The sequence below is a fragment of the Neiella marina genome, from assembly GCF_002165625.1.
Classification (GTDB): domain Bacteria; phylum Pseudomonadota; class Gammaproteobacteria; order Enterobacterales; family Neiellaceae; genus Neiella; species Neiella marina.
In genome coordinates this window covers 1-57,671 of record NZ_NGNS01000010.1, presented here as the reverse complement: position 1 = coordinate 57,671, position 57,671 = coordinate 1, and the positions used below count along the sequence as shown (strand labels likewise).

51 protein-coding genes, 2 tRNA genes and 2 rRNA genes are annotated in these 57,671 nt (G+C 48.5%); 16 read left to right on the top strand and 39 right to left on the bottom strand.

Annotated elements, in window-relative coordinates; all coding sequences use genetic code 11:
• Positions 1 to 190 precede the first annotated feature (190 nt).
• Positions 191 to 931: a complement resistance protein TraT gene (locus CBE68_RS09540; RefSeq protein ID WP_229744720.1), complete on the top strand. Its 741-nt coding sequence runs from the start codon at positions 191 to 193 to the stop codon at positions 929 to 931.
• A 66-nt stretch (positions 932 to 997) separates the two neighbouring features.
• On the opposite strand, the gene CBE68_RS09535 is transcribed toward CBE68_RS09540, so the two are convergent.
• Positions 998 to 1,534: a SprT family zinc-dependent metalloprotease gene (locus tag CBE68_RS09535; RefSeq protein WP_087505850.1), complete on the bottom strand. Its 537-nt coding sequence runs from the start codon at positions 1,532 to 1,534 to the stop codon at positions 998 to 1,000.
• A gap of 15 nt (positions 1,535 to 1,549) precedes the next feature.
• Positions 1,550 to 2,191, bottom strand: coding sequence for a pyridoxamine 5'-phosphate oxidase (gene pdxH / locus CBE68_RS09530; protein WP_087505849.1), 642 nt, complete (start codon positions 2,189 to 2,191; stop codon positions 1,550 to 1,552).
• Between the two features lie 207 nt (positions 2,192 to 2,398).
• Here pdxH and CBE68_RS09525 point away from each other — a divergent pair, with 207 nt between their 5' ends.
• From CBE68_RS09525 to CBE68_RS09495, 7 genes are all read left to right on the top strand, one after another.
• Positions 2,399 to 3,079, top strand: a complete 681-nt coding sequence (locus tag CBE68_RS09525) for an ABC transporter ATP-binding protein (RefSeq protein ID WP_229744719.1) — start codon at positions 2,399 to 2,401, stop codon at positions 3,077 to 3,079.
• On the top strand, positions 3,076 to 5,589 hold the full coding sequence (locus tag CBE68_RS09520) for an ABC transporter permease (RefSeq protein WP_087505848.1): 2,514 nt from the start codon (positions 3,076 to 3,078) through the stop codon (positions 5,587 to 5,589). The genes CBE68_RS09525 and CBE68_RS09520 overlap by 4 nt, the downstream gene beginning before the upstream one ends.
• The gene (locus CBE68_RS09515) at positions 5,586 to 6,698 is read left to right on the top strand and encodes a lipocalin-like domain-containing protein (protein ID WP_087505847.1); all 1,113 of its coding nucleotides are present in this window, start codon (positions 5,586 to 5,588) and stop codon (positions 6,696 to 6,698) included. Before CBE68_RS09520 ends, CBE68_RS09515 begins: the two co-directional genes overlap by 4 nt.
• Positions 6,699 to 6,882: 184 nt before the next feature.
• Positions 6,883 to 7,887, top strand: coding sequence for a LacI family DNA-binding transcriptional regulator (locus CBE68_RS09510; RefSeq protein ID WP_087505846.1), 1,005 nt, complete (start codon positions 6,883 to 6,885; stop codon positions 7,885 to 7,887).
• Between the two features lie 76 nt (positions 7,888 to 7,963).
• Positions 7,964 to 8,863, top strand: a complete 900-nt coding sequence (locus CBE68_RS09505) for a glycosyltransferase family 2 protein (protein ID WP_087505845.1) — start codon at positions 7,964 to 7,966, stop codon at positions 8,861 to 8,863.
• Positions 8,864 to 8,878: 15 nt separating this feature from the next.
• The gene (locus CBE68_RS18730) at positions 8,879 to 9,016 is read left to right on the top strand and encodes a hypothetical protein (protein ID WP_158100560.1); all 138 of its coding nucleotides are present in this window, start codon (positions 8,879 to 8,881) and stop codon (positions 9,014 to 9,016) included.
• Between the two features lie 307 nt (positions 9,017 to 9,323).
• Complete coding sequence (locus CBE68_RS09495) at positions 9,324 to 10,406, top strand: hypothetical protein (protein ID WP_087505843.1); 1,083 nt, start codon at positions 9,324 to 9,326, stop codon at positions 10,404 to 10,406.
• A 60-nt stretch (positions 10,407 to 10,466) separates the two neighbouring features.
• Here CBE68_RS09495 and CBE68_RS09490 read toward each other — a convergent pair whose 3' ends face one another.
• Together CBE68_RS09490 and CBE68_RS09485 are read right to left on the bottom strand one after the other, a co-directional pair.
• A complete protein-coding gene (locus CBE68_RS09490) occupies positions 10,467 to 10,928 on the bottom strand; it encodes an LPP20 family lipoprotein (protein WP_087505842.1) in 462 nt (153 codons plus the stop codon).
• Positions 10,925 to 11,584: a FlgO family outer membrane protein gene (locus tag CBE68_RS09485; RefSeq protein WP_087505841.1), complete on the bottom strand. Its 660-nt coding sequence runs from the start codon at positions 11,582 to 11,584 to the stop codon at positions 10,925 to 10,927. The genes CBE68_RS09490 and CBE68_RS09485 overlap by 4 nt, the downstream gene beginning before the upstream one ends.
• Positions 11,585 to 11,896: 312 nt before the next feature.
• On the opposite strand from CBE68_RS09485, the gene CBE68_RS09480 reads away from it, so the two are divergent.
• Positions 11,897 to 13,048 carry a flagellar assembly protein T N-terminal domain-containing protein gene (locus tag CBE68_RS09480; RefSeq protein WP_158100559.1) on the top strand — a complete coding sequence of 384 codons (1,152 nt, stop codon included), beginning with the start codon at positions 11,897 to 11,899 and terminating at the stop codon, positions 13,046 to 13,048.
• Positions 13,049 to 13,065: 17 nt separating this feature from the next.
• On the opposite strand, the gene CBE68_RS09475 is transcribed toward CBE68_RS09480, so the two are convergent.
• Positions 13,066 to 13,731, bottom strand: coding sequence for a hypothetical protein (locus CBE68_RS09475; protein ID WP_087505839.1), 666 nt, complete (start codon positions 13,729 to 13,731; stop codon positions 13,066 to 13,068).
• Between the two features lie 225 nt (positions 13,732 to 13,956).
• On the opposite strand from CBE68_RS09475, the gene CBE68_RS09470 reads away from it, so the two are divergent.
• Positions 13,957 to 14,032 (top strand) — tRNA-Arg (locus tag CBE68_RS09470).
• A 423-nt stretch (positions 14,033 to 14,455) separates the two neighbouring features.
• Positions 14,456 to 18,589, top strand: coding sequence for a carboxypeptidase regulatory-like domain-containing protein (locus tag CBE68_RS09465; RefSeq protein WP_087505838.1), 4,134 nt, complete (start codon positions 14,456 to 14,458; stop codon positions 18,587 to 18,589).
• Positions 18,590 to 18,880: 291 nt separating this feature from the next.
• Here the strand turns inward: CBE68_RS09465 and CBE68_RS09460 are convergent, their stop codons facing one another.
• The 3 genes from CBE68_RS09460 to CBE68_RS09450 form a co-directional block, all read right to left on the bottom strand.
• Positions 18,881 to 19,840 (bottom strand): hypothetical protein, encoded by a 960-nt coding sequence (locus CBE68_RS09460; protein ID WP_143824529.1) that lies wholly within the window; start codon positions 19,838 to 19,840, stop codon positions 18,881 to 18,883.
• 73 nt (positions 19,841 to 19,913) lie between these two features.
• On the bottom strand, positions 19,914 to 20,531 hold the full coding sequence (locus tag CBE68_RS09455) for an RraA family protein (protein ID WP_087505836.1): 618 nt from the start codon (positions 20,529 to 20,531) through the stop codon (positions 19,914 to 19,916).
• A gap of 31 nt (positions 20,532 to 20,562) precedes the next feature.
• Positions 20,563 to 21,039, bottom strand: a complete 477-nt coding sequence (locus tag CBE68_RS09450) for a DM13 domain-containing protein (protein WP_087505835.1) — start codon at positions 21,037 to 21,039, stop codon at positions 20,563 to 20,565.
• A gap of 208 nt (positions 21,040 to 21,247) precedes the next feature.
• Here CBE68_RS09450 and CBE68_RS09445 point away from each other — a divergent pair, with 208 nt between their 5' ends.
• The gene (locus CBE68_RS09445; RefSeq protein ID WP_087505834.1) at positions 21,248 to 23,020 is read left to right on the top strand and encodes a diguanylate cyclase; all 1,773 of its coding nucleotides are present in this window, start codon (positions 21,248 to 21,250) and stop codon (positions 23,018 to 23,020) included.
• A 99-nt stretch (positions 23,021 to 23,119) separates the two neighbouring features.
• Here the strand turns inward: CBE68_RS09445 and CBE68_RS09440 are convergent, their stop codons facing one another.
• The 6 genes from CBE68_RS09440 to CBE68_RS09415 all read right to left on the bottom strand — a co-directional run bounded on the left by CBE68_RS09440 (position 23,120) and on the right by CBE68_RS09415 (position 28,599).
• Entirely contained in the window at positions 23,120 to 23,758 is a 639-nt protein-coding gene (locus CBE68_RS09440) for a bifunctional 4-hydroxy-2-oxoglutarate aldolase/2-dehydro-3-deoxy-phosphogluconate aldolase (RefSeq protein ID WP_087505833.1), read from the bottom strand.
• Positions 23,755 to 25,092 (bottom strand): MFS transporter, encoded by a 1,338-nt coding sequence (locus tag CBE68_RS09435; RefSeq protein ID WP_087505918.1) that lies wholly within the window; start codon positions 25,090 to 25,092, stop codon positions 23,755 to 23,757. Before CBE68_RS09435 ends, CBE68_RS09440 begins: the two co-directional genes overlap by 4 nt.
• Positions 25,093 to 25,102: 10 nt before the next feature.
• Entirely contained in the window at positions 25,103 to 26,260 is a 1,158-nt protein-coding gene (locus tag CBE68_RS09430) for a mandelate racemase/muconate lactonizing enzyme family protein (RefSeq protein WP_087505832.1), read from the bottom strand.
• A gap of 32 nt (positions 26,261 to 26,292) precedes the next feature.
• Complete coding sequence (locus CBE68_RS09425; RefSeq protein WP_087505831.1) at positions 26,293 to 26,964, bottom strand: GntR family transcriptional regulator; 672 nt, start codon at positions 26,962 to 26,964, stop codon at positions 26,293 to 26,295.
• A gap of 219 nt (positions 26,965 to 27,183) precedes the next feature.
• Positions 27,184 to 27,546, bottom strand: a complete 363-nt coding sequence (locus tag CBE68_RS09420) for a HopJ type III effector protein (protein ID WP_233143583.1) — start codon at positions 27,544 to 27,546, stop codon at positions 27,184 to 27,186.
• Between the two features lie 33 nt (positions 27,547 to 27,579).
• The gene (locus tag CBE68_RS09415) at positions 27,580 to 28,599 is read right to left on the bottom strand and encodes a TDT family transporter (RefSeq protein WP_087505830.1); all 1,020 of its coding nucleotides are present in this window, start codon (positions 28,597 to 28,599) and stop codon (positions 27,580 to 27,582) included.
• A 107-nt stretch (positions 28,600 to 28,706) separates the two neighbouring features.
• On the opposite strand from CBE68_RS09415, the gene CBE68_RS09410 reads away from it, so the two are divergent.
• On the top strand, positions 28,707 to 29,594 hold the full coding sequence (locus tag CBE68_RS09410) for a LysR substrate-binding domain-containing protein (protein WP_087505829.1): 888 nt from the start codon (positions 28,707 to 28,709) through the stop codon (positions 29,592 to 29,594).
• Between the two features lie 11 nt (positions 29,595 to 29,605).
• Here the strand turns inward: CBE68_RS09410 and CBE68_RS09405 are convergent, their stop codons facing one another.
• The 4 genes from CBE68_RS09405 to CBE68_RS09390 form a co-directional block, all read right to left on the bottom strand.
• The gene (locus tag CBE68_RS09405; RefSeq protein ID WP_087505916.1) at positions 29,606 to 30,217 is read right to left on the bottom strand and encodes a flavin reductase family protein; all 612 of its coding nucleotides are present in this window, start codon (positions 30,215 to 30,217) and stop codon (positions 29,606 to 29,608) included.
• Between the two features lie 206 nt (positions 30,218 to 30,423).
• Positions 30,424 to 31,866, bottom strand: a complete 1,443-nt coding sequence (aldA, locus tag CBE68_RS09400) for an aldehyde dehydrogenase (RefSeq protein ID WP_188708139.1) — start codon at positions 31,864 to 31,866, stop codon at positions 30,424 to 30,426.
• 174 nt (positions 31,867 to 32,040) lie between these two features.
• Positions 32,041 to 32,232, bottom strand: coding sequence for a DUF2061 domain-containing protein (locus CBE68_RS09395; RefSeq protein ID WP_087505915.1), 192 nt, complete (start codon positions 32,230 to 32,232; stop codon positions 32,041 to 32,043).
• 141 nt (positions 32,233 to 32,373) lie between these two features.
• A complete protein-coding gene (locus tag CBE68_RS09390; protein ID WP_087505827.1) occupies positions 32,374 to 33,105 on the bottom strand; it encodes an SDR family oxidoreductase in 732 nt (243 codons plus the stop codon).
• A gap of 255 nt (positions 33,106 to 33,360) precedes the next feature.
• Between CBE68_RS09390 and CBE68_RS09385 the strand changes: the two genes are divergently transcribed.
• The 3 genes from CBE68_RS09385 (at position 33,361) to CBE68_RS09375 (ending at position 36,199) form a co-directional block, all read left to right on the top strand.
• Positions 33,361 to 33,972, top strand: coding sequence for a LysE family translocator (locus CBE68_RS09385; RefSeq protein WP_087505826.1), 612 nt, complete (start codon positions 33,361 to 33,363; stop codon positions 33,970 to 33,972).
• 112 nt (positions 33,973 to 34,084) lie between these two features.
• Complete coding sequence (locus CBE68_RS09380; protein WP_087505825.1) at positions 34,085 to 35,755, top strand: alkaline phosphatase; 1,671 nt, start codon at positions 34,085 to 34,087, stop codon at positions 35,753 to 35,755.
• Between the two features lie 153 nt (positions 35,756 to 35,908).
• A complete protein-coding gene (locus CBE68_RS09375) occupies positions 35,909 to 36,199 on the top strand; it encodes a hypothetical protein (protein ID WP_087505824.1) in 291 nt (96 codons plus the stop codon).
• Here CBE68_RS09375 and CBE68_RS09370 read toward each other — a convergent pair.
• The 21 genes from CBE68_RS09370 to CBE68_RS09270 all read right to left on the bottom strand — a co-directional run.
• Positions 36,196 to 36,591, bottom strand: a complete 396-nt coding sequence (locus tag CBE68_RS09370; protein WP_229744727.1) for a bactofilin family protein — start codon at positions 36,589 to 36,591, stop codon at positions 36,196 to 36,198. The two genes, CBE68_RS09375 and CBE68_RS09370, sit on opposite strands and share 4 nt — an antisense overlap.
• Positions 36,576 to 37,574: a M23 family metallopeptidase gene (locus CBE68_RS09365; RefSeq protein WP_087505822.1), complete on the bottom strand. Its 999-nt coding sequence runs from the start codon at positions 37,572 to 37,574 to the stop codon at positions 36,576 to 36,578. The genes CBE68_RS09370 and CBE68_RS09365 overlap by 16 nt, the downstream gene beginning before the upstream one ends.
• A 169-nt stretch (positions 37,575 to 37,743) precedes the next feature.
• Positions 37,744 to 38,964 (bottom strand): hypothetical protein, encoded by a 1,221-nt coding sequence (locus CBE68_RS09360; protein WP_143824528.1) that lies wholly within the window; start codon positions 38,962 to 38,964, stop codon positions 37,744 to 37,746.
• Positions 38,965 to 39,093: 129 nt separating this feature from the next.
• Complete coding sequence (gene rimI, locus CBE68_RS09355) at positions 39,094 to 39,576, bottom strand: ribosomal protein S18-alanine N-acetyltransferase (RefSeq protein ID WP_143824527.1); 483 nt, start codon at positions 39,574 to 39,576, stop codon at positions 39,094 to 39,096.
• Complete coding sequence (locus CBE68_RS09350; protein WP_087505819.1) at positions 39,540 to 39,959, bottom strand: DNA polymerase III subunit psi; 420 nt, start codon at positions 39,957 to 39,959, stop codon at positions 39,540 to 39,542. Before CBE68_RS09350 ends, rimI begins: the two co-directional genes overlap by 37 nt.
• A gap of 77 nt (positions 39,960 to 40,036) precedes the next feature.
• Positions 40,037 to 40,822 carry a uroporphyrinogen-III C-methyltransferase gene (gene cobA / locus CBE68_RS09345; RefSeq protein WP_143824526.1) on the bottom strand — a complete coding sequence of 262 codons (786 nt, stop codon included), beginning with the start codon at positions 40,820 to 40,822 and terminating at the stop codon, positions 40,037 to 40,039.
• Between the two features lie 19 nt (positions 40,823 to 40,841).
• Positions 40,842 to 41,942 carry an ABC transporter substrate-binding protein gene (locus tag CBE68_RS09340; RefSeq protein WP_087505817.1) on the bottom strand — a complete coding sequence of 367 codons (1,101 nt, stop codon included), beginning with the start codon at positions 41,940 to 41,942 and terminating at the stop codon, positions 40,842 to 40,844.
• Positions 41,939 to 42,580 carry an ANTAR domain-containing response regulator gene (locus CBE68_RS09335; RefSeq protein ID WP_087505816.1) on the bottom strand — a complete coding sequence of 214 codons (642 nt, stop codon included), beginning with the start codon at positions 42,578 to 42,580 and terminating at the stop codon, positions 41,939 to 41,941. The genes CBE68_RS09340 and CBE68_RS09335 overlap by 4 nt, the downstream gene beginning before the upstream one ends.
• Positions 42,581 to 42,855: 275 nt before the next feature.
• Positions 42,856 to 42,932: transfer RNA gene (locus CBE68_RS09330), tRNA-Trp, on the bottom strand.
• Positions 42,933 to 43,004: 72 nt separating this feature from the next.
• The gene (locus tag CBE68_RS09325; protein ID WP_229744718.1) at positions 43,005 to 44,912 is read right to left on the bottom strand and encodes a polysaccharide biosynthesis protein; all 1,908 of its coding nucleotides are present in this window, start codon (positions 44,910 to 44,912) and stop codon (positions 43,005 to 43,007) included.
• Between the two features lie 86 nt (positions 44,913 to 44,998).
• Positions 44,999 to 46,174 carry a DegT/DnrJ/EryC1/StrS family aminotransferase gene (locus CBE68_RS09320; RefSeq protein ID WP_087505815.1) on the bottom strand — a complete coding sequence of 392 codons (1,176 nt, stop codon included), beginning with the start codon at positions 46,172 to 46,174 and terminating at the stop codon, positions 44,999 to 45,001.
• Positions 46,175 to 46,184: 10 nt separating this feature from the next.
• Entirely contained in the window at positions 46,185 to 46,811 is a 627-nt protein-coding gene (locus tag CBE68_RS09315) for an acetyltransferase (RefSeq protein ID WP_087505814.1), read from the bottom strand.
• Positions 46,808 to 47,398, bottom strand: coding sequence for a sugar transferase (locus CBE68_RS09310; RefSeq protein WP_087505813.1), 591 nt, complete (start codon positions 47,396 to 47,398; stop codon positions 46,808 to 46,810). The genes CBE68_RS09315 and CBE68_RS09310 overlap by 4 nt, the downstream gene beginning before the upstream one ends.
• Positions 47,382 to 48,569, bottom strand: coding sequence for a glycosyltransferase family 4 protein (locus tag CBE68_RS09305; protein ID WP_087505812.1), 1,188 nt, complete (start codon positions 48,567 to 48,569; stop codon positions 47,382 to 47,384). Before CBE68_RS09305 ends, CBE68_RS09310 begins: the two co-directional genes overlap by 17 nt.
• A 9-nt stretch (positions 48,570 to 48,578) precedes the next feature.
• Positions 48,579 to 49,754: a glycosyltransferase family 4 protein gene (locus CBE68_RS09300; protein WP_087505811.1), complete on the bottom strand. Its 1,176-nt coding sequence runs from the start codon at positions 49,752 to 49,754 to the stop codon at positions 48,579 to 48,581.
• A gap of 89 nt (positions 49,755 to 49,843) precedes the next feature.
• The gene (gene wzy, locus CBE68_RS09295) at positions 49,844 to 51,241 is read right to left on the bottom strand and encodes an O-antigen polysaccharide polymerase Wzy (protein WP_087505810.1); all 1,398 of its coding nucleotides are present in this window, start codon (positions 51,239 to 51,241) and stop codon (positions 49,844 to 49,846) included.
• Positions 51,242 to 51,249: 8 nt separating this feature from the next.
• The gene (locus CBE68_RS09290; protein WP_087505809.1) at positions 51,250 to 52,356 is read right to left on the bottom strand and encodes a glycosyltransferase; all 1,107 of its coding nucleotides are present in this window, start codon (positions 52,354 to 52,356) and stop codon (positions 51,250 to 51,252) included.
• Positions 52,322 to 53,554: a lipopolysaccharide biosynthesis protein gene (locus tag CBE68_RS09285; protein WP_087505808.1), complete on the bottom strand. Its 1,233-nt coding sequence runs from the start codon at positions 53,552 to 53,554 to the stop codon at positions 52,322 to 52,324. The genes CBE68_RS09290 and CBE68_RS09285 overlap by 35 nt, the downstream gene beginning before the upstream one ends.
• A gap of 182 nt (positions 53,555 to 53,736) precedes the next feature.
• On the bottom strand, positions 53,737 to 54,501 hold the full coding sequence (locus CBE68_RS09280; RefSeq protein WP_143824525.1) for a hypothetical protein: 765 nt from the start codon (positions 54,499 to 54,501) through the stop codon (positions 53,737 to 53,739).
• A gap of 387 nt (positions 54,502 to 54,888) precedes the next feature.
• Positions 54,889 to 55,004: ribosomal RNA gene (gene rrf, locus CBE68_RS09275) — 5S ribosomal RNA — on the bottom strand.
• Between the two features lie 126 nt (positions 55,005 to 55,130).
• Positions 55,131 to 57,671 (bottom strand): 23S ribosomal RNA (locus CBE68_RS09270); the annotation flags it as partial.

The following is a 57,671-nucleotide window of genomic DNA, read 5'->3' as shown; positions in this document are numbered from 1 at the left end:
AACAACAGATGAATAAATAAATTGCGCAAGATCAAAACGTTATTCTCTCCCCAAAAGTAGCATGCTGATGGGCACGGAATGCTCCCAACGATTAGTGAAGAAATAGGACGTTCTTCCTCCTTATACTAACTCCGCTTGTTCACAGAGCATCCGTACCCCTCACTAAAAATCATTAACCCGAGGGAACAACGTGACTTCTTCTACTTTGAAAAAAACAATCATCGCATTCAGTGCGCTAGCCATGCTCGCATTAGGAGGATGCTCCGCCACTCACACTGCAATCAAGAAACGAAATCTTGATGTCCAAACCAAAATGTCCGACACCGTGTTCCTCGATCCTGTGCCACCGGAGCAAATGGTCGTTTATCTTCAGATTCGAAACACCTCAGACAAGCAAGACTTGAATGTCCGGAGCGCAATTGAGAACCGCGTAGTTCAACGTGGCTATCGAATCACTAAGAACCCTAATGAAGCTCACTACATGGTACAAGCCAACATTTTACAAGTCGGCAAAGTGGATAAGCGCGAAGCGGAAGGCATGCTGCAATCGGGTTATGGTGCAGGTTTAACTGGTGCTGTGATTGGTGCAGGTGGTTTTGGCAGCGGCAAAGGTAGTTTAGCGACGGGTCTGATTGGCGCAGCAATCGGTGTAGCTGCCGACGCAATGGTTGAAGATGTGTACTACACAATGGTTACCGACCTACAACTTTCAGAAAGAGCTGAAGAGGGAGTAGTTGTCACAGAAAACAACAGCGCATCGTTGAAGCAAGGTAATTCCGGCGCCAAATCTGTTAGTTCTTCAAAGAAGACTCAGTGGCATCGTTACCAGACACGCATTGTCTCTACGGCAAACAAAGTAAACCTTGAGTTCCCAGAAGCGCTTCCTTCGCTTGAGAAGGGCTTGATTGACTCAATTTCGGGTATTCTGTAAAGCCTAGCTAACCGCCAATCCGCAAGGTGGTGGCGACCACTTTGCGGGCTGGCTTTTCAATCGAAACTACTCATTCGGCAATTTCTGCAGCTCTTCACCGCATCCACGGCAACGATAGCTAGCACCGCGCAAAACCCGGTTATGGCGACGAATAGTCAGCTGGTGTTGCTGGCAACCACAATGATATAAAAACATCTCGCCTTGCACCGCAGACACATCGAGACGATGAGTTCGCTCGGCAGGCACGTCAAATACCGATTCCATCATTTGTTGCCATTGGGCACCATGAGGAGCAACTCTGCCGTAGAGCTGATGAACCAGTAAGTGGGCCAATTCGTGGGGTAAGATTTGGCCAATGAACGCTTGCGGTTCTGCCACCAGCAATACCGGATTAAGCCGCAACACCTGGGTCTGTAAGCGCGCACTGCCAGCGATGGTACCTCGCTGATTAAGCATTAACGTCGGACGTTCAAACCGATAGTCAAACGCTTCAGCGGCGCGCTTGAGCAGCTGTTGCAAGTGCTGTTCGAGAGGCTGGCGCCATTGACTTTCGGCAAGCTGTTGGCAATCGGAAAACCGTTGCGCTACTGCGGTTCTGGCCATGGTTCCATCAACAACTTATGGCGCTAAGCGCTCAATGGTCCAATCATCCTGAGTTTGGCGCTGATACAAGAAGCGATCATGCAAGCGATGCTCGCCCCCTTGCCAAAACTCAATGCTCGACGGCACGATTCGGAAGCCACCCCAAAATGTCGGCAACGGCACTTCACCATCGGAAAACTTCTTTTTCAGTTCCATGTACTTTGCTTCGAGCAGCTGTCGGGCGCTGAGTCGGGCACTTTGCTTTGATGCCCAGGCAGCAATTTGCGATTCTTTTGGTCGAGACATAAAGTAGCGCAGCACTTCGCCGTGAGACAGCGGTTGAGCTTGCCCGGTGATATGAACTTGACGTTCTAGCGGATGCCACGGAAATAGCGCACTCACTTGGTTATTGCCTTTAATATGCTGCGCTTTGCGACTGCCCAAGTTAGTAAAAAACACGAAGCCGGACGGATCGGATTGTTTCAGTAAAACAATACGCTGGAACGGCTGACCACCTTCATCAACAGTGGCAATACTCATTGCGGTCGGGTCAGATAATTTGGCATCGACCGCTTGTCGCAACCATTTTTCAAACAACTCAAATGGGCTGGCTGGCAATTGCTCGCGGCGCAATCCACCTTGAGTATATTCTCGGCGCAGATCTGATAAATCCAACATGAAGCTCCACTCGTAACGACAGGTATTAGGGCAAGATATCACCCGCGGCGATTGTCAGGGCAGCGACAACGAATTGCAACCCCGGACGATGGCCGGTAGTGAATTGTTACTATTCACCGGCACGAAAACCTGTATTTTTCATAGTCATGCCTTAGATTAGAACAATCAGCAAAAAACCGCTTTCGGTCAGCAAGCCAAGGAGCTCAAGTGCTCGAATTAGAAACTATTAGTCATTGGTTTGAGTCGTCAGGAGCAACAGAGCCTGGGCAGCGAGTGCTCAACAACATTTCGCTCACCTTGCATCAGGGCGAAAGCCTCGCCTTGATGGGCAATAGCGGCAGCGGCAAAAGTACCTTATTGCAAATAGCTGCAGGTCTTGAGCGGCCACAGATGGGCCAAGTGAAACTGACAGGAGAACTACTGTACCAGCTAGCTGACAAGCGATTATCTGCACTGCGCCGAGAAAAAATCGGTTTTGTGTTCCAGCAGTTCAATCTCTTGCCGGGACTCACTGTGGTCGACAATATCTTGTTTCAAAGCCGCCTGAGCAAACGAGCTGTTGATCAACAGTGGCTCAATCATTTAATGGCCGAGCTATCCATCGAGGAACTCAAGCACCGGTTGCCTGAACAGCTATCCGGCGGTCAGCAACAACGAGTTGCTATCGCAAGAGCGATTGCCCACAAACCCTGCATCGTATTTGCCGATGAACCAACAGGAAACCTCAATGACAGTTTGAGTCATTCGGTCATGGCACTGCTTATCCATTTGGTACAAGAAGCCAATAGCAGTTTGCTGATGGTCACCCACAGCGCTGCCATGGCAGACTACGCTGACTCAGTGTTAAAGCTCCAGCAAAGCCAATTAATAGCGGCTGCAACAGCATGACCGGCTGGCCCAACTCCATCGCCTCCCGGCTTGTCGTCAGTCATGCCTTAGCCGGTCATTACCGCCGTCATCCGCTACAAGCATTGTTTCTGTTCACCGGTATCGTCATTGCCACCGTGTTACTGGTCGCAACTCAGTTGATCAATGCTCAGGCCCAAGCGAGTTACTCCAAGGGCACGCAACTATTCGAGCAAAATCCAATCGGTTATCTAATCGGCGCCCAAGGTCAGCGGCAATTTCCAATGGCCAGCTATGTGGCGCTCAGAAGACAAGGCTTCGACCAGCTGATGCCAGTGCTTCACCATAACTTTCAGACCGCACAACACGGCGTCATAGCAGTCATGGCAATCGACTGGCTATCACTCCAAGCTGCACCGTTGCCATCATCACAATTAGAGCAACAGACGCTATCGCAACTGACTCTGGAAGATTTCCTCCTGCCGCCATATCGTTTGATGATGTCATCGACGCGAATGAAGCAACTGGCGGTGGCGGCTGACCAATCCATTGAGCTTGCTAATCCGTCCGAGACGCTACCTGCGCTGATCGCAGCGCCAGACAACTCGGGTATAGGGCACCAAGCATTGATGGACCTGCAGGCACTGCAAGACATCAGCAATCGCCAGGGTATGTTGTCATCGGTTTGGGTATTCGCCATGTCCGATCAGCGTTTGCAAGCACTGCAACAACAGCTACCGCCGGACTTAGTCTTCCGCCCGGCTACCGAGCCATTGTCACAAGCAGCACTAGCCGAAAGCCTGCATTTAAATTTGGCCGCAATGGGATTGCTGAGCTTTGTCGTTGGCGTGTTTTTGGCCTTCAATGCCATTCAATTTAGCTATACCGACCGGCAACCTTTGCTGCGTCGCTTGCGCTTAAGTGGCGCCAGTCAACGCCAGCTTTACCAAGCATTGTCGATCGAGCTGATAGTGTTTGTGATACTCGGTAGTGCCGTTGGCTATTGGTTGGGCGCTTGGCTGGCGACGTTATTGCTACCCGGTTTAGGGCAAACCTTGGCCCAGCTTTACGGCATCTATATCAGCTACCCCAACAAAGTCATCGCCGATCTTCCGCTGTTGCCATTGTTGATGACAATTATTGCTGCCTTACTGGCCGCCATCGTGCCAATGCGCCAAGTTGTCCGGCAGCCGTTACTTAATCGCTACCGGCAGCAGACGGCGCAACACCAGGCTAGCATCCGCGATCGACAACTACTGGTGATAGCCACCACTTGTTTGCTGCTGGCATTGGCTATCAGTTACTGGGCCAGCAATCTTTGGCATGGTCTCGCTTGTCTGGCGTTGGTCCTGCTTGGCGGAGCGTTGGCCCTTCCTGCCGCCCTGCGAATGTGCTTGCAGTTAGCGCAACGACTAGTGCCAAGCAATAAACCGTTATTGCAATGGCTGATTGCCGATAGTCGCTGGCTGCTTGGGCCGGCGGCAATATCGTTAATGGCCATGACTCTTGCACTCGTTGCTAACTCCGGCCTAAACACCATGATTGGCAGTTTTCGAGCGGCAACGCTCGACTGGCTCGAGCAGCGTCTAGCGGCTCCGGTGTATTTGAATTTGGCCGATGGTCAGCGTCAGCTGGGCGATTGGCTTAGCCAACACGCGCCAACAATTGAAATTGCCGAGCGTCATACTATCCAACACTCACAGCAGCGCCATATCGAAATCGCTTCGCTCCCCCCGATGGCCCCCTTTAGAAACAGCATTCATCTGATTGACCAAGTAACCAATGCCCAGCAGTTGTTCGCCCAAGGGCAAGGCATCTATATCTCTGAGCGTCATCACCGACTCGATGGTGCTGATATCGGCCAAACGGTTTGGCTCTGCGACAGTGCCCCTGAAGTTACTGTTTTGGGCATTTACCATGACTATGGTAACCCTCGAAGTCAGTGGTTGCTTGATGAATCACTGTTGCGCCAGTGCTGGCCACAGCATATTGGTCAGAGCACGGCATTGCTAACCAGTGACGGCAACGACTTTGATTGGCCAAAATTAATCACCGCGATGTCCGACAGCGGTTTGATTAAGCCAGAACAAATAATCGACCAACAACAAATCAAGAAAATAGCGATGGCAGTGTTCGACCAAACCTTTACCGTCACCGAGGCCCTCAATGGTTTAACCCTATTAGTCGCCGGCATTGGTATTTTTTGCGCCACCAGCGCCATCCACCATCACAGAGTCCGGCAGCAAGCACAGCTTGCCGCTATGGGGGTTAGTCAGCGCCAGCGACTGATCATGATCCTCTCGCAATGGTCACTATTAGCGTTACTCAGCATGAGCATTGTCTGGCCATTTGGCACGCTGTTAGCTTGGGTCCTTGCCAGCTTAGTAACACCACTGGCATTTGGCTGGAGCTTCAGCACAGAGTTGGTTTGGCAGCATTACCCAATCTTGGCGTTGCTGGCTTTAGTGTGCGTGGTAATTGCCACACTGTGGCCGAGTTGGCGACTTCATCGGGTTAGCATTGCCAGCTTACTCAAGGAGGTGGATGAGTGAAAATCCAACTCTTAATTACGCTCATTGCGCTGATCCAGTTGCTGATCGCGTGCCAGCCCGTACCAAGCAATGGGCCAGCACCTGAGAGCAGCGATGATAATTATCAGCAGTTGCTTGCCGGTCAATTTGGCGACTATCAACAAGCCAATGCCAATCGGCCACTTCGGTTTCCGCAAGATCACGGAGCGCACCCCGATTTTCGAATGGAATGGTGGTACGTCACTGCCAATCTTGCAGACCAACAAGGCAATTGGTACGGCGTGCAATGGACCTTATTTCGCTCCGGCCTGGATGGGCCTAAGTCACTTGGGGACAAACGCCAGGTGTACATGGCCCACGCAGCTTTATCATGGCCCGGCGGCCATCATGCGATGCAGAAATACGCGCGAGCAGGCACAGGCCAAGCTGGGGTGACCAACCCGCCGTTTAACGCTTGGCTGGATCACTGGCAATTACGCAGCGCTAATCATGAGTCTTGGTTGCCGTTAGCTATGACTGCAGCAGATGAAGCGTTCAGCTTTGACCTGACCCTCGACAGTGACAAACCACTGGTATTGCAAGGCGAGCAAGGTTTTAGCGTGAAAAACACCCAAGGCTCGGGCTCTTATTACTACAGTCACCCCTATTTACAGGTCAGTGGTCAGCTCAATATTGATGGCGAATCGATCGCCGTAACAGGGCAAGCTTGGCTGGATCGAGAATGGTCAAGCCAGTTTCTGCTGCCATCGCAACAAGGTTGGGATTGGCTAGCGCTGCACCTTGATGATGGCGATAAGATCATGGTCTATCAACTCAGAGGCCAACAGCTAGATTCTGCCGACACAGTGAAATGGTTAAGCTGGTTCGACGCAAAAGGCAATCGACGGCTACTGACCCGAGATTTCGAACTGCGACCACTAGCCACCGCCGAAGTTGCTAATCGCGACGTGCCGCAGCGCTGGTTAGTCCACTATGGCGATAAGTTGGCAATTGAAGCAGCCGCGAAGCAGGCCAACCAATGGATGGACCTGGACTACCCTTACTGGGAAGGACCTGTGGATATTAGCGGCAGCCATTCGGGCATTGGCTATATGGAAATGACCGGCTATCCGCTGCAACAGATCGACTAAACTGTGGTCATAACATGAGCTCGACAGCAATGATTGTTGAGCCGCTTCATGACTTGAAGCTCGCCGTGTTGCTCAGTAACGATATGTACTGAATAATGGCGGCGCACAATAATAAAATAATAAGGCGCATCCAGACACACTACTCGTTGGTGGGTCCGGTGCTATATATACGGAATATAACTATATGGCGACCATCAAGGACGTTGCCAAGCTCGCGGGTGTTTCAAAAGCCACTGTTTCGCGGGTACTTAACGGCAACGAGCGTGTTTCTCAGGTAGCACGCGATAAAGTAAAACAGGCCATGAACGATCTTGGTTACAAACCAAGCGCTCTGGCACAAGCATTAGCAACCAATCGTTCGCGTACCATCGGTATGGTGGTCAGTGATTTATCAGGCCCCTTCTTTGGCCCGATCATGAAAAGCGCCGAGCGCGTTATTCGTGACGCAGGCTTTCAGCTCGTGGTGACCAACGGCCACGGCCAAGCAGATCGCGAGCGAGAAGCAATCGAGTTCATGACCAACCGGCCGGTCGACGCTTTGATTCTGACGGTGTTTGGTTTTCCCGAAGAAGAAATTGTCGAACTTCACCGCAACGGCACTCCTATCGTCCTGCTCAATCGTCATATCCAGGGCTTTGAAGACAACTGTATCTACCTCGATAATGAGCAAGGCGGCTACTTGGCCACTAAGCGCATGCTTGAGTTAGGCCACAACCGCATTGCTTTTCTGGCCGGGCACTTTACCCATCACGATAGTGTTGAACGGCTCGAAGGGTATCAACGCGCATTGGCAGAGTTTGGCGTGCCATTTCGGCAAGAGCTGGTCTTCGATGACGACTATAACGAAGACGGCGGCCGCCGAATGTGTCAAAAGCTGTTGAATCTCAAACGAGAGTTCTCCGCGATGTTCTGCGGCAATGATTTAATTGCCATTGGTGCGCGCGACATCCTTAACCAAAATGGCTTGCTGCACGGCACATGTATGGTCGGATTCGATGATGTCACCTTCGCGCGTTACCTCAATCCATCACTCAGCAGTGTGTTCTTCCCAGTTGAAGAAATGGGCGAGCGCGCTGGTCACATGGCTTTAGCGATGGCGGGTCAGCGCAGTGAATCAGTCGGCCACATTTTGCAACCAAAGCTGATCGAGCGGCAATCGCTTTGCCCACCAGCGTCGAAAGCTGACTAAGGTCACAGCTTTCAATTCAATCGTCGCCGCGGTATCAACCGTCATGTGACTGTAAAATTGGGCGTCTAGCCTGACAATGTCGAAACCAGTTTACGGTATTGTCATGATTCAGACGCCCGATTTAATTTCCATTATCACCCCTGCATTTAACGCAGAACCCTACATCGCCCGAGCGGTACGAAGCGTCATCGCCCAAACTCATCACAATTGGGAGTTACTGCTGATTAGCGATGATCAAACCAACTATCAAACGGTGTTGTCACAACAGGGCATTAGTGATCCTCGCATACGCTTTTTATCCACCAACGCATATGGAGCGGGTGTTAATCACGCTCGTTCATTGGCACTCAAACACGCCGAAGGAGAATGGATAGCGACTTTGGATGCCGATGATAGCTTTATGCCCAAGCGACTCAAAAAGCTGTTGCCGTTGGCACAACGGTTCGGGATGGCTGCCGACAATGTCAGCGTAGTCGATCACCGAAGTGATGAGTTACTTCGCACCTTGTTCGCCGCTGACGGCGGTATTCATTGGCTAAATGCCAACGATTACTGCCAAACCGATGTACCAATGACCTTTCTATTTCGCCGCTCGCTGATCACCTTACCCTGGCAAAGCGATATCGAGCTTGGCGAAGATACCCTTTTTCATTTGCGCCTCATGGAGCAGCTCGAGCACGATGTGCCGGTATTGAGTCAGAGCCTCCATCGCTACTATGTTCGAGAGGACTCAATCTGCCATAGCAAAGATGCCTCGGAGCGCGCTGAGCGTGGTTATAGCCACTCGCTAAGCCGACTCGCCGATGACGGTTTGGGGTTTGCGCAACCGGCATTTCGCGATTTGGTGGCCGATATGCTGACACGCAAACGATCGACCAATCTGCAATTCAAGCAAGCCCAATCAGATGGCTTTAGCGGTAGCTTTCAGCAATTTGTTGCCACACAACACGATGCTGCTGTGGCATCGCAGTATTGAGTTAGGGCAGCAGCAATGGGACAAATGCATTTTCTGGGCGTCGGTGGCGGCTTCGATCCAGAGTTGGGTTGCTCTGCAGCGGTTTATCAACCCGACGAAAGTGGCGGCAATCTATTGATTTTACTTTACCGCCGACACCCGCCCTATCCCTGAGATCATTGCTCACCAACTGAGTGGCTCGGAATTGATTTTTCATGACTGCCGATTACAAGCTAACCCTTCTCACACCGGCCTAGTAGATTTGGCCACTAGTTATCAGCCTCAGGTGCTAAGGCGACTGGTGCTGTATCACTATCTAAATCAAAGCGAGTACCAAGCGCTCAGCGCCGCTGGCTATAAGGTGGCACAGGTCGGTAGCAGCTATGCGCTTGATTCAACCGTGACAAAGCTTGCCAACCCCACCGACAATGAACTAATTTGTCATTACCCTTCAATAAATTAGAACAACCATGGAGCCAGGATGGTTCAAATTATGCGGTTGGCATCGCTATTTGTTGGTGCCGTTTTGTTGTTATCTGGCTGCAGTCAAATCGGTGCGAGCCGTCTGCAGAGTGACAATATTAGTTATATCAGCGCAATTTCCGACGCCACCAAAGAGCAGATGCTGTCTAACGTCGTGCGGATCCGTTACATGGATATTCCGGTGTTTTTGGATGTCAGTTCAGTACTGACCCAATACAGCTACGGCGGCAACGCATCTGCTGGCTACTTAAGCGACAACGGCTTTACCGGCAGCTCCGTTAATGCCGGTGTTGGCGGCCAATACTCGGAACGCCCAACGATCACCTTTTTACCGCTTAGTGGCCATGAATTCGCGATGCGGATGATGCGCCCAATACCGGTCGATTTTGTCTTTGCCATCGCCCAAGGAGGCTGGCCGGTTGATGTGTTAATGAGTGCCGGTTTACAACAACTCAACGACGTTGAGAACATGTCCTTTGGCATTACCAAAAGTCACAACGCGGCCGAGCAAGATGAACAATACCAATCCGATTTGGAAGACTATCAGCGCTTTCAGCATGTGCTGCGACTGATTATCAAATTGGGTAATGAAGGGGCATTTGAAGTTCGGAATATTGGCGCTAGCAAACAAATGCAGCTGATCTTTGAGGCTAACCCTGATGAAGAGCACGCCGCTGCAATTGCCGAACTGAAAAGTCAATTGTCGCTCGATCCGAGTCAAAACAACTTCTTGATTACCTCGAAGCAAACATCACGATCAGATCAGGAAATCACAGTGAAGACTCGCGGTTTGCTACCGATCATGTCAGTCATGTCCAGAGGAATCGTGATCCCAGCGCCTCACCAACAAGCGGTGGTCAATACCCATATCGATCCGAACACCTTGCCAATGACCATTCACAGCTCTGTCGATTACCCCAGCGATGCCTACCTTGCTATCTCGTATCGGGACCACTGGTTTTACATTCGCGACGACGACATCATGAGTAAACGCTATTTCGGCCTAATGATGTACCTGTACAACATTCAAGCATCACCGAAATCACAACAAGCACCACTGCTAACCCTGCCTGCGGGTTAAAACCAAAAAAGCTGCCCTAGGGCAGCTTTTTCGATTGTTAAGCATGAACTTGCGAGCCTGCTAGTAGTAATGAACGTCTTTAATACGGCGCGGTTTATTAACCGAGCGAGTGATGTGGTAGATACGCTCCATATCCAATTCCATTTCCGTCGCGTAGTTGTCTCCTACTGGGTAACTGCGGATCACCCGAGCACCGCGGATTAAGCCATCGACCTTGGATTTAACGCCGTCGTCCACCACCACCATATCTGCGACAGTCGCTTTACCTTGCAGGCGTTGGCCATAGACTTGTTCGGCCAACTCCCGATAAGCTTCGAGCTTTGATGCCTTCATCGCACGGAGTGACTTGGCATTGTAATCAGCCCCCTGTTGAGCGCTGATTGGCGCATAGCCAACCGCCGTCAAAACCGGATAAAACTCGGGTTCGATGTATTCGTATTCGACTTCTTTTTCGTAAGCGGTATCAAAGGATGAACACGCTGCCATCATCAGCGTTGCTAACAAAACCAAGCAACGAATCATAACCAGTCCCCCTCTTCGTCATCATCGCTCCGTTGTTCTGTTGTTGGTACAGTCAACGCAGGTTCAGAACGCACCAAGGAACCATGCTCCATTCGCAGCGCTTGATGATCGGTGTTTTTGATCGGCTCTTTAGCTAATGCTTGGTTTGGAATAAAACCCTGCGCCGTCGCCACGACAATTTTGCTTTCAGCGGCAAACATGCGGACATTGACCATCATGCCTTGAGGTACTGAGCTATAGGTGCCGGTAAGGATATAGTCGATTTCAAAACTGCCAGTTAGGTCTTGATAATCACGGCTCAGTGCATAGTCTCCCTGCTCGGTGACTTTGATATACCCTGGCGCTTTGTATTCGATAACCCGATAACCGTTGGCCTGCAGGTGATGGACAAAGCTTTCGGCCATTTGATTGCCAAGTTCGCTGGTCTTCTGCAGACTTTTCAACTCGACAAACGAAGTGACGGCAATCGGTGTTTCGAGGGTCACGAACTTGCGGGTGGCAAACAATTGCCGAGCCATGTCATCAATGGCGCCGACCAGTTGCGTGGGTTCTTGATCACTGTATACGATGATTGGATCGTGCTCAGGCAGCGGCTGACTTGCACAACCTACCAGCCCCCAAATCGCCAGTAATCCGGTTAGTAAACGTTTATTCACCCTTCAATCCTCATGTCACAGGCAGAAACTTGCCACTGTGATGGTTCTTCGGGGTTAGTTCAGCAAAATCCGTGCCGCAAAGAGTGACAAGAATCCGTCAAAACATACCCGGCACCAATTTTGCTTACTGATTTGCTCACAACGATATGCATACGAAGATACAATGGCGGTCACGCCGGAAGTCAGGCATTCACGCTAAGCGCAGACTGAATGACAGCAACAACGAGCAAAGCAATGAGTAACAATAGCCAATACCGTATAACATGTTTGATCGCCGACTTAACCCGTTCGCTGGGCACAATTGGCGTTTGTATGGCTTTGCTTTTAGCATATCCGGCTTCTGCCCAATGGTACGAATCCGAAGGCTCTGCGGTCATTATCGGCAACAACATTGAGCGCGCCAAGGAGCAGGCAGTGAAAGAAGCTGTGAAGTCAGCGGTGCTGTTTGCTGGCGCTTCGATTTCCAGTGTTCAGCAAGTCGAAAACGGTACCCTCACTCAAGATTCTATTTCCTATCAGAGCAATGGCGAGCTAGTCGGCCTCGAGGTGTTGTCCTACACCACCACCGATGAGTCGGTGACCGCTCGCATTCGCGCTGAGATCTTTGCAGAAGCACAATGCACAAACAGTGGCCTGAGCCACACTCTGACAATTGCTCGCTTCCCTCTGGCTCATCGCCAGCAAGCTGCTCACGGCGGTATCTATGATATCGGTGGCGCAGTGAGTAAAGTGATGCATAGTTCCTTTCAAGAGACCAGCACGCAAGTAAAGAGTCACTTGTGGCTTGATGAAGTGCTGGCCTACGACCCTTCGCAGTTAACCACCATTCCCGAAGTCGATGAGTTAGCAAGGACGCTGGCCCGTCGCTCCAATAGCCAATACGTGTTAGTTGGCCAAGTCAGAGACATCAGTGTCTCGCAAGAGCAGTCGCTCAATTTGAAGTTCTGGACATACGAGCCCAAACCTCGCTCGTTGTCACTAGAGCTGGATTTACTCGATGGCATGACGGGCGAACTGGTTAAGCGTTTTCGCTACCGCGACCAAGTATTGTGGGACTTCCCGCCGGAGCAAGTGGTTGATCCCTTCTCGGCAGATTTTTGGCAGAGCGATTACGGAAAAGCTTGGGGGCAAATGCTCGGTGATGCTCAGAACGATATCGAAACAGCGCTGTCATGTACTCCAAGTATCGCCAACATCATCAATCGCAAAGACGCGGGCGTAATAGTCAACATGGGGGCGCAGGACGGTATTGTCCGCGGCCAAACGGCACAACTGACTCGAATGACCACCTTTATGGATCCATTTGGCAAGGTCAAAACAAGCTTTGACGCATCGTCAATTGAGTTAGTCGTGAGTGCGGTTGAAGCACGCCAGGCTTATTTAACCACCAAGCGTTCATCAGATTTGGCCAACGTCAGTATTAACGACGTGGTGATGTTTAAGGCGCTGAAACCAGATTGGTAGCCTCAGCGCTTTAGCCGTTAAGCTGACCGCTGGCTGCGCAAATAAGCCAGCACGGCAATGATAAACAGATAAGGGACTGCCAATTCCATCGACTCTTCAACTAAGCTGGCGACTTTATCTACCTCAGGTGAAATATCAGCAATACCCCAGCCACGCAACTTGCGGCCAAGGCCATCAAGCGACTTCGAAACCACCAAAAACGTACCGGCAAAACCAACACTCCAAATCACCGGATCCCAGCGGAAGCTAAACACTTTAACGAGAAAAGACTTGCCATGGCGGCGCACAATGGTGATTAGGGCAAACAAGATAAAGCCGAGTATCACAGCACTGACCAACTTGCCCATGACACTGACTTCAGGACTGAAGAAGAATTTACTCTTCAGTACGCCAACTTCGGTGAAGGCTTTATCAAAGTCCATTTCACGAGCCGCAAACGACACCAGCACAACAGCAAAGTACCAGTATTTCTTCAGGTAATCGCTGCCACCAGCTTTGGCCATCACAGCAACACATAGCAAATAGCCAAACGCAGACAAGGCCTCTATCGGGCCATGTTCACGCATCAACATTTTTTGTGCCGTTGGCTCCAAAGACACGGCGACAAAAAACACCAAGGTCGCCACTGCCACGACAGCGGCAATCGCCCAATAAAACGGTCGGTTCATAATCGAATCACTCATATCGGTGAATGCACAGCACACCAAGCTGTGCCAAAGAAAAGCTGTCGCAAGCTTAGGGAGATAACGAGGGGATGTCCACCAAACCGATGGCAAAACGTTACAATTAACGATGCAATAACCGGAGCAACTACAGCGAGTTATAGATTGATAACAATGACTCACCGGAGCTGCATTTTCGATTTCGTCGCTGTATAATCCTGCCGCCTATCCAACGCATCCGCGCGAGTCCCCATAGTTCAACTGGATAGAACAGTCGCCTCCTAAGCGATCGATCCAGGTTCGAGTCCTGGTGGGGACGCCAAACTAACTCTAGCCAACTGAAATAAACAATTTTTTGAATAAAAACTATTTGTACTAACTGTATGCTCCTGCGAAATAAAAATTCGACCTAAATGGGAAGGCGTTCACTAAGTTGTTTGAGACAAGCAAATTTCTAATGTTATTGCCAAGTTCAATATTTTTAATAACCGCAGCATTGTAAATCCATACAAATGGAGCAACGAGTATTCGGCTATCGCTCAAAGCAATAGACCTACATGACCCAGATCAAAAACATAGCATGCAAAATATATGAAAGTGCTTATATTGAGTTAAGGGACTAACTCCTAGGTTTTTTCTCCACGAATACTGCAAAACTAGACCGTTTTCCTACTCAAATACTTTAATCCCTTCGATTAGTTTCAAGGGCCCATCTTTTTATTAAGTTTTTAGTGTAGGGAAACACATGCAAAGGAAACCTTCAAGCTCAAACTTATTCAAATCTCTACTTCAATTGATTCAGCTCTGCATAGTTTTGTTGTTTGTTAGCTCCTGTGGAGGCAGTTCGGATTCTTCGAGCCCTGTATCAGAATTAAATCAAAAGCCATTCGTTGACGCAGGCCAACAACAAACAGTAGAAAGCAGTTCTATTGTCTATTTAAAAGCAAGCGCCACCGACTCAGATGGATCTATTGCAAGCCTGCTATGGAAGCAAATAGATGGGCCAGCCGTAGTTTTGAACGATAGTGCCTCAGAAGAAGCTAGCTTCACTGCGCCGGCTGTATCCGCCGATGAATCGCTGACGTTTGAAATTATCGCTACTGACGACAAGGGCGCTACAGCAAGCGACGAAGTTATCATTTCTGTTACTCCCCCCCATTCTTCGTCAAAAGTATCTATCCTAACAGCAGATGAAGTATCTGCCGGCTCTACAATATATGCAGAAGTAATCCCTCTAGAAAACAAGACTATCGCTAGCATTAAATGGTCATCCTCACCGAAAGTAACAATCGTTCCCAGAGAGCAAAACCAAAAATCTGCACAAATAAATATCCCGTCAGACATACAGCAGAGTGAGGTAATTGTTCATGTAGAAGCTTTATTCGACGACGGAGGGGTTGGTACAACCTCCACGGAAGTAAACATCTCTGAAGCAATTACCTTTATAGATTTTTCTGGCGAATTCGATGAACCTACTCTGAGCGATATAACTATTACCCCTACCGTTTCAGAAGACAGCGAACTTACCCCAGCAAATCGGAATGAACATGGATATGAGACTTTGATTGCGAGCCCTCAAACGGGGTTAATATTTTCCCCTAGTCCAGGGCATTTGACACTAGAGTCTGGTGACATAAGTACAATTCAAGTTGGGGATGTAATTGTTGGCGTAACCGATAGCGGAGAAGCGGGTTTTCTTCGTCAAGTACAGTCTTTAAACGGCAACATCTTGGCGACAACTAGAGCTCGATTTACTGATGCATTTCCAGATGCAGAACTATCAATCAACTTAACTGTTTCTAACTCTTCTACTCGAACACGGGCAGATATAGTTTCTAATGGGAGCAAAACTTCTTACAAGAGCAAAACCGACCTGCTCAGTTTCAACCGAGTTATTCAGCATGAGTTCACTCCTGAAATAACTAGTGTAGTAGAGTTAAAAATGAACTCTGCGGTAGAAATTGATTTCGATATTTCGGTACTCAAAAGGCAAATAGAACGAATAGCAACCATAGCCAATGCAGACTATCAAACAAAAGCTCACATTGCTTTAGACTACGATTTTGAAAAGGAACTATTCGACAAGTCGCAATCATTCAATCCGATAGTTGATAATTCTACAGTCGTATACGTAAGTGGGATTCCAATCTTATTCAATGTAAAGCTCATTCCCCAGCTGGAAGCAAAGGTTGGAGTAGCTGGAGCCATCAACGCAAAATTTGGAGTAGCGACCACTGGAGAATATGAGACTGGTTTCGATTACTACAATGATAATCTAGACATTATAAATCAATTTAAGCCTACGATTTCTTCAATCGGTCCAACGTATGACTTATCGGCTGAAGCATCTGCACGAGCAGAAGCTGAAATTCAAGTCGTTTTATCCGTGTATGAAACTACCATCCCTATTCCTTTTTCAGATGGAATTATCATAGATGGGCCAGGAATCGGTCTTGAAATGGGCCCGTTCGCTACATTCACAGCCAAGTCTGAACTCGATGTTGTTAAGGAGCAAATTGAGTGTTTGTTGGATTTAACACTGGGTTTCAATGTTGATGCAAATTTTGATTACGGGATCGTCGGGGATATCTTGGGTATGTCCGAATCGAGAAAAAAGGAGAGTGTTGATATATACGACTTTGGAGAGCCTGTGTGGCAAAAAACAGATTGCCCTTTTGCGACTGAGTTTAGCTCGATTCATGGTACTGTCACGGATCCAGAAGGCTTACCTCTAAGCAATGCATCTATTCAACTTCTCGGAAGCGCAACTGGAACATTAAGAAATACGATTACTTCCAATTCAGGACAATTCAATCTATCAGGGGTATCCGAAGGGTCATATTCGTTGAGTGCTACCAAATCAGGTTACGCCCCCGAATCGCTACCGATCGAAATTGAAAAAGCCGACAGAGAGGTTAATCTTGTCCTTTTGACCCCGATAAATGAGGACGACTTATCTCCTCAACCTCTTATTGACAGCCAAGGTAACTTAACGAAAACAGCGCGCGTAACCGGAGACCCAAATCTTCGAACGTTTGATGGTCTTTCCTACGGTTTTCATGGAGTAGGAGAGTACATATTAGCCAAGTCATCACTAGACTCTTTAGAGATTCAGGGAAGATATGAAGCCGTAGAAAGGTCCCAAAGTGTTTCATTAAACGCAGCAATAGCAGCTGACGTAGAAGGAAATAGGTTAGCTTTTTATCGCGGAAATACTGGACTTGCCCTACTAATAGAGGGGGAACTGTCAGATATTAGCTTTGGCACCCACCAGCTGTCCAATGGGGCAGCTATTGAGAGAAAAGAAAGAGAGTTCATAGTATTTTGGGCTGACGGCTCTTCTATGCGCGTATTCCGACGAGGCGACTTCGTCGAAGTAGAAACGGCATTGAACAATCAACGAGCAGGTTCCGTAAACGGTCTTTTAGGCCGTTTCGATGGTTCAATAGAAAATGAACTCCAAAGCTCTACTGGGCAGAATATATCAAACTCTAACTTCAACGAGTTATACGATATATATGGAGAGAGTTGGCGAGTTACCGAGGAATCCACATTATTCGATTATTTCGATAACGAATCAGTAGAGGGTTTCATCAACAGAAACTACCCTAGAAGTCTGATGACAAAAGAACGGCTAATAGAACAAGTTGGAATCACGGAATACCAACGAATTTTGGAATTGTGCAGTCAGTATGTTCAGCAACAAAGCCGTCTGAATGCGTGTGTCTTGGACGTAGCATTAACAGGACAAGAATCAGGGCTAACATCTTACCAACAAATTGCAGAGTCCACTAGGGAGCTAATTCTCCCTATTCCTCCACTAGTTAATATAACTTCTCCATCAGGTGGAGAAATCCTTAGCAGTAATGTGATCATAGAGGGTCAATTCGATACCCCATCTGTTGTGAGCGATTTAAAGGTCTCAATCAACAACGGAGCTCTGAAAACTATACCACTCGCTCTATCTGATAGTAGCTTCAAGTTTTCTCTATCTCCTGTCGAATTCATTGAGGGGACAAACACGATTACCATTTTCGTAACAGATACCGATGGCAATACAGGAAACGCAACAACTGGGTTTATTTTTGACAAAGATGCAGCCCCTTCTCCAGGCGGAGATTTAATTGTCATTAACGACGTCAATGTGTTTGACGACGATAGGATCTGGCGCGCTGATAACATTCAATTTGTTAAAAACCTAGCAAACTTTAGCGATTCATCAGAACGCTCATCTGAAACCACAATAATGTGGGATAGATCCCATGACTCTCGTTGTGACAATACCTGTGGCAACAACTCATTCAGCAGAATGATAAGCGAACTAGAAAATGAAGGGTTTAACATAGAGCAGAACTATGAAAAAAGTGGCATCGAAACAGTGAAGCCAAACGTCAAGCTCATCATCCTATGGACTCCTCAAGAAAACTACTCGGTAAATGAAATAGTTAGCTTGAAGAAGTTTGCATCTGAAGGCGGGCGAATTGTATACGTAGGAGAAAACGATAAGTACATGCTAAGTACGGGTATACAACATCAAAATGATTTTCTAATTAGCATGGGTGCGAGCATGCGAAACATCGGCGAAGCCGTTTATGGTGGCAATACTTACTTCAATATTAGCGAAAGTAACGAACATCAAATTGTTCACAGCGTCAACCAGATTGTTGTCAACTATGTATCACTTTTATCCTTGGGGCCTAACGATTACCCTCTGATAACAAGCGACGATGGATCAGATGTAATCGCAGGTGTGGCTGTTATTGATATCAATAAACAAACAAAAGTTTCCAGAAAAGCAAAAGCAAATATTAGTCGCTTACCTAGATACCCCAACCCTCCATCACCAATAGCCGAGCGTGGTTCTGCAAAACAGGGTTAGAGGTGGCCGCTATCGGCTTACAACCTCTACATATACGAATGGAGCAAAAGACAAAAGTCAAAGCTGTCCTTTGCTCCTTGTGTGGCCGCTCTCTCAGCAATAAAACTACGTTGGTTTGCGCCGAGGGAGAAATGGGTCCTGTCCTCAGTGCCCAGCTGACTTTAATACTAAGAAGCTTGGATAACGGACAAGAGCGGTACTTAAAAATAGGAGATGGAGCGCATCGCCCATGCCCGACGTGTAACGTGGACATATAACTCTCTTGTATCTGTCTTTGATCGATTTCCCCGTCTAAAAAGCTGGGAAGTCTACTCGATACAACGCCAATCGTCGTTCCACATGGTCCATCTGATATGACAGGCTGACTTGCTGGCTCCTCACTTGCACGCCATACCAAGCTAGCAATTCGGTTTGCTGGGGTATGGAATGTTGCTGTTGCCACATGGTGTACAACGTTTCAAATACTTGCTCTTTATTGAACTGATCAAGGCGTTGAACAAACTTATCGCCATTCCAATTGATCCGTAGCTGGCGGCAGCACCGCTGAAACTGCTCTAGTGTTTGCGGTAAGCTAGTGCCTGCCAGTTGCAATTGTTTGGCGGCAGCCAGAAAGAATGCGGCACCACTCCAGTACACTCGGCGAAAACTGCTAGTTTCGTGCATCAGTGGCGCCAATTCAGAAAGCGAGTACTGTGTCTGATTGTTGTCTCGGCGTCCCCGATTAAACCCATCAACTAAACCCTGCCAAGCTTGTTGCTCGGTCCAAGTGCCACTAACAACGGGTAGGAAGTTTTGATACAAGCTGGCCAGCCCTTCCGATAACCAGATGTCGTCATAGCCCGGATATGGGATCAGCAAATGCGCAAACTCGTGCGGAGCTTTCCAATCGGCAAAGAAATCTTCGAGCGGATAGCTGGGGTCAACATAGAACACCAATCCATCAATTCTACCTCGCTTCACCCGAGCAAACGGTACCGCTTGGTTCGATGGATTAGAAACAACATTGATGGTTAACTGATTGACGGGGAAGCGGCCATACAAAAGCGCTAGGCTCTCGCTGTTGCGTTGCAACCACACCGTGATTTTAGCCTGATCATTGGCCGCTATTGAGGATTCGAAAGCCACCTCAATATCAGCGCCTGTTACTTGCAACGATGCAGCAATTGCATTGCGCGCGCACAACGAACAGAGTAAGAAACCGATAATCAACAGTCGAGAGAACACGCGCCACTCCAACGAAATGTTAGCCACCTTTGATATACGTTCTAGCCTAGCGGTCAGAATCATTCTGTGGTGAATTAACTGTGATTGAGCTGAAGTTCCATTAGTTATTGGCCTTTGCAGCGGCGAGCGCTTGCTTCACTTTGACTTCATGCTGAGCCTGCCATTGAGCCAATGTCATGGCACACTCTTGTTGATACTTCGCTTTAGCTTGCTGAAAAATATCTGTCGCACAATCTCTTGGAATAGCCACGATTCCCTCAATATCAGCGACCATGATATCGCCCGTTTCGACTCGCACACGGCCACAAGTAATTGGTTGAGCCAATTCAAAGAACTGCTGCTTGTTACCCGGTACTGGAAACACGCCTTTGGCATAGACTGGAAATGCCATCTCGGTGATCTCTGCTAAATCTCGAATCACGCCGTCAATAACAAACCCTTTGATGCCTCGTTGCTGAGCAATAGCACAAACATTGCCGCCGGCAACGGCGCGAGCACAATCTACACCGTCAACGACAATGATTGATCCCTTCGGTGCTTGATAAATGGCGGCATGGAGCATGAGATGATCGCCCGAGGCTAGTTGGACGGTATAAGCTGGGCCTGCAATACGAGACATATTGGGCCAAAGTGGCCGAATCGATGGCTCAATAAACTTCTCACCACTGAGCACATTGGCGTATTCAGTAGTGGCTAATTGTGCAAACTGATCGGTCATGATGATCGCTCCTATGGTTAGCTCAACTAGGCTAGTTGTATTGTGCCGAAGTAATAAACTCGCCAAACGATTCACACCACACAATCACGGTGGAATACTGCGATAAATCGATATCTTCGGGGATCTTGACCACAAAATTGTCGAATGTTTTGACATCACCAACCAACACCATACTTGGTTTAAGTTGATTAAACGCAGTCTCTGTTTCTACAAACTCGGGCGCCAAATACAACTTGTACTCTGGCCCGGGCGCCAGTTCTCCAACAAAAGTGATGAACTCTGGCCCAAGAGAAACGGTTCCCTCGCCCCAATGGAGAAAGTCGCTATCTTGCAGCTCACGAATGAACTCAGCGGTGTAAGTTGGTTGTTGCGACATCTGTTGGATCATTGCCGCGCTAGGTGCCGGCGGAGCGCTCAAAATGGGCAAAAAGTAGATACCGGCAGCAAAAGCCAACAACGCGACAGCACTATGACTAGCAAGCAGCAAGCTAATCGTCCGAATGTTCATTTTTCTATCCTTTTTTCGTTTATTTTTATTTCTTTTAACAACATACCCTTACTGACTCATAGAAGCAGCTGTTAGATAAAATTGCCACATTTGGAGATGACAAAACGCGGCGAAAGTTGGCTTGTTAATGAACAGTGAAATACAATCAGGCGTCTTTTAACTACACGTTGGCCACCAATCAGGGCGATGAGTCGGAGCTGAAAACAACATGGGTCTGAGGTTATTGATCTTGTCGTTGATGTTTGTTGTCCTGCTCGTTAGCGGTTGTGGCAAACAACCCAGTGATCGCGTTGTTGATCTAGCAGGTTTTGAATCACAAATGCTGGGTCAGCACAGCCGCTATTTTCAAGAGCAGGATCACAAGTTGTCCTGGCAGCAAGCCGCCAGAGCATTTGCCCAGTCTGACTACCCTTATGGCGCCAGTGAATCAATTGCTTTGGGCATTGGCACGGATCCGGTGTGGTTGCACTTTCAAGTGAACAACCCGACACAAGCCGATGCAGGCATCAGATTGGCAGTAAAAACGCCGTGGCTTGATGTCATTGATGCCTATATTGTTGCCGACAATACCCTCATTGCGCATATCAACGGTGGTGACTACCTGCCGTTTGAACAGCGGCCAATGGCTCATGAGAACTTTGCCTTTGAACATGGTTTTAGCAGCGGACTAAGCGATGTTTATTTACGAGTGGAATCACTGGGTCCGATGGCGATTCCAATCGAGCTCAGTAGCATTGAACAAGCACAACAGCTGGATCTTGGTAACGCCTATCGCTACGGCTTGCTTTACGGTATGTTGTTGGCGCTGTCGCTTTACAACTTGCTGCTTTACCTGATCACCCGAGAAAAAGAATTCGGGCTCTACAGCCTTTATCTGGCCGGTTTTGTGGTCAATAGTTTTTCCTACACGGGGCAGTTGCACGAGATTATCACCGCCGATTTTGGTGTTCATTTCCAAGACTGGCTCGACTGCTTTCTAATGATCACCTATAGCGTCGCCGGTTTACATTTTGCTCGCGCGCTGCTGAAAACCAAAAACTACGCTCCGGTGTTAGACCGAGTGGTGGTTTGGACCACCATTGTCTTTCCGCTTGGTATTTTGCTCGGCGCCATAGCGAACCAGCTGGTGTTCTCTCTGCTTCTTGGTTTTTTATTGAATTCTGGCTTCGCTACGTTATTCATCATTATGGGTATTCGGGCCCGACAAGCGCAGGTCGATTCCGCCAATTTATTTATCATTGCATCGGTGACCGCCGCCTGTTGCATCGGTATTTCAACCATGGCAGTTGCGGGTATCGTGCCTTATAACACCTATACCTTTCAGGCCATTGAAGTGGGAATGGTGTTCGAGGCCATCATGCTGGCGATTGTTCTGGCCAAACGATTTAATCTGGTACAGCAAGATCTCGCCGTGGCTGAAAAATTTGCCCACACCGATCCATTAACTAGCGTCAACAATCGTCGCGGCTTTCAACAACCGGCCGAAGCCTTATTCAATGCAGCAGTGGCAAACAATCAAGACGTTGCGGTGTTGCTAATCGATATTGATCACTTTAAACGCATCAACGATCAATACGGCCATACCGTGGGCGATGAGGTCATTCAGTTGGCGGCCAATTGCTTAGCAAATTCAACCCGAAAAACCGATTTAATTGCCCGCTGGGGCGGCGAAGAATTCATTATGCTGCTGAATAACACCAGTCAGGCTGAGGGGCGTAACTTTGCTGAGCGCATTCGAATGTCATTGGCAGAACTGCGCTGCAATACGCCATCGGGGTCGGTCAACTTCACTGTGAGTATTGGTGCAGCAGGCTCCAACCAATGGGTTTGCGCCGGTAAGAATCTCAATGAATTATCACTGGCTGAGCTCATCAAATGTGCGGATTCGGCTTTGTATGAAGCGAAAAAATCTGGCCGCAACCGCGTGGTTGAACTGTGCGATGCCTGCCCTTTTACCGAGTCACCAGTGGCCGAGAAATAAGGGCAGTGGCCGGTGCATGCACATTTCACCAAACCACCACCCTTAGGGGGACCGCTTAGTTGCCTTTAAAACCTTTGACTGAAAAGTTATCTGCTGCCGTTAACTGAGACCTTTGAGTAACGCTTCGCAGCGAACGATAAGTTGCTGGCGTTGCTCGTCGTTGTGAACCGGCTGAAACAAACTACCGCCTACGCCGACGCCAGTGGCACCAGCGGACATCCACTCAGCAATGTTGTGCTCTCCAATACCACCGACAGGGAAAATCGGTACATCCAAAAACGGCCCTTTGGCTAGCGCTTGAAAATATTCAATGCCGGCAGGCTCCGCTGGGAATAGCTTGATCACATCGGCGCCTGCTTCAACCGCGGAGACCACATCGGTTGGGGTGAATGCGCCCATCATCACCGGTACTTGCTGGCGATGCGCAAACTCAACCACTGCCTCAGATGTATTGGGAGTCACCAAAAATTCAGCACCCGCTGCAACCGCTTCGGCAGCGATTTGGCAATTGGTGATGGTGCCTGCGCCAAACATGGCTTGCGGGAACTGTTGCTTGAGTTTTGGCAATTCATTGGCATAGCCAGGCGTATTGCTGGTGACTTCAATCGCCTTGATTCCGGCAGCCACCAAGCAGTCGACAATACCCTTGATATCGTTAGGATCAGTGACCCGAATGATCGCCACCAGCTTTTCGTTCATGATGGTGGCTAAGCGCGTTGCTCGTAGGGTGTCGCTCATGACGATTCTCCGTCGGGATGATGCTGCAGTTGTTCGACCTTGCCGACCCAAAACAAATATGAAAACAGCCCGAGTAACGCGAGCCCACAAATCATTGCCAACGCAGGACGAAAATCGCCATCTTGAGCCAAGTAACCAATGGCTAGCGGCACGGTCACAGCGGACAACCCTCCAATAAAGTTAAAGCAGCCGCCAACTAGGCCAACCATGTGGCGCGGCGCAATGAGTGAAACAAACACCCAGTTGATAGAAGCCAAGCCATTGCCAAAAAAAGTGAGTGACAAAAAGAACGTCACCATTGCTGTGCTTTCAACATAGTTAGCACCAATGACGGAGCTTGATAGCAACAAGCCAACAATGATCGGAGTCTTGCGAGCAAATTCGTTTGAGAATCCCTTTCTGACTAATGCATCAGAGACAAACCCCGACAGCAACACACCACAAAAAGCCGCTAAAAATGGTATCGCTGCGAGTAGCCCTGAGTTCAAATCACCGAGGCCGCGATACTCTGCCAGATAGGTTGGAAACCAAGTCAAAAAGAAGATTAATGTGCCGCCTAAACAGAACTGGCCAATGTAAATACCCCATAGCTTGCGTTGACTGAAAGCAAACTTGAGATTTGCCAAACTCACTTGCGCTTGCGGCTCAATCGCACTGACTGATTCGGAGTTAGTCTCTACTGGCTGGTCATTCGTGTTGTTGCGATTTGTCGATGTGATTTGTTTCGGCTCACGATAAAGCCAATACCAAATACCTGCCCAACCAATACCGATTAACCCCGAGACAATGAATAACCCGCGCCAACCGAACCATTCTTGAATCACAGCCAAAACCGGTAATAGAAAAGCCAAACCAATAAACTGACCGGAGGTATATATCGCAATTGCGCCGGCGCGCTCGTGTTCAGCAAACCAGTGAGTGACGATCTTATTGTTTGCCGGATAAGATGGCGCCTCGAAGACCCCAATTGCCATCCGGCCCCCCACAATAGCGGCCAATGAACTCACCATCCCTTGAACCAGAGTAGCGATAGACCAAGCAACCAAGATCACAGGGTATAAAATCCGCACTCGTACAGCATCCACCAACATGCCGCCGGGGATCTGCATAATGGAGTAAGTCCAAGCGAAAGCTGAAAAAATAATCCCCATCTGCACTTTTGATAGCTCTAAATCTGCAGAAATAGCATTCGCTGCTACCGAGATGTTGGTACGATCCATGTAATTGATCACTACGCTGACAAAAATCAGTACCAGCACGCCAAATTTGCCTTTATTCGATTGCTGCTCAGCTGGTTCTACTGCAGATGTCGCAGTACTTGCTTCTACTGTCATCACATCGTCCTTAACTGTTGGTATATGAACCATCGGGTTTGTGCATTCGTGGCGCTTCCCAGTATTTAAAGCGCTGCCCTTGCAGCTCGGCTTCATTAACATCAATGCCAAGCCCTGGTCGTTCTGGCACTTCCAGTACATGTTGGTCTGTTAACATTGGACGTTCGGTAAATACCCGGTCGTAATCGGACATGTCGCCGTCATACGGTGGCCATTCAAGCCACGCCAAGTTTGGAATCGCAGCGCAATAGTGAATCGATGCCGCACTGCAGATAGGGCTCAATGGGTTGTGGGGCATCATGTCGATATATCGGGTTTCACAGAGTGCGGCGATTTTCATCGCTTCGGTCAGGCCACCGGCATTGCACACATCCACTCGGCCAAAATCGGTCAATACTGATTCAACATAGGGAGAGAAGTCCCATTTACTGGCGAACTCTTCACCAATAGCCAACGGCACATCAATCCGTTGCCGCAACGACTGGTAACTAGCCGGTGATTCGTCGCGAATCGGTTCTTCGAGAAAGTCCAAGGTACCGCTAGGCATGCGTTGGCAAAACGAAATAGTTTCAGCAACCGATAAGCGATGGTGGTAATCAACCCCCAAGACGATCTCAGGGCCAAGCGCCTCACGGGCTTTGGTCAGCCAATGGGCGGCTTCGGCAATCGACTGACGCGGCTCGAATTCAGTAGAACTCTCACCATTGCCATGAATACCTGTAGTGGTGCGCAGCACTTGCCAGCCCTGCTCTTTCATGGCCACCAACTCGTCAATCATGGCTTGGCCATAGGGTAAGATGGATGTTGCAAATACTGGGATGTGGTGGCGTTGCTTGCCGCCGAGCAATTGGTATACAGGTACTCCGAAATGTTTGCCGCAAGCATCATGCAAAGCGATGTCTATGGCCGAAATCGCCGCAGCTAATACTCGCCCGCCTTCAAAATACTGACCGCGATACATCTCCTGCCACAAGGCACCAATGTTGAGCGCCGACTTGCCAATCAGGAATTGCTTGAAGTGATCAATCGCACCGACCACAGCCAGTTCTCGGCCCGATAACCCCGATTCACCCCATCCGTAGATTCCGCAATCAGTCTCAACTTTTACCAAGCACACATTGCGATATCCCAACCAAAAGGCATATGGCTTAATGTCAGTAATTTTCATTGCTTGTCCTTAATTTGTTGCAAGCGGGCAAGTTACTTTGCCAGCACCTTTTGCCAGTAATCGCCACTGCAACGAATGTGTTGGCGCAAGGCATCAATTGCAGCATCCGCTTGATCCGATGCGATCAAATCAAGCATCTCATCATGCTCATCAATGGCATCGACAAAACGCCGTTTACTAATGGCTAAATTGGCATGCATAGCCTGTAACACCAGTTTCTTCTGACGCCACAATTGCACCGCAGACTTGTTGTAATGGTTGCGATACATGTGCCAATGGAAAGCGGTATCCAGCTCGCGAAAGCCAGCAAAATCAGAGGTATCTAGTTGCCGCATCCACTTGGCGATATCTCGCAGTCGGCTAATTTGATCATCGGTGTAATGGTCGACAAACCATTGCAGAAAATAGGGTTCAAGTAACTGCAACAGCTCGAACACATCTCGCATGGTGGCGTATTCAAACTGGGTGACTCGGGCACCGCTATTTTTTTGAAAGGTGACAAACCCCTCGCCTTCGAGTTGCTTTAACGCTTCGCGCACTGGGTTAATACTGCTGTCATAGAGTTCGGCCAGTTGCGTGGTGACTAATCGGTCACCGCTGCTCAACACGCCACTAGTGATATCTGATAACAAGCGGTTGTAGATGGTATTTGACTCTGTTAACAGCACCGAGTGAATGTCAGAGGGGGATATTGGGGCGCCCATGGAGCCACTCCTTTGCACATAGTGAAAAGGAAGATTACACATAATCCAAAATAGAAAAAGACAATATTAATCTTTTTACTGTTAACAATTTATAATTGAGATCTTGATCGCTAAATATGTTTCACCGGCAGGTACGAGGAATTAGTTGCTGACTGACTTGTTCAGGTGACGAGATGATGAGTGCCACTCACGGTAACGAGCAGCACTATGCTTTTACAGCTATCGCGGCGTGAGCGGCGCAGCATGCAGCTTTATCCCGGCCCAACCATGCGCCATAAAATTACGGATGTTTTGGTGATCAGAACCGTCAGGGTTACCTTTCACCGCCGCGTAATGCTCGCCAAACAATGCCAGAACTTGCTGCTCATTGAGCTGTTGAAGTTGGCCGAATGCAAACACTTTGCAAGAACCATTGTTTTCACCAGCGGCATTATGGATTCCACCATTGTCGAATGCACTAGGGGTAAAATCATAGTGCTGGTCGATAGTTGCCATCACATCAGCAAACACAATGTTGTCGGCTTGCTGGTCTAGTTGTTCAAGTAGTTGTTGGAGCTTGGTCATTGGCGCTGTTTCGCTCATTGCTTTTTATGTGTTAATCAATCAGGCGACTTATCATCCTGATACTGGCTCAAAAGGCAACTCTGAATGCGTTCGGCGTTGACGCCAATAGCGCCACGCTGCATGAGCGTATCGCAACGCGACGTAGCTCACTAGCAGACAAGCAATGGCCAATTCTACATCTGCCAATCTAAGCAACAGTTGTGACTCTTTTAGTCCGTGATGAGCAAACAATTCAGCACAGCGATACATGGCGGTTGCGCTAATCACTGTGGGAAAGGTAAACGCAGCATAACCAGGACTAAATGGCTGGCGCAGCAAGTGCAGCAACGATAAATATACCAGACTCGTCATCAACACGGCGACGCCCATCAGTACCGCAACCAAAACAACTGACGGTTGCTCGGTCACCGAGAGATATCCGGCCAATGTCAGACTCGCTGGCGCTGCCAAAATAGCAATAGTTGGCTTGGCGCCGCTGTCAATACGCGGATAGAAAATCAGTCGGTACAACATAGGTACCAACATCAAGCCGTAGCAAATCAAGCCAAATGTCACCAAATGCTGACTCAGCAACAATTGCTGTTCGGTTGGACAAGTGACCGCGGCAACCACGATACCAATCGGTGGCACAAACCAGCTGGGCACCAAATGGTGCCACTCAAGCTGCCGGAGTCGATGGCAAACAAAACCGACAAGCAGCAGAAACTGCAACACAATGGCACCGTACCAGAGCGCCACGGCAATGGATTCAGATGTATTGACCAGACCTTTAGCCAGCACCATTGACGCCATTGCGAATGTTGGCATGACGCTGCCAACTACTGGGTGACGCAAATCTTGCGCAAATAAATGATGGTGCATCAGGTATTTGCTAACAACCATCAGCAGTATCAAGGCGGCGACTACAGCCAACGTTGGCTGTAGCCAAGCATAGTGAGGTAATCGTCCAGCTAGACATAGTCCAAGCGATGCAATACCGAGTGCCAAGCCCGCAACTGGCGCAGGAATATGCTGACTGTGGTGATGCAACTTGCAACCTGACGCATGCCCTTTAATGAACTCTGTGGTCATGACCGATGAATCTCTGATATGAACGACGCGAGTATTGTCGCAACTTGCACCATTAAATAATATCGAATACTTTTTAAGGAACCATTAAGTTTTTCTAAACATCTCAAATGCACGACTTATCGATTCGACAATTGCGAGTGTTCGTTACCGCGGCGCAAACCGGCAGCCTTGGTGATGTCTCGCAACAACTCAACATGACCCGCAGTGCAGCTTCGCAAGCGTTGAAATCACTAGAGCAGCAATTGGGCGCTGCGCTATTCGCACGAAGCAACCAACGTTTGCAGCTCAATGGCCATGGTCACGCGCTATTGCCATTGGCCAATGAACTGCTGCAGTGCGAGCATACGATTTGGGATTTGTTCCAGCCACAATCTAGCCAAGGTAAATTGCGGCTCGGCGCGAGCCTGACCATAGGTAACTTTGTCGTTCCTAGCCTGTTAGCTCAACTGAGCAAACACCATCAGCTTCCGGAGGTAACTCTGGCAAACAGCAGCCAGCTGCAGCAAGCATTGAAAAACTACCAACTCGATGTAGCCTTGATCGAGAGCGATGTGATAGACAGCGCACTGACACGACAGCCTTGGCTAACCGATGAAATGATCCTGATCGCAGGGCCTCAACACCCACTCGCAGGGCAACAGATTGAGTGGCATCAATTGGAAGCTCAGCAATGGATCTTGCGCGAACCTTTTTCTGGCAGCCGAGAACACTTTGAACACCACATTGCACCTCATATCAGCGACATGGAGCTGGTGCTAGAACTAAACAATCTGGCAGCCATTATTGGCTCTGTTGGCCAGCATGTGGGGCTATCACTGGCATCAAAATTGGCATGCCAACAAGCTTTGACAAGCGGCCAAGTTGCCCAAATCCATTTACCTAGCCCACTCATTCGGCAATTCTATGTGGTGTACCCAAAGAGCAACCAAACTCTGTCTCTGGTGACCAACTTTCTGCAGCAAGTCGACCAGTTTCAGTTCAATGAACCGAGTTGATTACCCGTTTGTTACTTTGGTCGACTCACGGTAAATGGTGCCGTTAAGCCGGCGTATTCACCCAACCCCAAGCGGCTAATCGGATCGAGCTTCTCTGCATAAACTTTGGCTTTGCCGTCAGTGATATCGATGAGTTCATCATCAATATGAACCACATTCACTTGCATGATAAGTAAGGTTTGCGGCGTATCACCGATTTCAATGGTATCAACCAACTCACAGCCAAACGCGACTTTGGCTTCGCTAAGGCGCGGTAAAGCAAAGCCTTCAAAGGGGGTTAGCTCAAGCGCATTGGCCTCGATTTCAGACTGATCGTACTCAAGTGTGGCTGCCGTTGCGGTCATCGCCTCGCTCGATCCAACCGATGCAATATGAACCACCAGCTTGTTGGTGGCATTAGCATTCACGACGGTGTCTTTTTTATCGCCATTCGGTTTCTTGCCAACCGAGATCATCAATAGTGGGGGCGAACTCGATAGCGGAGTAAAGTAGGAAAACGGTGCAAGATTAAGGATTTGCTGCGGCGACTCGGTCAATACCCAAGCCACTGGCCGAGGAATGATTGTCTGAGTCATCAGATGATAAATCTGATTAGCACTAAGCTCATCGAATACGATATTCATAACGTCCTTGATGTTGATGCCGTTTGGCCGTTCAGGACCTAAATCAGCAATGGCAAGAACCGACAATACTAGCGATTAGCGTCGGCGCTGGCCAATCAAGGTGATGATTTATCGCGAATAAATGTGCCGAATTTTGGCGCCAAAAAAGCCGTGCTCTGATGCGAGCACGGCTCAAACTTAAATCATCAAGATGTGTCGCTCAGGCATTAATCGTAATTAACGTAGAAGGTTTTCTTCTCTAGGTATTGCTCGAAACCATACTTGCCGTCTTCGCCACCAGTACCGCTAAGCTTGTAACCATTGTGGAAGCCTTGATGCTGCTCACCATGACCACGGTTAATGTAAATTTCGCCACATTCGAGCTCATCGGTCAGGCGCATGATGTTCTTCATATCTTTGGTACAAACCATCGCCGCCAAACCGTAATCAGCATCGTTGGCATACTCAATGGCTTGCTCTAGGGTGGTGAACTTCACTACGGGCAGAATCGGACCAAATGATTCTTCGTGAACAATGGTCATATCTTGCGTCACGTCAGTGAGAATCGTCGGCTCGAACCAGTTGCCACCTTCAAAGCCTTCAACTGCAGCTTCCTTACCACCGTAAGCTACCGTGGCACCCTCTTTGACGCTAACCGCCACCAGCTCTTTCATGTGGTCGAGTTCTTTCTTATTGACCTTAGGTCCCATGTCGACAGATTCGTCCATTGGGTCGCCTACTTTCAATGCTTTTACTTTCGGCATGAAGATGTTCATGAACTCATCGTACACCGATTCTTGCACATACATGCGCTCGTTACAGGTACAAACCTGACCACAGTTGTCAAAGCGCGAATGTAGCGCAGCGTTCGCCGCTTGCTCTAAATCGGCATCTTCCAACACGATGAAAGGCGCTTTACCGCCAAGTTCAAGTTGGCAGTGAGCCATGTTGTCAGCCGTTGCTTTAATAATGGCTTGGCCTGCTGGAGTGCTGCCGGTCATTGATACCATTTTCGTAATTGGGTGACGACACAACGCATCGCCCATGGTGCGTCCTGGGCCGGTGACGATGTTGAGTACGCCAGGTGGGATACCGACCTTATTTGCGATATCAGCCAACTCTAACGTTGCCAAAGGAGTTTCAGAAGTTGGCTTAAGGACGATGGTATTGCCCGCTACCAAGGCCGGGCCAATTTTGCGACCAGCCAACGCCAGAGGGAAGTTCCAAGCCGTGATACCAACAACTACGCCGCGAGGAATCTTGTGAATCCAAATATGCTCGTTGGCATTGTCGGACTGAACAATGTCGCCATCCATTTGGCGTGCCCAGTCACAGGCATATTCAATAAAGGAACAACAAACATCAACTTCAAAACGAGCCACTTTAAGCAACTTGCCCTGTTCACTGGTTAGCAGCGTCGCTAATTTTTCACGGTTGTTTTTGATTTCTGTGCAGAAATCTCGCAGCAAGTCAGCTCGCTGTCGAGCAGGTAGTTTTTTCCACTGCTGTTGGGCTTGTTCAGCAGCTTTGAGGGCAGCTTCAGCATCGACCTCATTGCCATCTTGAATGGTAGCTACTACCTCACCGGTTGATGGGCTCAACACCTCGACCGTCGCTCCGGTCACGGAATCTTGCCATTGGCCGTTGATAAATAATTGATAATCTTTCACTGCTTGTGCTCCATGTTGACTCTGTGCCGGCCTCAACATAATTTAGCCTGATTTTTCAGCTCTGAGGACCTGCTTACACCACAATATTGTTAACAGTATAAAGATTACATTAGCTAAAATACCACCCAAATCTCAAATTACGTGATCTATCCCTGAGCAAGATAACCGCTCGAACTAAGCCGCTGCTGATTTAAAAAAAGGCAAATCAATTCGCTCCCACAGCTTTTCATGAATCATATATGCCACAGTATTCACTGCCGGCTCCACCAACGCGATGGTGCCGCCGATGACCCAGCTACCAGTCAACAAATAAGCGATAGTAAAAGCGACAGAAAAATGAGTAATCGCAAAAGTGAATGTTTTGATGGTTGTTTTGATGGTTGTTTTCATGATGTTCTCCTCAAGAACTTAAATAAATGATAGTGATTATCATTTGCAATTGCAAAAGGAGATTTATATCGGCCTGATAGGGTTGCTCTATCAGGCCATGCAGGAATCAATGACAGGTTAAAAGACTTGTTTAGTTGGCGCCAACACGACTTCTCTTAAGCAAACGTTCTGCGGCTGCTGGTAGACAAACAACATGGTATTGGCAATATCCTCTGAGACCAAAATACCGCCAATTTGTTTTGCCCAGTTGTCTTGGACATCAGCGAATTCACGCTTTTCAGTCAATGCCAACAAGTTGGTTTCAATGGCCCCCGGAGCAATGGTGGTGACCCGCACATTGGCCAAAGCCAATTCCTGTCGTAAGCCCTCGCTGACACCATGCACTGCATGCTTGGTGGCACAATACACGGTTTGGTTCTCGATAAGCTTTATGCCGCCCAAAGAGCCCATGTTAATGATGGTGCCTCGACCGTTGTTTTTCATTTTATTGACCACAGCAGCAATGCCATTCATCAATCCCATCACATTCACATTGAACATCAATTGCCATTGCTGGGGATCTTGTTCGGTGACCTGATCCATGTACATGATACCGGCGTTGTTGATGAGGCAATCAACCGGCCCAAATAGCTGCTCTGCTTCGTCTACGGCTTTCTCAAGTGCTTCGAGATTGGTGATATCCACCTGCCGCGATAAACTGTTTGCGAGTGCCAATGGCTCTACCACATCCGTTTTCAGATCCAGTAGCAGTAGCGGATACCCATGAGCTGCAAACGTTTTAGCGACTTGCAACCCTACTCCAGAATTTGCGCCGGTTATTACAACTAAACGTTTTGATGCCTCTGTCATCACTTTCGACTCCTTTTATCAAACGGCTATGGGCCTTGGTATCGCCGTCAACCGATACATATCAACGACAACAGGAAACCAAATGTTAACGATAACATACAGTATTACTCGTGCATGTGAAGTTCAGCTTGGTGATTTTCTAGTTTCACGTCACAATCGCTGGCGACAAATGCCAATAATAACCGTCGACAACGAGTGACTAATCCTTACATTGATGAGCCGCCCAGAGAGCGCCCGAAGGAGTGAACAAGTACCATGGATTTATGGCCAATATTGTTTTTTGTGGTATCGACGTCGATTACTCCCGGGCCAAACAACATCATGATTTTAACGTCCGGCGTTAATCATGGCTGGCGCCAAAGCATTCCCCATCTACTCGGTATTGATATTGGCTTTCCACTTATGGTAATCGCCATTGGCCTGGGCTTATCGGGGGTCTTTTCAGCGTACCCTGTAATTCAAAATATCATTAAATATCTTGGAATTAGCTACCTACTTTATTTAAGTTATCTGATAGCCACATCCTCTGCTGTGGTGGCCACAGATAAACAGCGGCCACCATTTAGTTTTATTCAAGCAGCCTTATTTCAATGGCTCAATCCCAAAGCATGGATCATGGCTATTGGTGCGGTTGCTAGCTTCACCCAAGCAGGACAGTCACTGCATTGGCAAGTACTGACCATTGCTGGTCTTTACTTTATCGCCGGGACGCCCTGCACCATTTGTTGGTTGTTGGCAGGGCAAGGATTGCGCCGATGGTTAAATCGCCCTCAGGCGCGACGTTGGTTCAACTACTGTATGGCCAGCTTACTGGTAGTTAGTTTATTACCCAGTATTGCTGAGGAAGTCCGCCGCTGGTGGCCATAACCTTGACTCAGTTAATACTGAGCCAGCAGTTGTTGTTAAATTATGAGTGTTTGCTGATCTACCGAGCCAAGCTTCAGGTCAGTTTTTGTTACCCAAATGGAATCATGTAGTTATGCGTTTTATAGTTCCTGCAGCTGTGTTGCTATCGCTTACGGCATGCCAAGTCACCCTTGATATCGACTCGGCTCAAGACAAAGAACAAACCACGCAGCTTTCCCCTGAAGCTTCGTCTTGGTATCGCGATGGCGAAGCGGCAGTCGCCCAAGCAAGAGCAAGAGTGATTGATAACCGCAAAGGTGCAGCAAAGAACATCATTCTGTTTATTGGTGATGGTATGGGGATATCAACCATTACGGCCAGTCGCATTTTGGCAGGACAACAACAGGGCTTGAGTGGCGAAGAGTATGAGTTAAGCTGGGACAAGTTCCCTTACTCCGGACTAATCAAAACCTACAACACCAATCAACAAACCCCGGATTCAGCGGGCACAATGACAGCCATTGTGACCGGAGTAAAATCAAAAGCGGGGTTTATCGGCATCAGTGAAACTGCCAGACGAGGTGATTGCGAGGACTTTCTTAACAATGGCGAACCGCTCGCCACAGCATTAGAACTGGCTATGCTGGCAGGCAAGTCGACAGGCATTGTCACCACAACGCGAGTCACTCATGCCACCCCAGCTGCCACATACGCTAAATCTCCTGAGCGAGAGTGGGAGTCTGACAACGACTTTCAAGGCAATGAAGCCGAACTCGGGTGTGTCGATATTGCCCATCAGCTAGTGCAGTTGCCACAAACGATGGCGGAACGCTACAACGATGGCGCAGCTCATCCGAACATCGCGCCAATTGATGTTGTCTTTGGCGGCGGTCGCAAAGCGTTTTACGGCAGCGATCCGCAATCACTTGATAGTTTTGCCGACGCACCCAATCAAGGTAAACGACGCGATAATCGCAATCTGATCGAACAGTGGCAGCAACAAGGCGGCCGCTATGTCATGGATAAAGCGGGCCTTGATGCCCTAGACTCAGCACAAGATCAGCCAGTGCTGGGCTTGTTCCACAGTTCTCACATGCGCTACGAAGCCGATAGAGTGGCAAGCCAGAGCAATGAACCATCGCTAACCGAGATGACAGCCAAAGCACTAGAGCTGTTGGCTGGCAACGATGATGGCTACTTTTTGATGGTAGAGGCTGGTCGCATCGACCATGGCCACCATGCTGGCAGCGCCTATAACGCCTTCACTGATACCATTGAATTTTCCAAAGCCATTGCCCATGCAGCAGCGGCAACTGACGCAACAGACACCTTAATTATTGTCACCGCCGATCACAGCCATGTCATGACCATGGGCGGTTACTCAACTCGCGGCAATCCGATTCTTGGTAAAGCAGTTTACAACGATGAATATGGCGAGCCGTTGCCAGGGCCTAAGCTAGCAATGGATGGCCTGCCGTACACGACGGTTGGATATTACAATGGTCGTGGCTTTGCCCATGTACACGGCCGCACCAATGGTGGTATTCGCTATCAGGAGCCAGTTGTCGGTGGTCGTCAAGATTTAACAAATATCGACACCACAAAGCCCGGCTACCACCAAGAAGCGCTGGTGCCACTTGGCTCAGAAACCCACGGCGGCGAGGATGTAGGGGTATTTGCCCGAGGTCCGGGGGCTCACTTGCTGACCGGTACCAATGAACAAAATGTTATTTTTCATGTTATGAATCATGTTGCAAATTTGTCGGGTCAAGCACAACAAGCCATGAAGATGACCACTAAGTGATTCAGTTCAAAACAACTGTGATAACAACTTCGCTTTTGGGTTTGTTATCACAGATTTTTCGCTTTGTTCAATGCCGTAATAGATTCATCGATTAACCTTCATCTGGCTGTCATATATCGGCCGCATAGTAGCGGCGTGATTTTCAGGCGAAGTATGTTTATGAGAATTGAAGTATCTATTGAAGATTTACCATTGTTGAGATTTATTAAGCGTAATCAGCTATTTACAACCTGCTTGCGGTATATTTCTGAACACCCATTAGTGCGCAAGATGGAAGCTGGCAGCGGCCAGCAGATCGAGCTCGAATGTGAAGTAAACCTGCAAGAACAAGCACGATTGAATCAGTTAGTTGAATGGTGGGACAAGGCGGAACGCGAGGGAATCTCGACGCGCCTGCTCAATCGCCTTTGTCGTCAGCAGTATCAAACCCAGCTAGCGAGCTAGCCGGTCTTCAAACGTTCTTTCTGTGGTGAGCTGGCGGCTTGATTACTGGCCGGTAGCTTGCCATCTAGGCACCTTTCAATCGTCGACTTACCACTGCGCTCGATGCCTTTAACCGGCTCTTGAGCTTCGGTGACTGCGACTTCTTGTGGCGCATCCTTCTCGCGGCAATGACCGGTAAAACGACCACCTTTGGCGATAATCAACTCGGTAGCCCTAATCTCCCCCATCACCTTGCCAGTTTTGGTTATTTCCAAACTATCGACGTTACAACAACCGTCAAAGCTACCGCTCACCACCAGCTTCTTCGCGGTTAAATCGCCTTTCAACAGCCCTTTTCGACCAATAGTTACTATCGATTGACATGCCACTGTGCCAGCTACTTCTCCGTCGATATGAAGGTTGCAACTGAGCTTGAGGGCACCATCGACGACGGTACCAGGCGCGATAATTGAAGTGCCTGAGGTTGCAGCTGGAGCTTTAGTTCGTCCTGAAAAGAGTCCCATGGTAACGTCCCTACGGTTTCAAAAATGTCTTCATAATTATCCAATTGCCATGTCATAAATGGCTTTGGATCGAGTGCCTTGCCGAGGAACCGGACCTCGTAATGTAAATGCGATGCGGTGCTATCACCGGAATTACCACAATAGCCGACCAGCTCACCCTTTCGAACAAACTGGCCATACTGAACCGCGACAGAATCTAAATGAGCATAGCGGGTATCAAAACCCATCTGGTGTGACAACTTCACCATATTGCCATAGCCACGATCATAGTTGCTTCTGGCTAGCTGGACGTAGCCATCAGCAGTAGCAAACACAGGCACCCCTTTGTCAGCCCGCAAGTCGATACCCACATGGCTGTGGCGCTTGTTAGAAATTGGGTGCTGACGAGTACCAAATTTGGAGCTAATGCGCCGATATTTGATTGGCAAGCCATTGGGAATCTTAGCCAGCATTTGCTGACGGACCAATAATTGTCGCTGCGTTGAGCTCAATCTATCGTCAATAGAGCCGGTAATCGATACTTTGTTGCTTGCAATGTTGCCCGCTAGAGCCTCTAATTCTGCCAGCCGATATTCAAAGGCGCGAAGCTGGTCGTACTGCAGATCAAAACTGCTAAACATATTCTGACCCGAACGCTGTAACGCTTCGATTGATAGCTCAGCTTGATTCACTTGCTGCTGCGAGGCATGCAATTCTGCCCGCAACGATTTCACTTGTTGTTGGTAAAAATAAACTCCGCCGACGATCACCATCAAGGTCAACAAGCTTGCCCATAGCAACAGCTTGTGCACCAAGAATTGGCGAGCACCTTGATAGCTGGCAACGGTAATTAACAAGCGTTCTTTCACGATCAGCTCGACAACAAACAGCATTTACAAGCTGATTACAATGCCCTGATTACCCTTCAAATTCAAACTTCGTCGAAGTTCTAAAATTTAACCAAGTAGCTCTAAACTAGCTACTTAATGAGCAATATCACCCAGTTTTTGATCGCGAATCAATTGTTACTTTTGTGATCACTGTCTGCTCTATAGATGCGACTCAATTGACCACATCGTGCCATTGGCAAGCTTCATGGCCGTCATCCGATGTCAGCGCCCCATTCAGACCGAAGACAATGACATCCAGCACCTTGGTATCGGTAAAGTAGCTTTTATGGGCCGCCATTGGCTCTGCAACTCTCGCTAAACCGAGCAGATTAATTGGTGCTGCGACCTCAGTGACAACGTTGACTAAGCTGGGACACAAACGCGGGTCAATATAATCATCAACAAATGATTGTGGCACGGTGTAGCTGAACAAGTCGTTAGGATCGGTGATCGAGACTAGGCGCGTCTGTTTTACCAGCCGGTTGTCAGCATGAGTGCCTTTGGCCAAGCAATACTCGGAATCATTCATTGTGGCCTCGGGAGCCGGCCGCCCCAACTGAAACAATTGCAACTGATTCGACAGCATATAAATGTTCAGTACCTTGTCTTTAAATGCTGGATTAAAGCCTTGGCCACTCTCTCCTCGTTCTGCCGCGCCTTGGATAACGTCGATGATAATCCGGCTTCCCATGCTATGGGTGATCACCGCATAGTTAACCTCATGGCTAAAGGTTTTCTGGTGATAGTTTTGACAGTCAAACACGCCTTCCGGCTGTAACTGCTGCCAACTTGACTGGGTCATTAAGCAAGTTGCTGTCTCCACCGACTCGCGGATCTGGTCCCCGGTAGGTCCCATATAAATCATCGGATCAGAGGCGTGCATATTAACCATCTCTTTGAGTTGCCGATTAACCGACACTCGTTGGCTGGTCATTGCCGTCGATTCATCAAACGCAAGTTCAGCTTTATCTGCTGCTGCGATGTCGGTCCAACTCAGCTCAAACACCAGCAACTGTCGGTTATCTTGGGCATTGCGAAAGCGAGAGACATTGAGTTGGCCTAAGCTGCGTCCTGAGCCGCCGTTATTAACTCCGGTATCAATCCGATTCAACTCGAGCTTACGCGGACGAGCATCGACTCGGGTCAATCCCATGCGTTGAGCCAAGGCAAAACTCATGGCATCAGCGTAGCCACTGGGGTAATCGCCGGCACCGTGAATCACCAGCAGACGTAATTCGCGATTTTCATAGGGGTTTTGATTCGACCAGTTTTGATTTAAGCCATCAAATGGCGCGCCATAGACATGGCACTGGCGCTTATAGCTATTTTGATCCTGCTCGAGGACAGCTTCGGTGACACCTTTGGCAATGCTCGAACAACCTTGTGTGGCCAATGCAATTGCCCAGCAAACAACAAGCTGAAAATATCGCGTGAACAATGGGCATCCTTGCGGCAAGACAGTAACTATCCGATCAGGATACGATCCTTTCGTGACAAATTGATGGCATCAAGCAACAGTGGACTAGGCTAGCAGGCGGCTCATTAGCAGGCCATTTTCTCGGCCCCAAGGAGCACTGTAGTAATCGCGGCGGATCCCGTCTAATTCAAATCCCATCGACTCATAAAGACCAATGGCACTGGTATTACTCTCCCGTACTTCTAGGAGAAGCCGCGCTACCCCGGTTTTCTGGCATTGCTCGGACGCATGTTGGATTAGCTTACGACCTAGGCCCTGACCTTGATGTGTAGGCGTGATCGCAATGTTATGGAGGGTCGCCTCATCAGCAATAACTTCGATAATATAGAAGCCGCTTAGTTGCTGTTCGAGCATCAGCACATAGCCAAAATAGCGAGATACTTTTAACGTGTCAGCAAACAAACTAGCCGACCAAGGCTTAAACTGGACTTGTTGCTCAATGTCTGCGACAGCGGCAACATCGGTCAGATTCATTGGCCTTAAAATGACGCTCAAGTTGTTTGCCGCCAGCCTTTTAACTGCTGCCACAACGCTCCTTTTTCAGCACGGTTGGTGGCAAGTTCGGGCAGTGAAACCGATGAGATGTGTTGGCATTGGTCACCGAACAAGTGTTCCATTGGCGGCCCAGATAGCCACCAAACACCGTCTACTGATGCGCGTTGTTGGGCAGTTAATGCGCTGGCATCGTCAATTAACAAGTAATCATGTGGTTGCCAGCCTACGGCGCTGATAATCGATGACAACAGCGGACGATGTTCGCCAACATCACGACTGTTAGTCACCACAGCAAACGACGGTACTTTAGTTGGCGCAGCAAACACACCGATAGCACCAACTTGCTCACCGGGAGCTTTTTGCTGCCAGCAATCGATTCCCATCGCTTGTAAAACTTGCCACTGTGCTTGATTCATACAACTACCTTCAAGGTCCAGTGGCTATCTTACTCATTCACACAGGCAGAATCACTAGGTGTTTTTAGTGGCACCGATTAAGCGACTTCGCTATCAAGTTTTTGACCCTGATGGTCGCTATACTCTGCCATCAAGTCGTTGGCCAACAGCACTGATTCACCAATCATAATCAGAGCTGGTGATGGTAACTGGGCGTCAGCGACTCGCTCAACAATATTGTCCAGATCACCAATCACTTGTTGTTGCTCGGCAGTACTACCCTTGCTAATCACTGCAATCGGCGTTGTGCTTGCCCGACCTTGGGCAGCTAAAGTTGCGGTGATTTCAGGCAGCTTGCTCAATCCCATGTAAATAACCAGCGTATGCTCTGGGTGAACCAGTGCACTCCAGCCACAGGGTAACTTGCCATCGCTGCCATGGGCGGTGAGAAACGTCACCGCGCGAGCAACCTGGCGATGGGTCAGCGGAATACCGGTTGCTGCGGCACAGCCACTAGCTGCAGTAATGCCCGGGATCACTTGATAGTCAATTCCAGCTTGACGCAGCGCTAGCATTTCTTCGCCACCTCGACCAAACACAAATGGGTCGCCTCCTTTAAGGCGAACAACATGACGTGGCTGCTGGGCTAGAGTAACCAACAGTTGATCGATTTCTTGTTGTGACATCTGAATACAACCCTTGGCTTTGCCAACGTATATCTGCTGACAGTCGGCAGGTGCGTATTGCAATAATTCAGGTGAAGATAAGCGGTCATAAACAATGACATCGGCACTTTCAATGGCCTTGAGGGCTTTGATGGTAATCAGCTCAGGATCCCCCGGACCGGCACCAACCAAGCTGACATATCCTTTCATTTTGTTCATCAATGAGTGCTCCACCACATCAAGCCAATGTCACTAGTGCCGGCATCTTATGGCCAGCGATCTCAGGTAGCGCAACCCCGGCGAGCTGTTCTGCTCGCGCCATAATCGACGCGTCAAAACAGCCCTGAATTTTGCTTAGGGTCAAATCGTGCTCTGCCACACAGCTGCTCATGTGAGTCAACAACCACTGCTGTTGGATCTCGGATAATTGATTCGCCAAGCGACCGTAGAACTGATGATAATTGGGAACATAAATCTGCTCACCGAGTCTGTTTAACACCAACTGGCCTGAAATTGCCGGCCTTAGCGCTGCCTCCGGTAAATCTAGATACTCGGGCCGAGCCAGAATACTAATCGCTTGTTTTTGATTCTCTGGTTCCCCTAACCAAGCACAAGCGGCCAAAATAGCGGCCAATAATTTTTCATATTGCTCTTGGTGCTGAATCACCCAAGCCTGCGGCATGGCAAGCACTTTCTCTGGAGTTTGACTCCAAAGCTGACAGCCGGCAGCCATGATTTCTGCAACACCGCGTTGTACCGCCACTGAGCTCCAGGGTGAGCCAACGCAGAAGCCATCAATGTGACCATTGACCAAGCTATCAACCATTTGCTCTGGCGGTAAGGTAACGATTTGGACATCTTCTGTCGGATTCAAACCAGCATAACGTAACCAAGCATGGAGCTGAAAAGTGTGTACCGAGTATGGGTGAACCGTTGCTAGCGTGATCTTTTGCTCGCGCTGCCTTACCCATTCACCAAAGCTTTGGGCATTGACCATTGGGTTGCCACCCAATTCGCCGCCAACAGCGCGAATCTGCGCACAACAACGCGACGACATCGAAATAGCATTACCATTGCAGCCAAGGCTCAAACTCATATCCATCGGCATTGCTGGTCCCATCAGACCGCCATGGATAGCTAGCGACAGTGGTGCCAGTAACTGCGCTCCTTGAATTATGTTGGCATGTAACTTATCCCGAATAGCTGCCCATGAGCGCTCGCGCTGCAATTGCACATTGAGCCCATGCTGTTGATAGAAACCGAGCTGTTCCGCGATGATTAGGGGGGCGCTATCGGTCAGCCTAACAAAACCAATTTTTATTATGTCGTCGTTACTCATTGACCGATCCCATGTTCTACTTCCTTACCCGCCTGTTGCCCATTTGCCTCGGGCAACAGCGCTTCAATCAAATTGTCAGCGGCCTGTTCAAGTCGCCAGCGCTGGCGCATCGCCAAATCTCTGAGGTGTTTATGAGCTTGCTGCTCTGTTAATTTTTTCGTTGCCATCAACAAACCTTTGGCTCTCTCAATGCGTTTTCTTGCTTCAAGCTCAGCTTGGCTGTCAGCCAGCGCTTGTTTCAAACTTTGATGTTGTTGAAATTGAACAACTGCCAAGTCAATTGCCATTTTCACTTGTGTCGGCTCAATGGTTTGCGTCATATAGGCGCTAACTCCCGCTCCGACAGCTTGCTGCATAAAATCAGGGTTATCTTGCTGTGAGAACATCACCACAGGGATAGGATGATGATTGTTCACAAAGGACAGACTTTCGAGAATATCGCGATCTGGCGAGTCCAACTCCATGATGACGATATCCGGCATCGAGAGGCCTATCTGATGTAGTAGCCCTGAAGCGTTGGGCAAGTTGGCGACAACATCAAACCCGTGGTCTCTCAGAGCTGTTTCAACCAGAGCGGCCCGCTCAACTTGGTCATCAACTAACATGACCTTGATAGCCGTATTTTCAATTTGCTTCATTAATGTTTACTCAAATGCGCCTTTGCATTATCGGCACAAACTCTACGGTGGAGCTTGTGTTTAACGTTGAAAGAGTAAAAGCAAAGAGCAGGCCATAATATTAACCAATTGAATTTATTAAAAAATAAAAACGAACGCACCGATATTGCGCATTAATATTGGGAAGGAGATTTAGCAACTATCGCACACTTGAACCAAAATAGTGCAATCAAATCAAAAGGGGTTTTGACGGGCTTTAGAATGACAAAACCCAGCCGAAGCTGGGTTTTGAAAATTGGCAGGGGCGGAGGGACTCGAACCCCCAACCATCGGTTTTGGAGACCGATGTTCTACCAATTGGAACTACGCCCCTAGATAAGCGAGCGGGATTATACCTAAGCTCACCGAAAGGTAAAGCGCTTTTCTAAAAAAGCGATTTAATTGCTTAATTTGCAACCGCTGCAAGTTTTTGATCGCCGCCAGAAATCAATGTCATCACCGGCTCACTCGGATCGTATGCCAGTGGCGCCTCAAGCAGAATGCGCTTAATTTGGTGACCATCATGGCGCTCAAGAGCGACTTCGAGCTTATCAAGCAAAGGCACAACTTCAGATAAGGGCAGTGATACTTCGCTTGCCGACATAATTCGAGGGTGCTGGGTGTCGATGGTGTCTTCACCAATAAGCAACTCTTCGTAGAGCTTCTCACCCGGTCTCAGGCCCGTGAAGCGGATTTCAATATCACCGTGGGGAGTGCGCTCATCTTTGACCGAGCGTCCCATTAAGTGAACCATTTTGTAAGCGAGCTCGACAATGCGCACCGGCGCTCCCATATCGAGGACATAGACGTTACCACCAGTCCCCATGGCGCCAGCTTGAATCACCAGCTGAGCAGCCTCTGGTATGGTCATAAAGTAGCGAATAATCTCAGGGTGAGTGACCGTGATCGGGCCACCTTGGGAAATCTGCTTCTTGAACAACGGCATGACCGAGCCGCTACTATCCAGTACATTGCCAAATCGCACCATCACAAAACGGGTGTTGTGAGATTCCTGAGCTAAAGCTTGTAACACCAACTCAGCGAAGCGCTTGGTGGCGCCCATGACATTGGTTGGTCGCACAGCTTTATCTGTCGACACCAAAACGTAGGTCTCAACGTTACAATCAATGGCAGCCTCAGCAGCTTCTTTGGTACCAAAGATATTATTGCGCACGCCAGACATCGAATTCGCTTCAACAATGGGTACATGTTTGTAGGCTGCAGCATGATAGACGGTATCAACTCGATACTGTTTCATGCTGTTGCGCATGAGTTTGCCATCCATCACTGAACCTAAGACTGACACCAGCATCGTGCCTTGCTCTTTAGCGCGTTTGGCCAATTCATTGTCGATTTGGTAGAGGTTAAACTCGCACAATTCAAAGAAAATCAACACCCTCGGTTGCTGAGCCAATACTTGACGACACAACTCGGAACCAATCGAGCCGCCCGCCCCTGTGACCATCACTACTTTGTTGCGAATATTACGTTCAAACAACTCTGGAATTGGTTTAACTGGCTCTCTACCCAATACTTCTTCGACTTTAACGGGGCGCAGTTCATCGATTCGGTGTTTACCGCTGACGATGTCAGACATTTTCGGCACTTGTAACACTTCAAGTGCATGAGGTTCAATCTTGTGGATCAGCTCGCGGCGGCGATCTGCAGTGGTATCAGGTAACGCCAGTAGCACTTTAATTCGGCCGTGGCGTTTCTTAAGTTTGTCGAGCTGGGCCAAACTATAAACCGCGAGTCCCAGTACAGTGTTGCCGACAAAGCGTTGCTTTTCATCAACGAAAGCAACTGGGTGGTAATCAATGCCGGCATTCAAAGCAGTAACTAATTGACGTCCAGCAGAACCGACGCCGAAGATCACTACCTTTTCTTTATTCATCGTTCGATGCTGGGCAAAGCTGACGCTCAATAATACGCGGGGGACGCTCATCATCACCACTGACAATGCGCCAAATAAGATAGGGATAGACCGAGGAATGAAGATTTCAGCGAGTAAACCGGCCACATACATGTAAGTGGCCGCCAGAATGACGCACGAGATAGACAAGATCCATTCGCTGCCAGTCATAAAGCGAGTGACCGCGCGATAAACGCCAGTAATGGAGGCCAGCGCTATGCCCAAACCAATGGATGTCGTCAGAACTAACAAGTGATCAAGGTGAAGCTCTGATGAACTCCAACCCAGTCGTAACCAAAAGGCAGCAACAAACGCTAGGGACATCGCAAATGCATCGTAACCGACTACCAGCAACTGCTTGGCACGACGAGGCAAACGATCGAGAAGATCGGTATTCATCATAGCGCACAACCACTTATTATTAATTATGGATTCGAACTTACCACCCTACCCAGGCTTGTACAACAACCAACCAGTCAAAAAAATGACTAATTGCTGATTTTCTTTGCCGCAACGTGAATTGTATCGACAATTTGATACATTTCTGCAACCTCAATGGTCGGATGGACCATAAACATCAAGCTTGTAGCGCCAAGCTCCTGTGCCATAGGTAATCGCTTTTTTGGTCGCAAGCCTTTCCCTTCAAACGCTTTTTCTAAGTAAACTTCTGAACATGAACCAGACATTGCGGGTAATCCGCACTGATTTAGGGCAGACATAAAGTCTTCTCGACTACAACTTTTTGGTAACAATTCCGGACGCACAAACACATAGTGTTTATAACGCGCATGATCAATATGGTCTGGAATTTCTGGAATTCGGATCCACGGGTAAGCAGCAAAAGCTTCATCCAGCAACGTCGCTAACTGTTGGCGCTTCGCCTTCCACTCCGGCATACGCTGCAATTGAATGCGGCCAATAGCTGATTGCATTTCCGTGAGTCGCCAATTAGTGCCGAATGAATCATGTAACCAACGAAATCCAGGTGGGTGTTCAGTGTTGTAAACCTTGTCGTAGCTCTTGCCGTGATCTTTGAACGACCAAGCTCGTTGCCACAAGGTTTCATCGTTGGTGGTCACCATGCCACCTTCACCTCCTGTGGTCATGATCTTATCCTGACAAAACGACCAAGCAGCTATATCGCCAATACTGCCGACCGAGCGTCCTTTGTATTTTGCACCGTGAGCCTGAGCACAATCTTCGATTACCTTGAAATTGTGCGCAGCAGCCAGCGCCATGATGTCGTCCATTTCACATGGCCAACCCGCCAAGTGAACACATATCACCGCTTTGGTTTTGTTGCTGATGTGAGGAGCGATGGTTGCTGCGGTAATATTCTGACTATCGGCATCAACATCGGCGAATACAGGTTTGGCTCCCGAGTTCACAATAGAGCTGACTGACGCCAAAAACGTTCTAGAAGTGACGATCACTTCGTCGCCTTGGCCAATTTCCAGCGCATGCAGCGCCAGATCCAACGCCACGGTGCCATTGGCAACCGCGATAGCAAATTGACAATCGGAAAACTCTGCAAACTCTTTCTCGAACTGTCGACCCTCCTGACCAGTCCAGTAATTGACCTTGTTGGATAACAATACGCGCTGAACAGCATCAGCTTCTTGTTGAGTAAAGCTTGGCCACGGAGAAATTTTAGTATTCAACATCGAACTAATCCTATCGAGTAAGAGGGCGAGCAGGAACACCAACCAAGGTTTGGCCTGCTTGGGTAGATTGCAGCAACGTTGCACCTGCGCCGAGGGTACAATCATCGGCTATGTCAATTTGCTGGATAACATTGCAGCCAATACCAAGCCAACAACGTTCACCAACGGTGACCATACCAGCGACCGATACGCCGGGACATATGTGGGTATATGAGCCTATTGAGCAGTCATGGTCGACGGTAGCGCCAGTATTAACAATCGTACCAACACCAATATGGCTATCTGGGTTAATAATCGCACCAGCACAAACAAGCACGCCAATGTCAACCCGCGAGCTATTGGCAATAATGGCATTTGGATGGACTAGGGTCGCGATTGAAGCGTTAGCCGCCAAGAGCTGTTGTAGCCAATTCTCTCGCCCCTTGCAGCTGCCCATCGCAACAAAGAAATCGGTACGATCATCGATGTAATTGGAGAAAGCGCTCAACGGGCCAACGACTGCAATATCAAGAGTCAAGCCGATTGCCTCAAACGCATCATCTAAAAACATCAATTGTTGGTAACGAGCAGTTAAGCGAGCAATATCCGCGACCACTTTGCCATGACCTCCAGCGCCAAGGATCACTAGCCGTCTCATGAATTGCCCTCAAATTTGCCCATCGTCGCCTCTCCCTCAGCACTGATATCATCGCGTTTGATGACTTTAGCGATGGTCAGCCAAAGAATTTTTATGTCGAGCAAAAGCGAATGGTTATCGACATACCAGACGTCATAATCAAATTTTTGTTGCCATGAAATGGCATTGCGACCATTCACTTGAGCCCAGCCAGTGATACCTGGCGGCATTTCGTGGCGGCGGCGCTGATGTTCGCTATAAAGTGGTAAATACTCCATCAGCAATGGCCGAGGGCCAACTAGGCTCATCTGGCCAATCAGAACATTCCACAACTCGGGTAACTCATCCAAGCTGGTGGAGCGCAAAAAACGGCCAAACGGCGTCAATCTATCACTATCAGGGAGCAACTCACCATTACCATCGCGAGCATCAGTCATGGTTCTGAACTTGTACATTTTGAACGGCCGCCCATGAGTTCCAGGGCGGACTTGACTGAACAACACCGGTCGCCCCAATTTCACCGCTATGAGCAACGCAACAATCAGTAACAGGGGCCACAATAGCAACAGCGCAACCCCAGCAACCAACAGATCAAACAGTCGTTTCACAGTGATTCTCCGAGTTATTTTTGGGAGTCAGAGCATGCTCATGAATCAAGGCTTGATAATAACGAGTAATATCGCTCGCATTGTTTTTGACGTTGAGTAAATAGGCCGCCAAATCGTAGCCCTGAGCTGCAAACTGCTTACGTTTATCAGGGTTTGCCAATGCATCGCGTATTGCCTCTGCTAACGCCTGCGGATCTGCTTTAGGTACGAGCCAGCCAGTTTGATCAGTTTTAATCAGGTCGGGAAAACCTCCGACATCGCTGGTAATGGTCGCAACTCCTGATAACAGCGATTCGACCGCCCCGCCAACATTTTCCGAATGAGATGGATGAATTGCCACATCAAGTTCAGCATAAACGTCCTGCACATCATGACGGGTACCAGTAAAAATAAATCGGCCATGCTGCTTTTCCGCAGCATAGGCTTTCACCGACTCGAAATAAGCGTGCGACTCTCCCCATGGGCCGCCAACAAACACGCAGTGTAAATTGGCAACTTGTTGCGCCACGATATCGACCGCATCAATGAGATCCTCATGACCTTTTAAACCACGCTTTTGGCCGAGATACTTTTTGGGCGGATAAAAATAAGCAACATTGCCAACAACTGGCGCATCTGCCGGGATGTCGAACTCACGATGCAACTTGCCAGTGTTTTGACCATGGTGAGCTTCGATATCAACACCGTAATATGCGAGCCCAAGACGTTCGGAACTAATGCCATTTTGTAAATAACATTGTCGAGTCCACTCACAAGATGCCAGCCAATAATCGGCTTTCGATGCAGTCCACAAATCAACTCGGCGGAACAGACCATGTTCTAGATGCAGTGGTCCTGGCACATGAAAAATACGCGGAATCGGATCATTGCGGCCTAATGCCAAGCGCATGGTCAAGGTCGTCGCCACAAAGTGAGAGTGAATGATATCGGGTTGAACGTCGGCAACGAGCTGCCTGAACTGCCGAAACAGTTTTATATTTGCCCACGGTTTTTTGATATTGAGCGCCGTTTGTAGAATATGAACCTCAACGCCCTGAGCTCGATACTTTTCAACCATTGGCCCGTCGGGTAATGCCAAGTGAACTTCGACACCAAGCTTAATCAATTCACGTGTTTGTCTTAGCGCCCAACTGGCACCAACGGCAGTTTTTAATAGATGTAAAACTTTCACGGCAACTTCCTATGTCGATAGAGACAATACGCGTTGTTGATAATCCAAATAGAAATTGGTTCTTCGTTCAACCAGAACGTCTAGCTCATATTCTCGGCTCTTCGCTAAATTGTTTGCCGATGCTTGCGTTAGAGTTTGGGGCGATAGGCACAACGATGCCAGCGTGTCGGCTAAGCCCTTGGCATCGTCTTTATCAACCAAGAATTGCTCGGGCAACAATTCAGGAATACCACCAACGTTTGAGGCCACACAAGGCAGCCCTCTTGCCATCGCTTCAATCAACGCTCGTGGCAAACCTTCGGTGCGCGACGGCATCACAAACACCTCGGCATCATCGAGATAACGAATCACATCGGCGTGGTTGATCGCACCGACAAACTCAAAATTGTCCGAACAATGTTTTTGCGCGGCGAGTTGTTGCATTGAACCCAAGAACCGGCCTGCCCCCAGCATGACGACATTCAGCTCAACGCCTTGTTGTTTGAGCAGCCTAACGGCTTCAATCAATACATCAGGCCCTTTGTAGAGCTGCTCAAAGGAACCAACAAATACAAGCTTTGACGCATTGGCTGAATAAATACGTGGTAGATTTCGGATGGATTCCTTTGGTAACTCAATATCAGAGCAACCTACCGAAATGTTACCACTTGCCGTGTTGTAACGCCGCTGCAGGTATTCTTGAGTCACATAGCAAGCTGCCGCTGCCTTCTTACAGATACGCTGTAAACTTAAATAAGTTGCAACGCCCAGTACTTTGTCAAACAAAGTACCTGTGATCCCTGAATTGAATACATCGAGTGGATCGCCAACGACTTCGACAGCATATGGTTTCACTGGTTTAGCAAGAAAACAGGCGATACTGGCGGATTGAGAAGGGACTCGAAATATTGCCCCATCAGACTGACTTAATTGATGATGAATACGTCGTCTGATGGCGAACATATTTTTTAGCAGGCCGACGAAACCGACGTAATAGGGTAATGCAACGAACTCGACTTTATTGCCACTTGATAAACGCCAAGATGGATCTGCCTGTTCAACTTCAAGAATTCTAGCAACGACAGTAACGTGATCGAACACCTTTAAATAGCGAAGCCAGAAGTCATATAAAAAAACACTTTCGGTCCAAACTTGGCCATCCGGAGTCCGATAAAACCTGAACTCACACGTTACAGCGAGTTTCATAGCGCGCCTTTATAATTTTTTCTTGAGGTTAACATCCCATCACCTTTGTCGACAACTCCTGTTAACTTGAATCTAAAATAACTGATTGACTAGCGATTGTGCTGATTGAATCTAGGGATAATTGCGCAAAGAAAATGATAGCAAAGCCATGGAATGCCAGCATTCCACATAATAAAGCGAGCAACCGCCACTAATTCGCCCCGTGGCCAGAGCATCAAGCCCAAAAAGCAACTAAAGCAAAATGCGGTATTAATCGGATTTGCCCTAACACTGGAAAACCGCGAAATTAACAAGGTAGTGAAAAAAATAAGAGGAATACCGTACCAGTAAAAATTCAAATAGAATTCGGCAAATATTGAAAAACCAAAACCTCCGCCCTGCTTGGCCATCCAGGGATCCACTTCATAAACCAACCACTTCGACAAACTTCCTTGTTGCGCGGGGTGAACATCCCAAAATAGATTGGGGATCGCAGTACTAGCCGCTAACAGAAAACTATGACCTTGGGTAAAGTCCATTTCAGACGGGACACGCTGCATCACCCAAACCAACGGGCTAATGCTGTCAGACATTTCCTTGATGATCTCAAACATGGAATGACCTATTCCCGAGTTTTGATCCAGTTCACCACCAACGCGCAACAAAGACAAAGCAGGAAAAACAACAATCACTAGGACGGCTGCGACTGCATAGATGGATTTGCGCCCAACCTGCTGAACTGTGACATCCCATAGGCTCAGCATGATCAGAAAGGGCACCAGAGCCACCAAACGTGCGCCCATCGCTAGCTTGACAACGGTGAACACTGTCGCCAGCAACCACAGTAGAGTGACAACGGGTCGGTTATCGCGAAACCCAATAAGCGTTAAATACAGTGCTGGAAACAAGAAAAACCCAAGTACCTTGATGATGCCACTGGCACCATAGCTTTGCTCACTGTTAAACAACGCAAAATACCCGCCCGACAACACAAGTCGGAGCATATCGACTAAATCGTAAATTGCTGCAGGAACGGACACCAAAAGAAAAACAACACCAGTCACTTTAGCGGCATCTTGTTGCCGAAGCGTCGTTGATACTTGTTCGACAGCACGATGGTTGGAGCCAACTAACATCGCACACGACATCGCAAACAAACCAATATATGAATATTCGTATGCTCTGATTAAAACCAAATGCTCGCGCTCAGTAAAAAAACTGAAAAATGGTTCGTGATAATCGGCGAAAAATACGAATAGGATTGCTTTGCCACAGTTAAAAATAAACACCATCAAGAAGAACAAGTACGCTAGTGATAAATCATTGCCTCCCTGTTTAAACCAAGCGTAGGAGTGAATAACCACTAAACTGATGATGGCATAACTCTGAACCACTAACGTCTGATCGGTATTCAAATCAGCATTGAGGATCCGAAAAAATATCGTCAAACCGCATATCAGTGCATTTAGACCAATAAAGCCGTACGACTGATAGCTTGCCCTTTGCATAGTAAGCTTTAGTAGCCTTGATAGAGTTGTTGCAGGTTTTCCAAGTGTTTTGGCATATAGAAATCGGTATCGCGAAAACGCTGCTGGGCAACCGAATTGTCAGCATTTCGATGTAATTTGATCAGTTTTTCACACCAAACCTCAAGAGAATCATCGAGGGACGCGTAGTCGACCAAGGTATCGGTAAATCCTGCTTCTTTGGTAATGTTATCGGCGACTAAAATAGGTACCCCCGCAACCTGTGCTTCAACCACAGTTAAAGGTAACCCCTCATAGAGGGACGGAAACAACATGACGTCAAAAACAGACGCCATGATGTCAACCGCATCAGAGCGCATACCAAGAATACGGACATGCTCGCCTAGACCAAGCTGTTGTATCTCGCGCTCAATATCAGGCCGGAGTTCGCCATCGCCAACCAACACTAAAGTAGCATCAACAGACTTTCTCAGTTGGGCGAATATTTTCAGGATAAAGCTGTGGTTCTTGGGCTCGGATAAGCGCCCAACATGACCAACGATAAACGAGCTAGATGGTAATCCGAGTTGCTGTTTGAGGTCGGCATTGACGGTGACTTCATTGAGGTGCTTTAGGCCACAATAGAACACTTCGCGTTTACGCTCAGGCACCACATCACCATACAAGGATCGTTCAGCTTCACGGCTAACTGATAGAAACTTATTGCCAAACCAATAGATTAGCCGCTTCATCAGCTTCAAGTACCAAACGCGTAGACCGCTTTTTGGCTCTATGTTCTCGCGATTGCTGTGACTATGGCAGATGCGCAGTTTGATCCCAGCAAAAAATGCCACCATCATGATCAAGCCAGAAAAGTGATCAACATGGCTTTGAATGACGTCATATTGCGGATTTTGTTTTAGTGTTCGGTAGAGCCGCCATGCATAACTAAACGGATCGCGTTGGTAACGGCATTTAACGATTTTACTGCCTGTTGCAGTGAACGCCTCGTCAAACTCGCTGGGCTCTTCAGTGTGCACCAATACATCGACTTGAATATCACTATCTTGTAACCCTTCAGCGACTCCCAACAACCAACGCTCTACGCCGCCGGTATTGAGCCTATTGATGATGTGTAAGACACGTGTTTTTTTCATTATGTTGTATCTCTAGCGCAACTCTAATACCAAACAACAGAGCATTGACCAACGCAGTGAGTGCACCGGCGTAGAATGCTCCAGCTAAACCATAACTGGCAATAAGTAGATAGCCGCCAACAGCGCTCACTATCACCGACAAAACCATCACGTACATCTGATAATTAAACACCCCATGGGCCGTTAATACGATGCCGCCAACGGCCTGAATCGACAATGCAAAATTGATCGTAGCCGCCAAAACCGTGAGGTAACCCAAGCCGACAAACTGATCGCCATAGATAAACGCCACGACCCATTCACCGATTAGCATCGCCGCGGCGACACCAAAGACACCATAGCTACCTGCCAATAAATAGGAGTAAACCACCAGTCGTTTCGCTGCAACCTGTTCACCTTTGGACAAATGCGTTACCAACACTGGCGATACAACTTGCAACACCGACTGCAAAATCAGGCTAGCAGCGGTGACGAAGTAAAAGACTGAAGCGTATTGGCCCAGTTCGACATCAGTAACAAATTCAGCTAATAGAAAAAGCGGCAGGCTTACTGCCAATAGCACCAGTACATTGGTGATACCTAGAGGCGTCGAACGTTTTAGCATTTCTAGCAGAGGTGTTTTATTAAGTGGTGCTTGCTTCTGCACCAACAAAGCAGGCCTATCATACTTTGCAAACAAAACGCCCCAACACACGATCAAACCGATACAAGCCCAAGTAATGCTTGCAGTGAGATAAAAGATCCCCAAGAAAACTAACGGAGTCCAAAATGAACGGCCATACCGAGAGTAAGCAATCTCTGCAATCTTCAGGTTACGTTGATATAAACCGTGGGCAATATCAGAAATGTTTTCTACAAACTTCGCCAAGCCAAGCAATAAAACGAGGTAAAAATAAGAGTGGTCGACAGAAACTGAAGCGTAAATAACAAGAACGAACCAGGCCAAAAACGATGTCAAAACCCGAGCTGACATTGCTTGTTCTAAGTGATTGGAACAAGCGGAATGAGACAATAGGTATTGCCGAAGCCCCATCTGACCGACGGTCAGAAAGAATCCGGCAAGCGTAATGCTGTAAGCATACCGACCAACATCTTCAACACTGCCGAGGTGGTTTAGGCCAGCAATAATTACCCATTGCGAAAACGCAAAGACAATATTTGCCCCTAAGGTAATACTGACCCCTCGTTTCAGATTCATATAATTAGCGCAACGTTATTTTTTATTGGCCTGAACTCTAATAATAGAAAGCATCGCCAGCCCGATTTATTCTGTATTCCAAAGGCTCATAAACATCTCGCCTTACGGCGAATATACCATAGCACCCAGCGATGCGAAGCCGGTTAATTTTCAATCTTTCCGGACAATGGTCAAACATCAACTCATTTTTGTGTCGATTTCTTCCGGATGACGATGATGGATGCAGCACCAAACAACAATATCAACCAACTGATTGGCTCAGACACTTGAGTGGCTGGCACAATAGACGCTTGTCGAACTGCGAAAGCACTGACCGGTAACACAGTAGGTATATCTCTCACTAAGAACGATGAATAAGCATCCCGTTGAACCACGTCGACAACGGTATTGTTGGCAAAATATGGCACATGATTGCCCGAATAATCGTTACCAGCATCATCGGAAAAGTGAAATTCACCCTGGGAGAGGAAACCAAGATAAAAACTTGAAGGGTCATTATCCGAAGCTAACAGACCACCTGAGTACATGGTATTGGTGTCACCATTCTTTAGAGTCAGGTAATCTGTTCGATTGATAAAGCTTTCCCAAGTATCGCCAAATAGGTCAACCAGCGCTTTCAGCGAAAAAAGTTCTCTGCCTGTCGGCACTGCAGCATCGATTGCATAGTTGGGCTCGGATGGATCGATACCAATGTTGTAGCCCAAAGAAGCCAGCATGGTATTGAACTCCGAGCGCGTCGCTAAGCGCCAACCTTGGTAGATACCACCCACAGCGGTATCAGCTAACACGTCGGAAAAGATTCTTCCTTCATTGTAAGATAAGTTCATCCAGTCCAATGCCGAACCTTTTTGATCCCGAACAAAATCAAAGGTACCCGACATAGCAATTAAACCCGCTTGAACGTGACAAGACGCACCAAGCATCAATACGAGAATTAACGCTCTCATTTCTTCCCCAAATAGCAGCACTGTGAGTTATAGATCGCTCTTTTTGAACGACTTAGATTTATAACCGCTGACTATACAGTGAGTTATATTTGAATAACATGTCAAAAATACAACAATCACGGTTTTTTGACACTCGTCAAACAGCATCATTACAAAGACAATGGTTATTAAAGGAAAGTGGCTCACATGGCTTAAGCGCGACAACATTGCAGGAGCAAATGTTGAACAGCTTTAGCTGGCCCGAAGGGGGAGCCACATGGAGGTGGCGAATAACAGTGGCTACGAAGCTGGGAGCCTGCGGCACTTCAGCGCGAGATTAGCGCGCCGTTAGGCGCTTAAACGACAAAAGGCCACCCTATTGGGTGGCCTTCTGACGTTTTATTAGGTGCCTGGCGGTGACCTACTCTCACATGGGGAAGCCCCACACTACCATCGGCGCAGTTGCGTTTCACGTCTGAGTTCGGAATGGGATCAGGTGGGTCCACAACGCTATGGCCGCCAAGCGAAAAAGTTAACTTAGAAACCCAACCGCTAATGCTTAGCAGTTGCTTTGAAATTCTTGGATGTCACTCTATTGAGTCAATCATGTTTAGTCAGAGCTCATTTATACAAAACCGCTCGGGCGTTGTATGGTTAAGCCTCACGGGCAATTAGTACAGGTTAGCTTAACGCCTCACAGCGCTTCCACACCCTGCCTATCAACGTCGTAGTCTTCGACGACCCTACAGGACTCTTAAAGAGTCAGTGAGAACTCATCTCGAGGCTCGCTTCCCGCTTAGATGCTTTCAGCGGTTATCGATTCCGAACTTAGCTACCGGGCAATGCGACTGGCGTCACAACCCGAACACCAGAGGTTCGTCCACTCCGGTCCTCTCGTACTAGGAGCAGCCCCTCTCAATTCTCAAACGCCCACGGCAGATAGGGACCGAACTGTCTCACGACGTTCTAAACCCAGCTCGCGTACCACTTTAAATGGCGAACAGCCATACCCTTGGGACCGACTTCAGCCCCAGGATGTGATGAGCCGACATCGAGGTGCCAAACACCGCCGTCGATATGAACTCTTGGGCGGTATCAGCCTGTTATCCCCGGAGTACCTTTTATCCGTTGAGCGACGGCCCTTCCATACAGAGCCGCCGGATCACTATGACCTACTTTCGTACCTGCTCGATGTGTCTATCTCGCAGTTAAGCTGGCTTATGCCATTGCACTAACCGTACGATGTCCGACCGTACTTAGCCAACCTTCGTGCTCCTCCGTTACGCTTTGGGAGGAGACCGCCCCAGTCAAACTACCCACCAGGCAGTGTCCCAGCACCGGATAACGGTGCATGGTTAGAACATCAAACATACAAGGGTGGTATTTCAAGGATGGCTCCACAACATCTGGCGACGCTGCTTCAAAGCCTCCCACCTATCCTACACATGTAGGCTCAATGTTCACTGCCAAGCTATAGTAAAGGTTCACGGGGTCTTTCCGTCTAGCCGCGGGTACACTGCATCTTCACAGCGATTTCAATTTCACTGAGTCTCGGGTGGAGACAGCATGGCCATGGTTACACCATTCGTGCAGGTCGGAACTTACCCGACAAGGAATTTCGCTACCTTAGGACCGTTATAGTTACGGCCGCCGTTTACCGGGGCTTCGATCAAGAGCTTCGCATACGCTAACCCCATCAATTAACCTTCCGGCACCGGGCAGGTGTCACACCGTATACGTCATCTTTCGATTTAGCACAGTGCTGTGTTTTTAATAAACAGTCCCAGCCATCTGGTCACTGCGACTGACAATAGCTTAGAGAGCAAGTCTCATCACCGTCATCAGCGTACCTTCTCCCGAAGTTACGGTACTATTTTGCCTAGTTCCTTCACCCGAGTTCTCTCAAGCGCCTTGGTATTCTCTACCCAACCACCTGTGTCGGTTTGGGGTACGGTTTCTTGTAATCTAGAGCTTAGAGACTTTTCCTGGAAGCAGGGCATCAACAACTTCACTACCGTAGTAGCTCGTCTCGTATCTCAGCCTAAAGAATCCCGGATTTACCTAAGATTCAAGCCTACATACTTTCACATGGACAACCAACGCCATGCTTGTTTAGCCTTCTCCGTCCTCCCATCGCAATTACAAGAAGTACAGGAATATTAACCTGTTTCCCATCGACTACGCTTCTCAGCCTCGCCTTAGGGGCCGACTCACCCTGCCCTGATTAACATGGGACAGGAAACCTTGGTCTTTCGGCGAGGGGGCTTTTCACCCCCTTTATCGTTACTCATGTCAACATTCGCACTTCTGATATGTCCAGCAAACCTTACGATTCACCTTCATCCACTTACAGAACGCTCCTCTACCACTTGTCAAAGACAAGTCCGTAGCTTCGGTGCATAGCTTAGCCCCGTTACATCTTCCGCGCAGGCCGACTCGACTAGTGAGCTATTACGCTTTCTTTAAAGGATGGCTGCTTCTAAGCCAACCTCCTAGCTGTCTAAGCCTTCCCACATCGTTTCCCACTTAGCTATGACTTTGGGACCTTAGCTGACGGTCTGGGTTGTTTCCCTTTCCACGACGGACGTTAGCACCCGCCGTGTGTCTCCCGGATAGTACTCAACGGTATTCGGAGTTTGCAAAGGGTTGGTAAGTCGGGATGACCCCCTAGCCTTAACAGTGCTCTACCCCCGTTGGTATTCGTCCGAGGCGCTACCTAAATAGCTTTCGAGGAGAACCAGCTATCTCCCGGCTTGATTGGCCTTTCACCCCTAGCCACAGGTCATCCCCTAACTTTTCAACGTTAGTGGGTTCGGTCCTCCAGTTGATGTTACTCAACCTTCAACCTGCCCATGGCTAGATCGCCGGGTTTCGGGTCTACACCTTGCAACTAGACGCGCAGTTAACACTCGCTTTCGCTACGCCTCCCCTAGTCGGTTAAGCTTGCTACAAAATGTAAGTCGTTGACCCATTATACAAAAGGTACGCAGTCACACCCGAAGGTGCTCCCACTGCTTGTACGTATACGGTTTCAGGTTCTATTTCACTCCCCTCACAGGGGTTCTTTTCGCCTTTCCCTCACGGTACTGGTTCACTATCGGTCAGTTAGGAGTATTTAGCCTTGGAGGATGGTCCCCCCATGTTCAGTCAAGATGTCACGTGTCCCGACCTACTCGATTTCACTTCAAAGG

Excerpts from the sequence above, each read along its gene's own strand:
- CBE68_RS09535 (WP_087505850.1), bottom strand. The coding sequence starts at position 1,534 with ATGGCCAGAACCGCAGTAGCGCAACGGTTTTCCGATTGCCAACAGCTT.
- CBE68_RS09285 (WP_087505808.1), bottom strand. The coding sequence starts at position 53,554 with ATGAATCTGAAACGAGGGGTCAGTATTACCTTAGGGGCAAATATTGTC.
- CBE68_RS09315 (WP_087505814.1), bottom strand. The coding sequence starts at position 46,811 with ATGAGACGGCTAGTGATCCTTGGCGCTGGAGGTCATGGCAAAGTGGTC.
- CBE68_RS18730 (WP_158100560.1), top strand. The coding sequence starts at position 8,879 with ATGGGACAAATGCATTTTCTGGGCGTCGGTGGCGGCTTCGATCCAGAG.
- CBE68_RS09435 (WP_087505918.1), bottom strand. The coding sequence starts at position 25,092 with ATGACAGTAGAAGCAAGTACTGCGACATCTGCAGTAGAACCAGCTGAG.
- CBE68_RS09280 (WP_143824525.1), bottom strand. The coding sequence starts at position 54,501 with ATGAGAGCGTTAATTCTCGTATTGATGCTTGGTGCGTCTTGTCACGTT.
- CBE68_RS09480 (WP_158100559.1), top strand. The coding sequence starts at position 11,897 with ATGGCTTTGCTTTTAGCATATCCGGCTTCTGCCCAATGGTACGAATCC.
- CBE68_RS09415 (WP_087505830.1), bottom strand. The coding sequence starts at position 28,599 with ATGACCACAGAGTTCATTAAAGGGCATGCGTCAGGTTGCAAGTTGCAT.
- CBE68_RS09300 (WP_087505811.1), bottom strand. The coding sequence starts at position 49,754 with ATGAAACTCGCTGTAACGTGTGAGTTCAGGTTTTATCGGACTCCGGAT.
- pdxH (WP_087505849.1), bottom strand. The coding sequence starts at position 2,191 with ATGTTGGATTTATCAGATCTGCGCCGAGAATATACTCAAGGTGGATTG.
- cobA (WP_143824526.1), bottom strand. The coding sequence starts at position 40,822 with ATGAACAAAATGAAAGGATATGTCAGCTTGGTTGGTGCCGGTCCGGGG.
- CBE68_RS09495 (WP_087505843.1), top strand. The coding sequence starts at position 9,324 with ATGGTTCAAATTATGCGGTTGGCATCGCTATTTGTTGGTGCCGTTTTG.
- CBE68_RS09390 (WP_087505827.1), bottom strand. The coding sequence starts at position 33,105 with ATGACAGAGGCATCAAAACGTTTAGTTGTAATAACCGGCGCAAATTCT.
- CBE68_RS09450 (WP_087505835.1), bottom strand. The coding sequence starts at position 21,039 with ATGAACATTCGGACGATTAGCTTGCTGCTTGCTAGTCATAGTGCTGTC.
- CBE68_RS09325 (WP_229744718.1), bottom strand. The coding sequence starts at position 44,912 with ATGATGAATACCGATCTTCTCGATCGTTTGCCTCGTCGTGCCAAGCAG.
- CBE68_RS09510 (WP_087505846.1), top strand. The coding sequence starts at position 6,883 with ATGGCGACCATCAAGGACGTTGCCAAGCTCGCGGGTGTTTCAAAAGCC.
- CBE68_RS09350 (WP_087505819.1), bottom strand. The coding sequence starts at position 39,959 with ATGAATCAAGCACAGTGGCAAGTTTTACAAGCGATGGGAATCGATTGC.
- CBE68_RS09385 (WP_087505826.1), top strand. The coding sequence starts at position 33,361 with ATGGATTTATGGCCAATATTGTTTTTTGTGGTATCGACGTCGATTACT.
- CBE68_RS09520 (WP_087505848.1), top strand. The coding sequence starts at position 3,076 with ATGACCGGCTGGCCCAACTCCATCGCCTCCCGGCTTGTCGTCAGTCAT.
- CBE68_RS09335 (WP_087505816.1), bottom strand. The coding sequence starts at position 42,580 with ATGAAGCAAATTGAAAATACGGCTATCAAGGTCATGTTAGTTGATGAC.
- CBE68_RS09375 (WP_087505824.1), top strand. The coding sequence starts at position 35,909 with ATGTTTATGAGAATTGAAGTATCTATTGAAGATTTACCATTGTTGAGA.
- CBE68_RS09455 (WP_087505836.1), bottom strand. The coding sequence starts at position 20,531 with ATGACCGATCAGTTTGCACAATTAGCCACTACTGAATACGCCAATGTG.
- CBE68_RS09440 (WP_087505833.1), bottom strand. The coding sequence starts at position 23,758 with ATGAGCGACACCCTACGAGCAACGCGCTTAGCCACCATCATGAACGAA.
- CBE68_RS09410 (WP_087505829.1), top strand. The coding sequence starts at position 28,707 with ATGCACGACTTATCGATTCGACAATTGCGAGTGTTCGTTACCGCGGCG.
- CBE68_RS09365 (WP_087505822.1), bottom strand. The coding sequence starts at position 37,574 with ATGCTGTTTGTTGTCGAGCTGATCGTGAAAGAACGCTTGTTAATTACC.
- CBE68_RS09475 (WP_087505839.1), bottom strand. The coding sequence starts at position 13,731 with ATGAGTGATTCGATTATGAACCGACCGTTTTATTGGGCGATTGCCGCT.
- CBE68_RS09445 (WP_087505834.1), top strand. The coding sequence starts at position 21,248 with ATGGGTCTGAGGTTATTGATCTTGTCGTTGATGTTTGTTGTCCTGCTC.
- CBE68_RS09505 (WP_087505845.1), top strand. The coding sequence starts at position 7,964 with ATGTCGAAACCAGTTTACGGTATTGTCATGATTCAGACGCCCGATTTA.
- wzy (WP_087505810.1), bottom strand. The coding sequence starts at position 51,241 with ATGCAAAGGGCAAGCTATCAGTCGTACGGCTTTATTGGTCTAAATGCA.
- CBE68_RS09380 (WP_087505825.1), top strand. The coding sequence starts at position 34,085 with ATGCGTTTTATAGTTCCTGCAGCTGTGTTGCTATCGCTTACGGCATGC.
- CBE68_RS09425 (WP_087505831.1), bottom strand. The coding sequence starts at position 26,964 with ATGGGCGCCCCAATATCCCCCTCTGACATTCACTCGGTGCTGTTAACA.
- CBE68_RS09465 (WP_087505838.1), top strand. The coding sequence starts at position 14,456 with ATGCAAAGGAAACCTTCAAGCTCAAACTTATTCAAATCTCTACTTCAA.
- CBE68_RS09290 (WP_087505809.1), bottom strand. The coding sequence starts at position 52,356 with ATGAAAAAAACACGTGTCTTACACATCATCAATAGGCTCAATACCGGC.
- CBE68_RS09430 (WP_087505832.1), bottom strand. The coding sequence starts at position 26,260 with ATGAAAATTACTGACATTAAGCCATATGCCTTTTGGTTGGGATATCGC.
- CBE68_RS09320 (WP_087505815.1), bottom strand. The coding sequence starts at position 46,174 with ATGTTGAATACTAAAATTTCTCCGTGGCCAAGCTTTACTCAACAAGAA.
- CBE68_RS09405 (WP_087505916.1), bottom strand. The coding sequence starts at position 30,217 with ATGAATATCGTATTCGATGAGCTTAGTGCTAATCAGATTTATCATCTG.
- CBE68_RS09420 (WP_233143583.1), bottom strand. The coding sequence starts at position 27,546 with ATGAGCGAAACAGCGCCAATGACCAAGCTCCAACAACTACTTGAACAA.
- CBE68_RS09340 (WP_087505817.1), bottom strand. The coding sequence starts at position 41,942 with ATGAGTAACGACGACATAATAAAAATTGGTTTTGTTAGGCTGACCGAT.
- CBE68_RS09490 (WP_087505842.1), bottom strand. The coding sequence starts at position 10,928 with ATGATTCGTTGCTTGGTTTTGTTAGCAACGCTGATGATGGCAGCGTGT.